Source organism: Mesorhizobium sp. AA23 (genome assembly GCF_001672435.1).
Lineage (GTDB): Bacteria > Pseudomonadota > Alphaproteobacteria > Rhizobiales > Rhizobiaceae > Mesorhizobium.
In genome coordinates this window covers 171,169-225,711 of sequence record NZ_LYTP01000032.1, presented here as the reverse complement: position 1 = coordinate 225,711, position 54,543 = coordinate 171,169, and the positions used below count along the sequence as shown (strand labels likewise).

Sequence of the window (54,543 nt, the reverse complement as noted above, 5' to 3'; positions counted from 1 at the left end):
TCCATTTCTTCCCGGAATAATTTTGCGCGCCTGGTTGTCCGTCTATTTCTGGCGCACGCCAAAACTCTGGAAACCCTTGCGCATCAATGGCTTCTTCGACGATAGCACGCCGGAGTTGACGCCGGTCCAGCCGATCTCGCCCGACAGCTTGCCATATTCGATCTTGGGACAGCGGTTCATGACCACCTTGATGCCGGCTGCCTCGGCGCGCGCGGCGGCCTCGTCATGGCGAACACCTAGCTGCATCCAAACGACCTTCGGCAGCGGATCGAGCTTCAGTACCTGCTCGACGATGCCAGGGACAGCGGCCGAGCCGCGAAAAATGTCGATCATATCGACCGGATGCGGCAGGTCGGCCAGGCTGGCATAGACCGTCTGTCCAAGGATCTGCTTGCCGGCATGACCGGGATTGATCGGCAACACCGAAAAACCCTTGGCCAGCAAATATTTCAGCACGAAATAGCTCGGCCGCACGTCGTTGGGCGAGGCGCCGACCATGGCAATGGTCTTCACCGAGTTCAGAATGCCGGCAATGTAGCTGTTGTCGTAGGCGTCGTGATTCATGGCTCGTCCTCATACAGCGCATCGGCGAGAAAGGCAGCCGGATCGCTGCAGAAGTCACGCATCATGCGAAAATGATCGGTGTCCTGAAAATCAATCAGATCGAGGCCGAAGCGGCTGATGCGGAAGAGCCGCGCGTTCGGGCAGGCCATCAGCAACGGCGAGTGCGTCGCCATGATCACCTGCGCGGTGCCGGACCGCTCCATGCGCTGAAGCAGCTTCAGCAACTCGATCTGGCGCGTCGGCGAGAGCGCGCTTTCGGGCTCGTCGAGGATGTAGATGCCCTGTCGTCGGCAGCGTTCCTCGAAGAAGCGGATGAACCCTTCGCCATGCGACCATGACAGGAAGTCCGGCGGCGCTCCGCCAGACTCCAGCGCCGCCTGGTCAAGATAACGAGCCACGGAGTAAAAGGACTCCGCCCGGAAGAACCAGCCCGCGGTGACCTTCGGCAGCCAATGGCAGCGCAGCGCAGCGGCAAGTGCCCCGCCACTCTTGTCGATGGCGCCTGAGTGGTCGACGGGCATATAGCCTTTGCCGCCGCCGGCCTCGTCATAGCCGGCCAGCGCGCCGATGGCTTCGAGCAGCGTCGATTTGCCGGTGCCGTTCTCGCCAACGATGATGGTGATGGCCGACGTGAATTCGAACTCGAATTCGCGATCCCGGAAGATCGGCAGGCTCCATGGATATCCATCCCAATCCGTGACGCGCGAAGGCTCAAGCAGAATGCGCTTGAGATAGGGCGCTTTCAGCCGCGTCAGTTGCTTGCGGGCAGCCACGTCGGACCTTCAATCATGAAAAAGCGCGCTGCATTCTCGGGTCAATTATTCGTCGGCCCATTCCGGCTTGCGCTTGCCAATGAAAGCGCCGATGCCCTCCTCGGCGTCGCGCGCCAGCATGTTTTCCACCATCACGCGGCCGGTATAGGCGTAGGCGTCAGCCAGCCCCATTTCGGCCTGGGCGTAGAACGCCTCCTTGCCGGTCTTGACCACCAAAGACGATTTTGAAGCAATCGTTTGCGCGTATTTGTTGACAACCTGATTCAGATATTCGCGCGGCACGATCCGGTTGATGAGACCGAACTCCTTGGCCGTCGCCGCATCGATCGTCTCGCCGGTGAGAAGCATTTCCATCGCCTGCTTGCGCGAGACGTTGCGCGACAGCGCAACCATCGGCGTCGAGCAGAACAGGCCGATATTGACGCCGGGCGTGCAGAAGGTCGCTTCGTGCGAGGCGATGGCGAGGTCGCAGCTCGCGACAAGCTGCAATCCGGCCGCCGTAGCCAGACTGTCGACCTCGGCGATCACCGGCCTCGGATGGCGCACGATGGTCTGCATCAGCTTTGCGCAGGCGACAAAGGTCATTTCGAAGAAGGCGCGGCCGCGATCCGGTTCGGCGCGGTGCGCCGTCATTTCCTTGAGGTCGTGGCCGGCGCAAAACACTTTGCCTGACGCTGCCAGGATGATGACGCGTACGGATTTGTCGTCCTTCACGCGGTCGAACTCGGCCTGCAGCGCCGCCATCGTCGCCAGCGACAGCGCGTTGGCCGGCGGGCTTGCAAGAGTGAGGCGCAGCACGCCCTTGTCTTGGCTGACAAGAACCGGGCCGTCGGCGACGGCGGGCTTGATAGCAACGACTTCGGCCATTTTTGAACCTCTCGATCAGCGGTCCCGGGTTATGGAGCAACAGAACTAACATGCTGCCGATTGAAGAACAGCCGCGAGACGTGTTTTCTCCGTGGCACCGTTTGGTCCAGGCGCGCCGCCTGGAACTTCCCGTATATAGGACTCGCGCATGCCCGCTCAAAGCAATCTCAAGCCGGTGCTGACCTCGGCCGAAGTCAACGCGCTGATGGCAAACGTCTATCCGCAGCTCAACGACCAGTTCTCCTTCTATGAGGCGCTGGAAGTGTTTCCGGGCGGCTGCACGGTGCGGCTCAATGCCGACCAGCGCCATCTGCGCCCCGGCGGCACCGTCTCGGGTCCCGCGCTGTTCACGCTTGCCGACATTGGCGGCTATGTGTGCGTGCTCAGCCATGCCGGGCCGGATGCGCTTTCGGTGACGACCAATCTCAACATCAACTTCATGCGCAAGGCAGAGGCCGGACCGATCGACGGCCATTGCCGTATCCTCAAGCTCGGAAAGAGCCTGATGGTCTTCGACATCGACATCGTCGCCGGGGCCGACCGGCACACGGTGGCCCACGCCACCGGGACCTATTCGATCCCGCCGAAGCGAATGGATGAGGTAAAATAATACCGTTTCGCCAATTGGTTGTTTTTGCTTTATTTTCAGCGCCAGTAGAGTTTCCGCTTGGCTTGACGCATCCGGCGCCCTCGCCTATAAGCCGTCACGAAACAGCGGCCGCAAGGGCCGCCGTTTTGTTATTGCCGGACGGCTTGGCCTCTCCGTCAATTCAAGCAACAAAAAACGCCTGTTCCTGCCGTTTGCGGATAGGACGGTCAACCTGAGAGCAAAACCATGGCTACCTTTTCGCAGAAGCCTGCGGATGTGGTGAAGAAGTGGGTGTTGATCGACGCCGAGGGTCTCGTCGTCGGCCGCCTTGCCACTGTCATCGCCAACCATCTGCGCGGCAAGCACAAGCCCACTTTCACCCCGCATGTCGATGATGGCGACAATGTCATCGTCATCAATGCCGACAAGGTGGTGTTCACCGGCAAGAAGTACACCGACAAGGTCTATTACTGGCACACCGGCCATCCCGGCGGCATCAAGGAGCGCACCGCGCGCCAGCTGCTCGAGGGCCGCTTCCCCGAGCGCGTCGTCGAGAAGGCTGTCGAACGCATGATCCCGCGCGGCCCGCTTGGCCGCCGCCAGATGAAGAATCTCCGCGTCTATGCAGGCACTGAGCATCCGCACGCTGCCCAGCAGCCCGTCACGCTCGACGTGGCCAAGCTGAACTCCAAGAACAAGAGGGCCTCGTAATGGCTGAGCTTTCCTCGCTCGCAGAACTCGGGACTGTCACGACCGCCGCGCAGCCGGCCGCGCCTGTCCATGTCCAGAAGCTCGACAAATCGGGCCGCGCCTATGCCACCGGCAAGCGCAAGAACGCCATCGCGCGCGTCTGGGTGAAGCCGGGCTCCGGCAAGATCATCGTCAACGACAAGGAATTCGCGACCTATTTCGCGCGGCCCGTGCTGCAGATGATCCTCAACCAGCCGATCGTCGCCGCCAACCGCGCCGGCCAGTACGACATCGTCGCCACCGTCATCGGCGGCGGTCTCTCCGGCCAGGCGGGCGCCGTGCGTCACGGCATCTCCAAGGCGCTGACCTATTACGAGCCGGGCCTGCGTTCGGTGCTCAAGAAGGGCGGCTTCCTCACCCGCGACAGCCGCGTGGTCGAGCGCAAGAAGTACGGCAAGGCCAAGGCCCGCCGCAGCTTCCAGTTCTCGAAGCGCTAAGCGCTGCGAAGTCCAAGCATTTCGAAAAGGCCGCCTCCGGGCGGCTTTTTTGTTTCCGTCACCAGTGCCCGGCCGGCGTCTTTATGTAGTCGATGAACGCGCGCAGCGGTGCCGGCACCAAGCGCCGGCCAGGGTAATAAAGAAACGGCCCCGAGAAGCTTTGCCACCAGGGCTGGAGCACAGGTTCCAGAACGCCGCTGTCGAAATACGGGCGCACCCAGTCCTCGAAGAGCCAAAGGATGCCGACGCCGGCGATCGCCGCATCGACAGCGAGATCGACGCCACCACCGATGCTGACGACCAATGGCCCCGTGGGATCGACCCGCACCACCTCGCCGTCCCGCTCGAACTCCCAGGGCGTCATGACCCCGCTCGGAAAGCGGCCGCGCACGCAGGCATGGCCAAGCAGGTCGCGCGGGTGCTGCGGTCGACCGTGCCGGTCAAGGTAGGACGGCGCGGCGGAGGTCGTGAAGCGCTGCGCGCGCGGTCCGATCGGCACCGCGATCATGTCCTGCTCCAGCCGCTCGTCATAGCGGATTCCGGCGTCGCAGCCGGCCACCAGCACATCGACAAAGTTCTCCTCGGCGATCACCTCCAGGCGAATGGCGGGATAGGCCGCGAGAAATCCCGGAACGATTTTGGGCAGCACCAGCCGCGAGGCGCTTATCGGCACGTTGAGACGCAAGGTTCCGGCGGGCCGGTCGCGAAAGCCGTTCACCACATCGAGCGCAGCTTCTACCTCGCCCAATGCGGGCCCTAGCCGCGCCAGCAGGCTGGCACCAGCCTCGGTCAAAGCAACGCTGCGCGTGGTGCGGTTGAAGAGCCTAACACCGAGTTGGGTTTCCAGACGGCGGATGGCTTCGCTGAGCGCTGACGCGCTGCCGGCCGTGGCGCGAGCTGCTTCGCGAAAGCCGCCGGCGCGCGCCACGTCCATGAATGCCTGGAGATCGTTGAGTTCGGCCGCCATTGTCCCAAATTTCGTACAAGCTGTGCCGAATATAGCTGGTTATCGGGACAGCGGCTATGCCTTATCTCCCTCGCCGGCAACGAAGGAGAAGCACGATGTCCAGCGTAAACAAACCCGGCACCTATAAACTCGGCGACCGCTCGGTCCGCCGCCTCGGCTACGGCGCCATGCAGCTCGCAGGCAAAGGAGTGTTCGGTCCGCCAAAGAACCATGACGCGGCCATCGCCGTGCTGCGCGAAGCGATAGCGCAAGGCGTGAACCATATCGACACCAGCGATTATTATGGTCCTCACGTCACCAACAAGCTGATCCGCGAGGCGCTATCGCCCTACCCCGACGACCTCACCATCGTCACAAAGATCGGCGCCCGTCGTGGCGAAGACGCCTCCTGGCTGCCGGCCTTCACAGCCGATGAACTCGAACAGGCCGTACACGACAATCTTCGCAATCTTGGCCTCGAGGTGATGGACGTCGTCAATCTGCGCATCATGTTCGGGATGCATGGTCCAGCGGAGGGCTCCATCGAGGCGCAGGTCACCAAGCTCGCCGAGCTTCAGCGCAAGGGCCTGGTGCGCAATATCGGCTTGAGCAACGTCACCCGAGCGCAAATCCAGGAAGGCCGCAAGATTTGCGACATCGTCTGTGTGCAGAACCAGTACAATCTGGCGCATCGCGACGACGACGCGCTGATCGATGAACTGGCGCGCCACCGCATCGCCTATGTGCCGTTCTTTCCGCTTGGCGGCTTCAGCCCGTTGCAATCGTCGACGCTGTCCGGCGTGGCCGAGCGGCTCGGCGCGACGCCGATGCAGGTTGCGCTGGCGTGGTTGTTGCAGCGTTCCCCCAACGTCCTTTTGATCCCGGGCACGTCGTCGGTCGGGCATCTGCGCGAGAACCTTGCGGCAGCGGAGCTGGAGCTGTCGGCGGATGTGCTGCGCGAGTTGAATGGGGTGGCGAAAGCGGCGTAGGTTGGCGCAGCACCCCGCCCGCGCCTGCGGCGCGACCTCCCCATCAAGGGGAGGTAAGGCGCCCCGCTTTACGCTCAAACACTGGTTTAGCATTTCATGGATGTCGCAGGCATGCGGCGACGGCAGGTTGGCACGACGCTCTACCTCCCTCGATGGGGAGGTCGGCGCGAAGCGCCGGGCGGGGTGAAGCGCCGACGTCAGCTTAATTAATACTGGCCGTATGCGCCGACTCGGCTTGCTTGATGTCCGTCGTGTACGGTACGCGATAGCCATTGGCAGCCAGCCATTCGATCGCCGCTTTTGGCTCGTCGGTCTGGATGATGGTGGCGCCGCGATCGACCCAGAAACCCCAAGCCTCGCGCGGCAGGCTGGCAGCGACCGCCAGCTCGTCGCCACGGCCGCCGGCAAGGAAGCCGCCCGGCTTGTTGACTATGGCATAAGTATCGGCCCAGAGGTGCCAGTCGCCGCGGACGGCTGTAGCCCGCATGCGCGTGCTGAACAGCGGGCCGCCGTTTGCGGTCAACGTCTCGGCGCCGTTGCGCCAGTTGATCAGCTCGATAGCGCGTGGCGCGAACGCCTTGTCGACCTCGACGGCAAAGGCGGCATCGTGCACGGCGCCATCGGCAAGGATCGGCATAAACTGGAAGCCACTGCCCGCCTGGGCGAGCGCGGCCTTCGCGGCTTCAATGCGCGCCTGGTTCCACAGGTTCTCCTTGACGATCACCTGATCGGCCATGCCGAGATCGCGGGCGACCGCGATCATGCCTGGCAGGTCCGTCACCTCCAGCTTGTTGTCGAGATTGATCAGGATCCTGTCCCTGGTCGTCAGCAGCATCTCGCGCAGCGTCAACACCGGCTCGCTGGTGACGGCGCCGGTGCCCTCGATCACCAGCCGGCACTTCTTCAGCTCCGCCAGCGTATATTCCACCACCTCGCCCTTGCAGTTCGTGGTGCGGTCGAGCCAGCTGTCATGCATGATGACGAACGCGCCGTCCTTCGAGCGCCTCACATCGACCTCGACGATCTCGGCGCCGATCGCGATCGAGTCCTCGACCGCGGCAAGCGAATTCTCGGCATAAAGCGTCTTGCCGGCCTGCATGCTGCCGGCCCGATGCGCCGCGATCATCACATGATCGCGCCACTGGTTGGCGTGTTCGAAGCGGTCGAGGATTTGGGCGGCGCGCGTCTCACCGGCTAAGGTTTGACTCGAGGCAGTCGCAAGCGCGGCGGACAGAAGAAGGCTCAGCCAGAGTGTTCGCATCGGGGAATCGCTCCGTTCCGGGTCGGGACCCGGTTAGGCGATGCCCATGACAGGGAGGTGAACGAAGCCGGCTAGCTGTTTGCTCAAATTTGTTTGGCGAGGCGTCATGCGAGACAAATCCTGTGTTGCCGTGGCACTCCTCGAGCGCCGCTCGATATCGGCAAGCTGTGACTGGCAAGTTGCGTGCCGGTTCTGTAGTTGTGGCTCCCCGATGACAACCGAGGACCCGTAATGGCGAACCAAGAGATCGACCACGCCTTCACCGCCCGTTCCAAAACGGGGGCGTCGCTCGAGCCGACCTATGCCGGCGCGCTGTCGTTCATGCGGCGCAAATATACGAAGGATGCGAAGGGCGCGGACGCCGTCGTGTGGGGCATTCCCTTCGACGCCGCGGTCACCAATCGTCCCGGCGCGCGCTTCGGGCCGCAGGCGATTCGCCGCGCCTCGGCGATCCTCGACAACGATCCGCAATATCCGTTCTCGCGCGACCTGTTCGAACAGCTCGCCGTGGTCGACTACGGCGATTGCCTGCTCGACAGCGGCAACCACCAGAAGACGCCCGGTACGATCGAGCGCGAGGCGGCCAAGATCCTGAGCTCAGGCGCATTTCTTTTGACGCTCGGCGGCGATCATTTCGTCACTTGGCCGCTGCTGAAGGCGCATGCAGCGATCCATGGGCCGCTGGCCCTGGTGCAGTTCGACGCGCATCAGGACACCTGGCCGGACGACGGCAGGCGCATCGATCACGGCTCCTTCGTCGCCCGCGCGGTCAAAGAAGGCGTCATCGATCCAGACCGCTCGATCCAGATCGGCATCCGCACCCATGCGCCGGACACGTTCGGCATCAAGATCATTTACGGCCATGAAGTCGAGGAGATGCGCGCCTCCGACATCGCCTACGCGATCGTGGAGCGCACAGGCGGCAGGAAGACCTATCTTACCTTCGACATCGATTGCCTCGACCCGGCGTTCGCGCCGGGCACCGGCACGCCTGTGGCCGGCGGCCCGTCTTCGGCCAAGATGCTTTCGACGCTGCGCCAACTCGGCCAGATCGATATCGTCGGCGCCGACGTCGTCGAGGTTGCGCCGGCCTATGATCATGCCGATATTACGGCGATCGCCGGATCGATCATCGCCATGCACTATCTCGGCCTGGTGGCCGAAAGGAAGGCGCGGCTCGACGACCTGAACAACGGCACTCATGCCGTGCTACATAACGCGCAAGGCATATAGCTCTGAAATTGCAGGGATTTTGGCAACCGATGAAACCGAAAATCTTCATTGACGGCGAACATGGCACGACAGGCCTGCAGATCAGGGCGCTGCTGGCCGACCGCGGCGACCTGGAGATCATCTCCATTCCCGCCGATCGCCGCAAGGAAGCCGCGGCCAGGGCCGAATTCCTCAACGCCGCCGATGTCGCGATCCTCTGTCTGCCGGATGCCGCGGCCAAGGAAAGCGTATCGCTGATCGAGAACGATACGACCAAGGTCATCGACGCTTCGACCGCGCATCGTGTGGCCGAAGGCTGGGAATATGGCTTTGCCGAGATGGACAAGGATCAGGCCAACAAGATCGCCAGCGCAAAACGCATCGCCAATCCCGGCTGCTGGCCGCAGGGCCCTATCGCGACGCTGCGTCCGCTGGTCTCGGCCGGCCTGCTGCCTGCCGATTTCCCCGTCACCGTCAACGGCATCTCCGGCTATTCCGGCGGCGGCCGGCCGATGATCGAGGACTATGTCGGCAAGGGCGAGGACGCGCCTGAATTCCTGCCCTATGGGCTCACGTTGCAGCACAAGCATGTGCCGGAGCTCAGGACCTACGCGAAGCTGTCGCACGATCCGATCATGCAGCCCGCCGTCGGCAATTTCGCGCAAGGCATGATCACGGTGGTGCCGTTGCAGCTCGGCGGCCTCAACCGTGTGCCGAGCGGCGCGGAGCTTCATGCGGCGATCGCCGATCACTATGCGTCGGTCGGCGGCGGCGTGGTCGAGGTTGCGCCCTATACGCATATGGAGCGCATGCCGGAGATCGATCCGGAGGCCTATAACGGCACCAACCGGATGAAGATCTATGTGTTCGCCAATGACGAGCGGGCGCAGGCGCTGCTTTTGGCCGTCTACGACAATCTCGGCAAGGGTGCTTCCGGCGCTGCCGTGCAGAATCTGGACCTGATGCTCGGCATCAAGCACTGAGCGACGATGCGCAAGGCGCGCCTCAGCCTCTGACGGCGATCTCGGTCGACAGCGGATAGGCACCCTTGGTGCCGCGCCAGTGCGCGGCGGCGAAGCCGAGCACGATCAGCGCGACGCCTTGATGGGTCAGCGCCATATGCAGCGGCACCTGCATCAAAAGCGTGCCGATGCCGATCGAGGCCTGCGCCAGCACCAGCAGGAACAGCAGCGTGGCGCGGCGGGCATGCGTGGTGCCGGGCTGACGCCGCCAGGTGGCGATCATGTGCCAGAGCGCCACCGCAAAGAGCGTGTAAGCGCCGAGCCGGTGCACGAACTGCACCGTCTTCGGGTTCTCGAAGAAATTCAGCCAGGCAGGTTTCAAGAGCAGGAGATCGGCCGGGATCACCTTGCCGTCCATCAGCGGCCAGGTGTTGTAGGAGAGACCGGCGTGGAGGCCGGCAACCAGGCCGCCGAGATAGATCTGGATCAGTGCCAAGAGCACGATCGCGCCGGCAAGCCGCTGGGTCGAGCGGTCGGCGGCGCGCTCGGAGTGCGGCGCCAATCCTCGCGCGACAACCATGGTGGCGGTGAAGATTAGCGCCGCGAGCGTCAGATGCGTCGCCAGCCGGTACTGGCTGACCGAGACACGGTCGACTAGACCCGAGGCCACCATCCACCAGCCGATGGCCCCCTGCAGGCCGCCGAGCAGAAGTATACCTAGAAGCTTCGGCCCGAGGCCGCGTTCGATGCGGCGCGTCGCCCAGAAGAACAGCAGCGGCAATGCGAAGACCGCGCCGGCGCTGCGGGCGAGGATGCGGTGCACCCATTCCCACCAGAAGAGCGACTTGAAAGCTTCTAAGCTCATGCCCTTGTTGAGCTCTGTATATTGGGGGATCTGCTGGTAGCGCTGGAACTCTTCCTGCCATTCGGCATCGTTGAGCGGCGGGATCACGCCGTGGATCGGCTGCCATTCGGTGATCGACAGGCCGGAACCGGTGAGCCTTGTGGCGCCGCCGACCAGCACCAGCGCGGCCAGCACGACCAGCACGAAATAGAGCCAGCCGCGCACCAGCGCGCGGTTGTGCAGATCGCGGTCGCGGGCGGCGTATGGGGCCGTGGTGGTTATGGCGGCCATGGGAGTTTCCCGGCAGTTGAAATCGCGGGATTGGTGGACCATGGCCGCCCGGCTGGCAAGACCGGACAGCGCGGCACGCCGTCGCGCCGGCCCGCGGCGGTTGCGCCCGCTCCCCAATCGGCCTAAGCGAGGCGGGTCAACGGGACCGCGACATGCCCATTCGCCTGAAAAAGCTGATCGGAACCATCCTGCTGGTGGCGCTGGTCGTCATCTACGCGCTGATCGCCTCGGCCATCGCGGTCACAAGGCTCGCCGAATACGGCTCCTTGGCGCATTTCCTGTTCTTCCTGCTCAGCGGCTTGCTCTGGGTGCTGCCGGCGATGGGCATCATCAAATGGCTGATCCTGGAGCCGCCTCAGAAGGGCTGAGCGCGGCCGCGCCAACGCTAACGTGATTCATACGTGATTGCGCATGGGACTAGCTTGCCTGGCTTGACCGCATGGCAGGGAGGGCTTGCGTCATGCCAAAAGCCGCGTTCGCAGGATTGATCCTGATCATCGCCTGCATGGCGGCCTCGATGGCAGCCGCCGAAACCATCAACGTGTCGGACGATCATGGCGGCAGCGTCGCCGCGTACAGCCAGCGCTGGAAGGGGCTCGCCGCGCGCGGCGTCAATGTCCGCATCGTCGGCAAATGCCAGTCGGCCTGCACGGTGCTGCTCGGCTACATTCCCCGCAGCCGCATCTGCGTGATGCCTGCGGCAAGCTTCGGCTTCCATCTGGCGCACCGCACCGACATGACCGCCGTCTTGTGGAATGCCTATGCTGCCGACATCCGAGGCTGGATCAACGCGCATGGCGGGCTTGCGTCACAGCTCAAATGGATGAGCGCGCCGGACACCTACCGCTATTTCCACAGATGCTGACGCCCCTTCGGGCTAAATGGTCACGACCATCTTGCCGGCATTGGCAAGCGGCGTCGTCACACCCGACAGCATCGTGCGGATATGGGCGACGCTCTGGTAGCGGCCGTTGACGGAGATGCGCGGCAGCGCATGCAGGAAGCCGGCATGCTCGGCTCTCAGGACGCCATGCCGGGTCGTCACCGCCGAGACATAGCCGGCATCACGAGCGAAGCCGACCTCGCGGCAGCCAACCGCACTGGCATAACCGTAGGGGTAAGCGAAGTGGCGCGGCTCTGCGCCCAGCCGTTCCATGAGGATACGGCGGACGTCGCCGATCTCGTGACGCGCTTCCGCCTCGGACAACCGCTTGAGGTTGCGGTGGTTGACGGTGTGCGCGCCGATCGTCACCAGCGGATGGGCGGCCACCCTGCGAATCTCATCCCAGTTCATCAGGGTGCCGGAGCGGCCGGTGCCGAGCTCGATGCCGTTGGAGCGCGCCAGTTCACGCAGCGCGGCGCACTGCTGTTCCTCCGGGACCTCCAGGGTCAACCACGCGTTCAGCCTTGCAATCGCCTGGATCTTTCGGCCGGGTGTCGAGCAATCGACGACCTTCGATCCTCTCGCAGTCTTCAGCGTCAGGTGTGAGCCGGTGTCGACGATATCCTCGATGACTTCCCACCACAGGTCGACGGCACCGTCGATCAGGCCGGGCGCGACATAGATGGTGATCGGCGCACCGTGCTTCTCCAATACCGGCAGCGCCTCCGTCATGTTGTCGCGATAGGCATCGTCGGCGGTGATGGTGGCGAACTGGCCGTGTTTGCCGCCCGCTTCGATGCGTTCGATCGCTTCATCAAGGGCAACAAAGGCATAGCCCCTTTCCTTCATGTCGGCGATCAGCTTGTCGAGGAAGGCAGGGGCGATGTTCAGATGGCGATTGACGCTGTTCGGCTTCTCGGGCGTCGCGGTCACGCGATGCAACATCAAGATGGCACCGATGCCGCCGACAAACGGCCTCGCCAGCGGAGCGAGACCGGTGTAGCGGGCAACGTTCAACGCCAGCTTCCGGATTGCCTCGGCCCCGTCGATCATTCCTTCACCTTTTGCGCCTAGGCTCATCCAAGGACCTACGCGAACCCCAGGTTGCAACCAATACGTCTTAAGGATTGAGGGATGGTTGACGCCGCCGCGTCATTTGACGGCAATCGCGTCGCTGCCAACGAAGCGCCGGCGCGTGCGCCTGCCTCGAGCCGAGGCAGACTGACGGCGGCGGTGACCGATGGCACCGGTCTTGCGGGCTATGCGGAATTCTGCGCTTCAGCGCTGTTTGCTCCGGCGCAGAGCGCGTCCTGGGTGAGCAACTGGGCGGCCAAGACCAAAGCCGATATGGCGGTCGCCACGCTAAGCATCGAGGGTCGACCGGCTCTTTCGCTGGCGCTGGAAGTGGTCCGAAACGGCCCGTTCCGCGTCGCTCGTCTCGCCGGCGGACGTCATGCCAACGGCAATTTCCCCGCAACCGACCCACGGCTTTTGCCTGCTGTAAACGGTCCTGCGATCCGCTCCCTGCTCTCGTCAATCGCCACGGCACGGCCCGACATCGACCTCGTTTCGCTGGAGCGGCTGCTGCCCGATCTCGACGGCACCGCCAACCCGCTCGCCGCGTTGCCCAATTTTGCGAGCCCTAACCTTGCGCTGGCCGTCGACCTCGATGGCGGCTTCGAGGCGCTGCTCAGCCGCGCGAGCGGCAAGCGGAAGCGCAAGAAGCACCGCTCGCAGACGCGCAAGTTCGAGGCCGTCGGCAGCTTCCGCCGTATCGAGGGGCGAAGCCGCAAGGAGGTCGACAGGTTGCTCGACGCTTTCTTCGACATGAAGCAGGCGCGCTTCGCCAAGATGGGCATCGCCAACGTGTTCGGCGATGAAGGCGTGCGCGCCTTCTTCCGGGCGCTGTTTGCCGATGCGCTTGCCGAGCAGGAGCCATCCTTCCTGCTGCACGGGCTGGAGGTAGCGGGAAAACTTCGCGCCGTTACCGGCTCCAGCCGCTCAGGCAAGCGCCTGATCTGCGAGTTCGGCGCGATCGCCGAGGATGATCTCGCCTTCACCAGCCCCGGCGACTTCCTGTTCTTCGACAACATCCAGGAAGCCTGCGAGCAAGGCTTCGACCTCTATGATTTCTCGGTCGGCGACGAGCCCTACAAGCGGCTCTGGTGCGACATTGAGGTCCGGCATTTCGAGGTGCTGATGCCGCTGACGCTGAAAGGTCGCGTGCTAGCCACAGGGCTGCGGCAAGGCGCGCGGGCGAAGGCCTTCATCAAGAACAATCCGACGGTGTGGACACTGACCAAAAGCTTGCGCCGGAAGGCTGCCGGACAGGCCGCCCCTATTGTTGCCGAGGACGACGCCTGACCGTCGACCGTCAGCCCGAGACTCAAATCCGAGCACTTCGCGGGCGATATCTGCTCAGGCCGCCGACCGGCGTCCGGGCAACGGATCTCCCGGTTCATAGCCAACCGGCGTGACCAGCGTGACGTCCGGATAACCATTCTCGATCAGCTTGACCGCCGCCTGCGTGACCTCGTCATCGGCTTCGAGCATCGACAGGAAGACTTCCGTGCCATCGCCAACCAGACGGCCGATGCCTTGTGCGTCGGCAGGGCCGCATTCGACGACGACGAGGTCGTAAGCCGTGGTCAGCGACTGCATGATGATCGGCAGCCGGTCGGCGGCGCGCATGGCGCGGATAGGATCGGCGGTACCGACCGGAATCACATGCGCGTCCGAATAGAGATCGGGATGGATGACGTCGCTGAACTGCGCCTCGGAGGCCAGCAGATTGGTGATGCCGGGAAGCAGTCCGCTGTCCAGCATCGGGCGCGAGGCGGCGCCCGAGGCGGTGAGATCGAGCAGGAGCACCCGCAGGCCCGCATCCGACACTTCGCGCGCCACCAGCACGGCGGTGGCGGCGGCCTCGTCACCTTCCGGGGAGACAAAGATGGCGCGCGCGGCACCCGAGGCAATCAGCTTTTCCGCCGCCTTCTCGACATCGATCTCGCCAAGTCTCGGCTGCCATGACCGGCGCGCTTCGGGCTGTGCCGGGTCTGGTGGATCTACCGGCTCGGCAGGCGCTGCCTCCATGACGGTGCCCTGCCCGATCCGCTCGTCAGCGACCGAATCGTCGCTAGCTTCATCTTCGGCATCGGCGAGCGCCGGTTCGGTGCGCGCCACCGGCATCGCCACCTGTTCGATCGGCTCGAATCGGGCTCCGGCGGCCGGACGCATGGCACGGCCGGAGAACAATTCCCTCAGAAGCGTGCTGATCGCCATCAGCAGCAGCGACGCGGCGGCGGCAGCACCAGTGATCGGGCCGATCTTCGGGAAATACGGTTCGGTCGGCACCTGTGCTTTCGAAAGCAGACGGGCGTCGACCGGCAGATAGTTGCGGTCCGCGCGCGAAGCCGCCTCGCGGTAGCTTGCCATATAGGATTCGAGCTGCTGGCGCTGGGCATTGGCGTCGCGCTGCAGCGCATCGAGCTCCACCTGCTGCTCGCCGGCACGGGCCGAAGCGGCTTTCAGCGTGTTGACCTCCTGGACCAGCTGGTCCTCACGAGCTTTGGCGGTCTGTGCCTGAGTCGCCAATCCCTTGAGGATCTTCTGCGCCTCGTTGCGGATCTGGCCGTTGAGATCGGCAAGCTGCGACTTCAGCGCCCGGATGCGAGGATGGTTGTCGAGCAGCGTCGTCGACAGATCGGCAATATTGGTCCTGAGCTCTACCTGCCGCTCGAGCAGGCGCTGGATCAGCTCGGAAGACAGAACTTCCGGCACGCTGTCGAGCGTGCCGCCATTCTGCAGCGCCTTGCGCACGCTGTCGGCGGTCGCCTCGGCGGCGGCGCGGTTGGCGCGCACCCGTGAAAGCTCGCTCGACAGTTCCGAGAGCTGCTGGGTCGCGAGCACCGAATTGTTGCCGCCCATCAACAGGTCGGATTGCGCGCGATAGGCGGCAACCTTGGCTTCGGCATCCTTCACCCGGTTCTGCAGATCGGTGATTTCCGGGCCGAGGAAGCCTGTGGCGGCGGTGTTCGATTCCATCTTCGCACTGCCTTTTGAGGCAAGGTAGGCCTGCGCAATGGCGTCCGCGACCTGGGCGGCGAGCTTTGGATCGTTCGAGGAGAACTCAACGGCAATTACGCGGGATTTTTCAACGCCGTAGACGTTGAGCTTATCGTGCATTGCCTTGAGCACGCGCTCTTCCGGCGGGATGTCGAAGGGATCGCTCTTCAGGCCGACAAGCACAAGCGCGCGACTGAGCGCCGACATCCTCAGCGCTTCGTCGAATTCCGGCAGTTTTTCCAGGTTGAGGTCCGAGGCAACCTTCTTGAGGATATCGGGCGAGGATATGATCTGGACCTCGGTGGCCACCGCCTCCTCGTCGGTTGCCGGCTTGTCGTCGTTGGTTGTGCCGGCCGGCCGCGTGAAGATCGATTCGCGCGGCCCGATCTCCAGCTTGGCCACTGCCTTATATTGCGGCGTGGCCAGCCAGGCGAAGGCAAACGCCAGCCCGGTCACGACAAGCGTGATGAGAACAATGCGCAGCCAATTCCTCGCCAGGCTGGCGAAGAGCTGTCTCAGGTCGACATCGACATCTGCGGCCGCGGACTGAACGGACATGCATCCTGCTCCGAACTTTGAGTCGAGGATGGACCGTAAACAACTATGGTAACTCAGCCGTTAAGATCAGGATGCGTACTTATAGAACGCACTCAAAGAACGTCCTGCGAAAGCAATAGAACAATTGGCTTTTTTGCCAGCAGCCGATGAGTCTAAGGCCCATCCTTTACCGACCATTAACCCTAACAGGATGATAACGGGCGCACTTCCTGGGGTTGGCCGCCTCACCGGTGGCGAGAGCGACGAAGGTTCGTGTCCGATCATGAAAAGCACTGCTCATCTCTTTCGCGCCATGCTCGCCTTGTCGCTGCTTACCGGCTGTTCCAGCTACCGGCCGGCGCCCGCCGCCTTTCATGAAGTGCTCGACCAGCCATACAGACTCGGCGCCGGCGACCGCATCCGCGTCACGGTGTTCGAGCAGGACGGGCTGACCAACACCTACAGCGTCGACCAATCCGGCTACATCTCCTTCCCGCTCGTCGGCGCCGTGCCGGCGCGCGGCCACACCGCCCAGCAGCTCGAAAAGGAAATCGCCGATAAATTGCGCCAGGGATATCTGCGCGATCCCGACGTCTCGGTCGAGATCGACCGCTACCGGCCGATCTTCGTGATGGGGGAAGTCGGCGCCGCAGGGCAATATTCCTATGTGCCGGGATTGACGGTGCAGAAGGCGATCGCGATCGCCGGCGGCTTCACGCCGCGCGCCAACCAGGAAAGCGTCGACATCACCCGCGATATCAACGGCAAGGTGATGACCGGCAGGGTGCAGACATCCGATCCGCTCCTGCCCGGCGACACCGTCTACGTCCGCGAACGCCTGTTCTGAAAATCAACGTGGCGGCTCACCTTCGGATCGTCCACTGCTTCCGCTCACCTGTCGGGGGAATCTTCCGGCATGTGCGCGACCTGACCGAGGCGCAGGTCGCCGCCGGCCATTCCGTGGGCATCGTCTGCGATTCGACCACGGGCGGGGACTATGAGGAGCGGCTGTTCGGAGCGATGAAGGAGCGCCTGGCGCTCGGCATCCATCGCACGCCGATGCAGCGCCATATCGGACCGGGCGACATCGCCGCGGCCTGGCGCACCTATCAAATCATCAAGGAATTGCGGCCGGACGTGCTGCACGGGCATGGCGCCAAGGGTGGCGCCTATGCCCGTCTGTTCGGCTCACTGTTGCGGGTTTCAAGGTCTCGCGTGGCCCGCCTTTATTCGCCGCATGGCGGCTCGCTGCACTATGACGAAACGACGGCGACCGGAAAGCTGTTCTTCGCGCTGGAGCGTTTCATGGCCCGCTTCAGCGACTGCCTTCTGTTCGTTTCCGACTACGAGCGGACAACTTATCGACGGAAGGTCGGCGAGCCGCCCATCCCCAACAGGCTGGTCTATAACGGCCTGCGGGCCGTCGAGTTCGAACCGGTGGCGCCGGCGGCTGATGCGGCCGATCTCATATACATCGGCATGATGCGCGATCTCAAAGGCCCGGACATCTTCATCGATGCGCTGGCGCGCGCCGGCAGGGAGCTCGGACGCCGGCTAAGCGCGGTGATGGTCGGTGCCGGCGACGACCTGCCACGCTACCACGCTCAGGTGGAGCGACTCGGACTGAAGGGCCACGTCCGCTTCCTGCCGCCGATGCCGGCCAGAGAAGCCTTCGCCCTGGCCGAGCTGATCGTCGTCCCGTCCCGCGCGGAAGCAATGCCCTATATCGTGCTCGAGGCGCTGGCAGCCGGCATGCCGATGATTGCCACCGCCGTGGGCGGCATTCCCGAGATCTTCGGCGAAGACTCCCCTGCCCTGATCCGACCCGATGCCCGCCAACTTGCCGACAGGCTCAGAACGGCTTTCGACGATCGCGGCGCCTACCGCAAGCTGATGCCGCAAAAGCCCGAGTTGAAAGCGCGATTCGGGGCCGACGTGATGGCGGCCGAGATCGAGAAGGCTTACTTCGCGGCGCTAAAGCTTTAGAATTTACTAATCTAGCTATAGGCGTGAAAAAAACCGCCAGTCGTCGCAAGCAACAACACGCATTCAAAGCCACCTGTTGTTTCAAGGCTTTCTTAGCTCTCTTTTGCTATTCACTCGCGCGAAGCTCGCGGACAATCCCCATGAACGAGATCGACCCCGCGCACCGCTTTTCGATGGAAGCGGTGCGCAAATTCGACGGCCCGACCGAAGCTCAAGTGCCCGGCATCAATGACGTGGCGCGACAGGTCGCCTCGCAGTACCGGCGCGATACGATGTCGCCGATCATGGTCAGCGGCGTGCTGCGCATGGTCGAATTCGCCGTGCTCTTCCTGTCAGGCATCTGCCTCTATTTCTACTATGTCGGCTTCTTCAACTATCTCGCCTGGCAATATCCGCTGACGATCGCGGCAGCTTCGTTCCTGGCGGTGGTGCTGCTTGACGTCAGCGACAGCTACCAGATCGCGGCGCTGATGCGCCCCCTCGCCAATTTCGGCCGCGTGCTCGTCGTCTGGGCCGGCACCTTCGCGCTGATGGCTCTCACGGCCTTCGCCGTGAAGGCCTCGGAGGACTATTCGCGCCTCCTGTTCGGCAGTTGGTTCGTGGTCGGCTTCGTGCTGATCTTCGGGCTCAGACTGGTGATGTCCAGGCTGATCAGGCGCTGGGCGCGCGACGGGCGCATGGAGCGCCGCGCGCTCATTGTCGGCGGCGGCAAGTCGGCCGAAATGCTGATCCGCTCGGTCGAGAAGCAGCCGTACAACGACATTCGCATCTGCGGCATCTTCGACGACCGCGGCGACAAGCGTTCGCCGCCGATCGTCGCCGGCTATCCGAAGCTCGGCACCATTTCCGAGCTAATCGAGTTTGCCCGCATCGCCCGCATAGACATGCTGATCGTGTCGCTGCCGCTGACGGCGGAATCGCGCGTGCTGCAGCTTTTGAAGAAGCTCTGGGTTCTGCCGGTCGACATCCGGCTCTCGGCGCATTCAAATGCGCTGCAGTTCCGCCCGCGCGCCTATTCCTACATCGGCTCCGTGCCGATGCTCGACATCTTCGACAAGCCGATCAACGACTGGGACTCGGTCGCCAAGCGCAGCTTCGACATCATCTTCTCGCTTGTCGGCATCATCGTCTTCTCGCCAGTGATGCTCGCCACCGCGATCGCCATCAAGCTCGACAGCAAGGGGCCGGTGCTGTTCAAGCAGAAGCGCCACGGCTTCAACAACGAGGTCATCGAGGTCTACAAGTTCCGGTCGATGTATATCGACAGGTCGGACCCGACCGCCAAGCAGACGGTGACCAAGAACGACCCGCGCGTCACCCGCGTCGGCCGCTTCATCCGCAAGACCTCGATCGACGAGCTGCCGCAGTTCTTCAACTCGCTGTTCGGCTCGCTGTCGCTGGTCGGGCCGCGCCCGCATGCGATCGCCGCCCAGTCGCACAACCTGCTCTATAACGAGGTGGTCGACGGCTATTTCGCCCGCCACAAGGTCAAGCCCGGCGTCACCGGATGGGCGCAGATCAACGGCTGGCGCGGCGAGATGGACACCAATGAAAAGATCCGCATGCGCACCGAATACGATCTCTACTACATCGAGAACTGGTCGATGCTGTTCGACCTGCGCATCCTGTTCCTGACGCCCGTCCGCCTGCTCAACACGGAAAACGCCTATTGAGCGCGCTCGCGCAGGAGTTGCCGGCGGACGCGGTCAGCAAGTTGCCGCCCCAGGCGGTCAACCAGTTGCCGCCACAGGCGGTCAACGCAAAGCTGATCGCGCTGATCTCGTCGGCCGCTATCGTCGTCGGCATCCTGCTTTCCGGCTTCGTCATCAGCGAGCCGGCACCCTACGAGCTCTACATGGCCGGGCTGATCGCCGTCTGGGCGCTGTTCGGCCTCAAAATATCGCGAGCGATATTGCCGCTGCTGGTGCTGTTGGTGGCGATGAACATCGGCGGCATGATCGCGATGACGCAGATGGCGGACCTCGCCAACACGCCGCTCTATCTGGCGGTCTCGCTGTTTCTCGCCTTCAGCGCGGTCTTCTTCGCCTCGGTGACATCGGTCCAGCCTGACTTCTACCGGCTGATCTTCATCGCCTATGTGGTCTCGGCTGTGGCGACCTCGCTGCTGGGAATAGCCGGCTACTTCCATGCCTTTCCGGGCGCGGAGATGTTCACAAAATACGACCGCGCCGCCGGCGCCTTTCAGGACCCGAACGTGTTCGGTCCGTTCCTGGTGCTGCCCGGCACCTACCTGCTTTATCTGCTCTTGACCGGCCCTGTATCACGCATGCCGCTTCTGGCGGTGCCGCTATTGATCATCACCGCCGGCATCTTCTTCTCCTTCTCGCGCGGCGCCTGGGGCATGTTCGCGGTTTCGGCGGTGCTGCTCACCGCTTGCCTCTTCCTGCAGAGCGCCAGCGGCATGTTCCGCCTGCGGGTCGTGGTGATGACGATAGCCGCGCTCGCGCTGCTGATCATCGCCATCCTCGTCATCCTGCAGCTGCCCGGCGTGTCGGACATGTTCACCCAGCGCGCGCATCTCGAGCAAAGCTACGATACCGCGCGCCTCGGCCGCTTCGCACGCTATACGATCGGCTTCCAGCTGGCACTGGAACACCCGTTCGGCATCGGCCCGCTGGTCTTCGGCACGATCTACGGCGAGGACACGCACGACATCTGGCTGAAGGCGCTGATGGACTATGGCTGGCTGGGCTTCGTCTCGTTCCTGACGCTGACCCTGTGGACGATCTGCGCTGGCTTCCGCATCCTCCTGCGCGCCCGTCCCTGGCAGCCCTATCTGCTTTGCGCCTACGTCGCCTATCTCGGCAATATCGGGCTCGGCACCTTCATCGACATCGATCACTGGCGCCATCTCTATCTGCTGCTCGGGCTGATCTGGGGCGCGATCGCGCTGGAATACCGGCACCAGAAGGAATTGCGGTTGGCGCGCGCCGTCCCTGCTGCGGCACAGTCATCGGCGAAATAGCCGCCGAATTCGGTTGACCCGCACGGGGTTCTCACGATACATCGCCACCCGGTCCGGAGTGTAGCGCAGCCCGGTAGCGCACTTGACTGGGGGTCAAGGGGTCGTCGGTTCGAATCCGGCCACTCCGACCATTTTTCAAGCCTGAGACTTGTCCCCCAGAAGTCCTCTCCAATCCCTACTGGCACACGTCGACCCATTTGGCGTCGACAAGTTCGGCCATCCGCTGCGGCGAAATCCGCACGGCGGCATTCGTCGCGCCGGCGGCGGGAACGACCTCGTCGAAGGCCCGCAGCGTCACATCGCAAAAGACCGGCAGCGGCGTCGGCAGACCGAAGGGGCAGACGCCGCCCGGCGGGTGGCTGGTCGCGGCAAGCACCTGTTCGCCGTCGAGCATGCGCGGCTTGCCGCCGAGCGTGTCCTTGCATTTGCGGTTGTCGAGCCTGGCAGTGCCGCTGGTCACGACCAGCATGGTCTCCTCGCCGACGCGCAGGCAGATGGTCTTGGCGATCTGCGCCGGCAGCACGCCATGAGCGTCGGCCGCCAGTGCCACGGTCGCCGAGCTCGCTTCGGTGACCAGCACCTCGATGTCGGGAGCGTGTTCGGCAAAGAAGGCGCGGACCGATTCCAAGCTCATGAGCGAAACCTCAATCAGGCATGTTGGCCACTCGATGCCGCCGAATCGTGGCAGCGGCCGGGATTGCCGCATGGCGCGCTGGCAGTTGGCAAGGGCCAGGGGACCATCTGTGGAAGGCGCAAAAAGCCCGCCAGGGCGGGCCATGGCGGGCTTTTTTCGCGGACGCTTCGGCGTCTCTATTGCTGTGTGGGCCGATTCTCTTCGGTCGGCATCATGATCAATTCCTCTTCCGGCACTTGCAGCGCGGAAGCGATACGCCTGAGCTTGGCGGGGTCGGCATCCTTGCCGTCCTCGATGTCGACGATCTCGCCCACGGCCAGGCCGCAGGTCAAGGAAAGCTCCTCAATCGTATATCCCCTCGTTTCGCGGACGGCTTTCAGCGGATTGAGGCCGGACGCGGCAATGATGTTGTTGGAAACAGCGTTTCTTGCGGTGTTGGGCATGGCAACTCCTTGGGATGAAACAACACAGATGAAATGTGGCGTTGCCTGAGACGGGCGGGAGAATGGCCGTTAACGGATGATTTGCCAAGAGGCCGTTTTGGCCGTCACGCCATCGTGACCGTGGTCATCGGCTGGGAGCCGAGGCCGCAGGCCACCGACATGTAAGGTGGCGCGAAGCCCAATCAAGATCTTTTGAAGCGCCGAAGGCCGCACCCGCCGGCATTTTGCCCACTCCGATTCGTTAGCTCTCGTCGCTTGCCGGAAGGCGGGCGACGCCAGCCCCTTTGAAGAGGATCGGATTCCATGAAACTGAAGCTATTCGCTATCGTACTCGGCATGATCTCAGGCTTTGCGGGCGCCGCTCAGGCGGACACCGTGCGCTTGCGCGGCACGGTGGTCGACCTCGCCGGTACGACGCTGAAGGTGAAAGCCCGCGACGGCAAGACCGATACGATCACCCTTTCCCCCGACTGGATGATCTCCGGTGTCGCCAAGGCGTCGGCCGCCGATATCAAACAGGGCGATTTCCTCGGCATCGCATCGGTGTCCAAGGCCGACGGCGGCAGCGGCGCGCTGGAAGTCGTGATCTTCCCGGCGGCGTTAAAGGGAACCGGAGAAGGCGACCGCGATTGGGATTTGCAGCCCAACAGCCGAATGACCAACGGCACTGTCGCCGACGTGACCGAGGTCAACGGCAGGACCGTGACGCTGACCTACAGCAATGGCCAGAAGAAAGAGATCGCCATCCCGCAATCGACGCCGATCGTGAAATTCGCGCCCGCTGCGCCTGCGGATCTCAAGCCAGGCATGACCGTGTTCGTGAGCGCCGAGCGCGGCAGCGGCGGCAAGCTCGTTTCGCGCCGGGTGGTGGTCGGCAATCATGGCGTGGCGCCGCCGATGTGAGGCGCGCAGCTGACGCATCAGGCTCGAAAAGCATGATGTCGAGCCGTCCATGCGCGCCCGCAAGGGCGCGCGGCGCGATGGTGGTTCGCCAGAAACAATCCAGAAACAAAAATCTACAGTCCGGAAAAAGTGTCGAAAAAATCCAGGAGGATAGTGCCGATCGCGGGGCTTGGGTCACCGATTTGGTCCGGTGAACTCCGGAACGCCCGCGTAAAAGGAAACGAAATCATGAAGAAGTCCCTCCTCTCCGCGCTCGGGCTGGCTCTGGCCCTGGCATTCACCATGCCGATCCTCGGCACGACCAGCGCCGATGCGGCCCCGGTGGTAAAGCACCACCACCACAAGCATCATCGCCGGCACCACCATCACCACCACCACCATCATCACCACCATAAGAAGGTGGTTGAGAAGAAGGCCTGATCCTTCCCACATGCCGATGGGAAGACAGGCCTTCATTGTATGGTCGCGCAAGTCTTCCCATCGGAATTTTTCGCTTCGTGGGACAAGCCTCTCCTTTGAGCACCCGCTGTCCCCTGATGAGCGCAGCCGGGTTCGATCGCTTGTCAAGCGGTCCCGACCTCTTGCCGCATCAAGTCGCCACTGCCCAACGAGCGCTTAGCGCTGCTGGCAGATCCGGCACCTACGGTAATCCCTGAACCCTGACACCTTCACAGCAATGCTCGCCAGGCGACAAAAATCGCGCGGGCCATGAACCTTTCCATTGGAGGCCGCACCAAGCGGTCATGGACGCCACGAAGGCGTTCCTCAACCCGACCGGGACGCCAGAAAGCGCTCCCAGCAACCAATGGAAGGAAATGCTCAAATGACCAACTTCAAGCGTATCTCGCTCGCCGCCGCCTTCGTCGTCTCGGCTTTCGGCTCGGTTTCCGCGCCGGCCTTTGCCGGCACGCATCCGACCGGCGACGGCGGCGCGGTCTGCAAAGGCTCCGGCTCCTGTCTGGTGCTGCAGCTCGACTGTAAGGGCACCTACACCGACGCCACCGATAAGAACGGCACCGTCTACGGCAAATGCAGCCAGGTCATGAAGGTCGATCCTAAGAGCCGGATCAAGCTCGCGAACTGATCGAAGCCGGAGCCCACTCCATCCCGATTTCATCCGGTTGGGCTCTCGTGCTGACGGAATGGCGGCCGGCGCGAACGGTCGCCATTTCTGTTTCGCAGCCCGGAGTCAGCGCCGGCTGATCAGAAGGCCGGCAAGCAGGCCGACCACGACCAGTCCGACGGCGGCCACGGTGGCCGGATGCTCGCGCGCGGTGTGCTCGAGCGCCCTGCCCCGGCGCCTGATTGCCGGCAGCGCCTCGTGAAAGCGGTCGGCGAGCTGCGAATAATAATCGGACGCCGCCTCGCGGCCGTCCTCGTAATAGGCGTCGCCGCGTTTGGCCAAGGCTTTCCTGACATCGTCAAGTTGACGCGAGAGCGCCGCGACCTGCCTGTCCAGATCAAGATCGGAAAGGGTCGAAAACCACGCCATGCCTGATGTCCTTCTCTTGCAGAGAAGGGCTAACGCATGGATGCCACAGCAGTTCCGGCTGTCAGAGACGTCGGCCGTCCAAGCCGCCGGAGCGGCACCCGAAGCTCAACGGACCTGGTCGAGCAGGCGCTTGCACTCCAGGAGGTCGAAGAGCGCCTCCTGCAGCAAGGCCCGGTTGTCGCGCGACAATTTCGAGGAGTCCGGCTGCACGGGACCTTCGTCGTCTCCCTTGCCAAGGCCGAAGAAACGGCGGCTGGGCTTCACCTTGGGCTGACCGACCAGCGCATCCTCGTCGCCGCGCGGCTGGGCAGCCGCGGTCAGCGGCACCTGCTCGGCCTGGCGGCGCTGCGCGATCGCCTCGACGGCTGCCATGTCGCCATTGCCGATCGCGACCAGGAAATGGTTGCCGTTCTCGCGCAACAGCTTCTGCACGCCTTTGATCGTATAGCCCTGATCATAAAGCATGTGCCGGATGCCCTTGATCAGTTCGACATCCTGCGGCCGGTAGTAACGGCGGCCGCCACCACGCTTCATCGGCTTGATCTGGTTGAAACGGGTTTCCCAGAAACGCAGCACGTGCTGCGGCAGGTCGAGATCTTCCGCAACCTCGCTGATGGTACGGAAAGCATCGGGGCTCTTGTCCATGGGCGAATCCTCACGCTGGACCGCAATCCGGAGTTGATCCGAATCGCACCTTATTTCAGCGGTTTATGAAGCGATATTCAAGCCCGGCGTCAAAGGGGCCGCGGTTTTCAACCGGCATTCGAGGGTTACTTGACGCCCTTGGCCTTGCTGTTCTGGTGCGAACGCAAGATGCGGTTCTTCAGCACGTTCGAGGATTTGAAGGTCATCACGCGGCGCGGCAGGATCGGCACTTCTTCGCCGGTTTTGGGATTGCGGCCGATGCGCTCATTCTTGGAGCGGACATGGAAAGTCGCGAAGGAAGACAGCTTCACCGTCTCGCCGCGAACGATGGCTTCGCAAATCTCATCCAGGACGGCCTCGACCAGCTCGGCCGATTCAGTTCGCGACAAACCAACCTTGCGGTAAACGGCTTCGGCTAGGTCGGCACGCGTCAGTGTCTTTCCCCCCATGCGACCGTCCCATCAGCTCAAAAACATAAATCGATACAGGCAGCGGCAGAGCGTAAGTAATTGATCCGGCAAGGTCAAGGACCGAACCCACGCGCTCGGCACTTACCAGCGCAGCAACACCGCGCCCCAGGTAAAACCCCCGCCCATCGCCTCAAGCAGAACAAGGTCGCCCTTCTTGATGCGGCCGTCGGCGACGGCCACCGACAAAGCGAGCGGCACGGAGGCAGCCGAGGTATTACCGTGCAAATCGACGGTGACCACGACTTTCTCTTCGGCTATCCCGAGCTTCTTGGCGGAAGCGTCAATGATCCGTTTATTGGCCTGATGCGGCACGAACCAGTCGAGGTCTTCCGCCGTGATGCCGGCCTCGGCGAAAGTGGCCTCGATCACGTCGGTGATCATGCCGACCGCGTGCTTGAACACCTCGCGGCCTTCCATCCTGAGATGGCCGACCGTTCCCGTGGTGGACGGGCCGCCGTCGACGAAGAGTTTTTCCTTGTGGACGCCATCCGAGCGCAGGCTGGCGGCCAGCACGCCGCGATCGGCGATGTTGCCAGCCCCTTTCGCCGCTTCGAGCACCACGGCGCCGGCGCCATCGCCAAACAGCACGCAGGTCGAGCGGTCGCTCCAGTCTAGGATGCGCGAGAAGGTTTCGGAGCCGATCACCAGGACGCGTTTTGCCAGCCCGCCGCGGATATAGAGATCGGCGGTGGCGACCGCATAGACGAAGCCGGAACACACGGCCTGCATGTCGAAGGCAAAGCCGTGATGCATGCCGAGGCGGTTCTGGATTTCGACAGCCGTCGCCGGGAACGTGTTATTAGGCGTCGAGGTCGCCAGCACGATCAGGTCGATATCCGCTGGCGTCAGGCCGGCGCTGTCGAGCGCGGCGCGCGCCGCCGCCTCGCCCAGCGAGGCCGTCGTCTCGTCATCGGCCGCGACGTGGCGCTGGCGAATGCCGGTGCGCTGGACGATCCACTCGCCGGAGGTCTCGACCATGCCTTCGAAATCGGCATTCTTCATGATGCGGCGGGGCAGCGCGGCACCGTTGCCGCGCACAACTGATCTGATCAAGGTTCGTTCCTATTCCTCGGCCTCGACGGCGACGCCGGATTTCCTGTTTGCCTGGGCAGTCGGATTGCGCGCATGGAACAGATCGAGATCGGCCTCGATCCGGTCAAGCAGATTGTTGCGCACCATGTCGTAGCCGAGCTCGATCGCCGCGGCAAAGCCATCCGAATCGGCACCGCCATGGCTCTTCACCACAATGCCGTTCAGGCCCAGAAAGACGCCGCCATTGGAGCGGCCGACATCCATCTTTTCGCGCAGCCGGTCGAAGGCACCTTTGGCAAACACGTAGCCGATCCTGGCCATCAGCGTGCGGCTCATGGCGGCCCGCAAATAGCCCGCGATCTGCCTTGCCGTGCCCTCGGCGGTCTTAAGTGCGATGTTGCCGGCAAAGCCCTCGGTGACGACCACGTCGACCGTGCCCTTGCCGATGTCGTCGCCCTCGACGAAGCCGCGATAGTTCATCGAGGCCATGTTGGCCTCGCGCAGCATGCGCCCGGCCTCCTTGACTTCCTCCTGGCCCTTGATCTCCTCGACGCCGACATTGAGCAGGCCGACGCTCGGCCGCTCGATACCGAACACCGAGCGCGCCATTCCGGTGCCCAAGATGGCGAAATCGACGAGCTGATGCGCATCCGCACCGATGGTGGCGCCGACATCGAGCACCACGCTCTCGCCGCGCGTCGTCGGCCAAAGCGCCGCGATCGCCGGGCGGTCGATGGTGGCCATGGTGCGCAGGCAGAATTTCGACATCGCCATCAACGCGCCGGTGTTGCCGGCCGAGATGCAGGCCTGCGCGGCGCCGTTCTTCACCGCCTCAACCGCTTTCCACATCGACGATTTCCAGCGGCCGTGGCGCAGCGCCTGGCTCGGTTTGTCGTCCATCCTGACAGCGATCTCGCAATGGACGAACTCGCTCACCTCGGCGAGCTTGGGAAACTTGGCCAGTTCGGGACGCACAGCGTCCTCGCGGCCATAGATGACGAAACGGATGTCAGGGCGGCGGATGGCGACCGTCATCAGCGCGGGGATGACGACGCCTGGTCCGTGATCCCCGCCCATGGCATCGATGGAAATCCTGATCACGCGGTGTTTTTCTCACGGTTTGCCTGGCTAGCGGCGGGCGCCTGCCGAGGTAAGGGGGCTCGCGAAGGTTCGGCGAAAATAGCGGTTTTGGGCTGCCGCACAACCTACTTTTCCAAAATCCAGGCCGCCTTCAGGATTTTCCGAGCAGCGAGCGCAGCTTTTTCTGGAATTCGCTTTCCTCGGGCTGATCGTCACCCGCGCCCTCGAGCGTGGCGCCGGGCTTGCGCGGATAAGGGTCGATCGCCAGGCCGAAAAATTGCTCGGCGAGCGCCCCGACATCGATAGTGTCGCCGGAAAAAGTTTCCGGGCTGTCGGGTCCGTCGGCGTCGAGAACGATCTCGCCGCCGCCGTCGAAGCCTTCGCGTCCGAGTTTCGACTGCTCCGGCAAGAACAGCGCCTCGACGGGCTCGTCGATGTGAGCCGCAACCGGATCGAGTGTGACGATGCAGGCCTGGGTGATGTCGGCTTCGACGCGGCCGCTGACCTTGACGCCGTTGCGTTTCCAGGACGCCACCAAGAGCTCGGCGCGGTAGCTTTCGACGGAAAGCAGGTCATGTTCGGCGGCAAGCGCAGTGCGCTGCCTTTCGTCGGCCTCGATTGCAACCGGCAAACCCTTTTGCGGCAGGCGGGCGACATTGGCGACAAAGGATACGGGGCTCTGCGGTTCGGCGTGCTTCATTCTCGCCTCCTTCAGGTGGCTCCGGCGGCCGGGAACGCGACGGCGCCGGCCATGATCGATTCGGTCGGCTGAGCGGCAAGCTGCCCGGTCGCCGCGCTAACATAATTCGCCAGCAGCGACGCCTCAGGCCATTCGCCGGCATCGGGCCTGACATTGCGGGCGAGCGCCACGGCAAGCGCCGCGCCGTCGTCGTCCCGCAAGGCTTCGTCGTAGGCCGCAGTGCGGCCATAGAACATCTTTGCCAGCTTCTTCATGCGCTTCGGCACGCCGACATCGCTGATGCCGAGTTCCCTCAGCGAATGGTCGACATCGAGGAAGAACTCGTCAATCAGCACCTGAGCGATCTCGGCCGCAGCCCCGCCCTCGCCGCGCAGCCGGTGCTGGATCAGGTACATATGGAGCGACAGCATCTCGAAGCGGCCGAGCGGCGTATCCGGCACATTCCAGTCGGAATATAACACCGTTTGCCGCGCCGCCGCCACGATTTGTGCGTAGAGCGCCTCGGTGATGGCGCGGTTGGCGTGACGTTCGCGACCAAAAAGGCGCTGGAACATTGAGGGTGGTCTCCCGGGGACCTTTTGTTTGATGTGGCCTTGTTGCATCGGCATGCAAGCTGGTTTACCGGTTTTGCGGCCCAGCGCAAGCTGCGGGGATGTGATGGAGAATTGTTGTTGGGTGCGCTGAAATTCAAGTCGTTTTTCATGCCTGTGCGGGCGGGCGTGGCCACTCTGCTGGTGGCGGTATCCGCGCTTTCCGCCTGCAATTCGTCCAAGATGTTCGGTGATCTACGTCCGAGCGAGACGCTGACGAAAGGCTACGTCATCGACCAGGCGGCGATCGACTCGGTGCCGGTCGGATCGAGTCGCGAGCAGGTTCTTCTTGCGCTGGGCACGCCGTCGACGACGGCGACCTTCGACAACGAGGCGTTCTATTATATCTCGCAGACGCGCAAGCGCTACGTCGCCTTCGACAACCCGCGCATCGTCGACCAGCACGTGCTGGCGGTCTATTTCGGCGCCGACGGCCGCGTCACCCAGATCGCCAATTACGGCCTGAAGGACGGCAAGGTCTTCGACTTCATCTCGAGGACGACGCCGACGGGCGGCAAGGACCAGAACTTCCTCAGCCAGATCATCAACGGCGCCAGCAAGCTGGCGCCCGGGATCCCGGGCGGCGGCACGCCCTGAGTTCGCTGTCAGCGACGTCCACGGACCAAGACCCGCCGAATCCGCTTCGGCGGGTTTTTTGTTTCGCCGAAACGGCTTGGCCGTAAACAAAACCCGCGGGATCGCTCCCGCGGGTCACTTGGTGCAGAAAGAATGTGGCTCAGCCGTGCGCGAGCACGGCCAGGAGCAGCAGCGCCACGATATTGGTGATCTTGATCGCCGGATTGACCGCCGGGCCGGCGGTGTCCTTGTAGGGATCGCCGACGGTGTCGCCGGTGACCGAGGCCTTATGCGCCTCGGAGCCCTTCAGGTGCTTGACGCCATTCTTGTCGGTAAAGCCGTCCTCGAACGACTTCTTGGCGTTGTCCCAGGCGCCGCCGCCGGAGGTCATCGAGACGGCGACGAAGAGGCCGTTGACGATGACGCCGAGCAGCGAGGCGCCAAGGGCCGCGAAGGCCGAGGCCTTCGAGCCCGAGATCAGGAGCACGCCGAAATAGACGACGAGCGGCGCCAGCACCGGCAGCAGCGACGGTATGATCATTTCCCGGATCGCTGCCCGGGTCAGCAGGTCGACGGCGCGCGCGTAGTTCGGTTTCGAGGTCCCGGCCATGATGCCCTTGTCCTCGCGGAACTGCTTGCGCACTTCCTCGACGATCGAACCCGCCGCGCGGCCGACAGCGGTCATGGCGATGCCGCCGAACAGATACGGAATGAGGCCGCCGAAGATCAGGCCGGCAACGACATACGGGTTGGAGAGGTCGAAGGAGATCTCGCCCATGCCCTGGAAGTACGGGTACTTGTCGCCATTGGCGGCAAAGAACCTGAGGTCGTTCGAATAGGCCGCGAACAACACCAGCGCGCCGAGGCCGGCGGAGCCGATGGCATAACCCTTGGTCACGGCCTTGGTGGTGTTGCCGACCGCGTCGAGCGCGTCGGTGGAGTGGCGCACTTCCTTGGGCAGGCCCGACATTTCGGCGATGCCGCCGGCATTGTCGGTGACCGGGCCGAAGGCGTCGAGCGCCACGATCATGCCGGCGAGCCCGAGCATGGTGGTGACGGCGATCGCCGTTCCGAAGAGGCCGCCAAGCTGGTAGGTGGCGATGATGCCGCCGACGATGACGATGGCCGGCAGCGCCGTCGATTCCAAGGAGACCGCGAGGCCCTGGATGACGTTGGTGCCGTGGCCGGTCACCGAGGCCTGGGCGATCGAATTCACCGGGCGTTTGTTGGTGCCAGTGTAGTATTCGGTGATCACCACGATGAGGCCGGTCACCAGAAGACCGATCAGGCCGCAGATGAACAGGTTCTTGCCGGTGATGACGATGCCGGCGACGGTGCCGACCTCTCCCCAACCGAGAGTGGCCGAAGTAGCGACGGCCAGGCCGACGATCGACAGCAGGCCGGTGACGATCAGCCCCTTGTAGAGGGCGCCCATGATCGAGCCGTTGGAGCCGAGCTTGACGAAGAAGGTGCCGACGATCGAGGTCAGGATGCAGGCGCCGCAAATGGCGAGCGGATAGAGCATGGCGGCGCCCAGCACTGCAGTGCCGCCGAAGAAGATTGCGGCCAGAACCATGGTGGCGACGACCGTCACCGCATAGGTCTCGAACAGGTCGGCGGCCATGCCGGCGCAGTCGCCGACATTGTCGCCGACATTGTCGGCGATGGTGGCCGGGTTGCGCGGATCGTCCTCCGGAATGCCAGCTTCCACCTTGCCGACGAGGTCGCCGCCGACGTCGGCGCCCTTGGTGAAGATGCCGCCGCCGAGACGGGCGAAGATCGAGATCAGCGAGGCCCCGAAGCCGAGCGAGACCAGCGCGTCGATGACGATGCGGTCGTTTGGCTGCAGGCCCATCGGGCCGGTCAGGATGAGGTAGTAGATGGAGACGCCGAGCAGCGCCAGGCCCGCCACCAGCAGGCCGGTGATGGCGCCCGACTTGAAGGCGATGTCGAGGCCGGCGGCGAGGCTGTTGGAAGCAGCCTGCGCGGTGCGGACATTGGCGCGCACCGAGACATGCATGCCGATGAAGCCGGCAGCGCCCGAAAGCACCGCGCCGATCAGGAAGCCGATCGCGGACGTGATGGAGAGCAGCCACCAGGCGAGAAGAAGCACGACGATGCCGACGACGGCGATGGTGGTGTACTGGCGCGCCAGATAGGCTTGAGCACCTTCGCGAATGGCGGCGGAGATTTCCTGCATGCGCTGGTTGCCCTGATCGGACGCCAGGACCGATCGTGTCGCCCAGATGGCGTACAGGACTGACAGCAAGCCGCAGGCGATGACGGCGGTAATGATGGTCATTGCCGAATTTTCCTCGATTGATGGCCCAGAAGAACCCCTCCCTGGGCCGTTGGGACGGAGATGAACGCCGCACACGGAATCCACCCCTTGGCTAAGGTGTATGCGAAACAGGGCTGGGAACGTCAAGATATTGTTCGGTTTTTGCCCGGCTTTCGCCGGAAAGACGAACGCCGCGACTCACCGGCAGGGGCCGCCGTGCATTTAGATCGATTGCGCGCCGGCAAACGGCGCAATGTCAGTCGGCGCGGCGCAAGCCCGGCAGCTTCAGGTTGCCGAGCGCCAGGAAGCAGAGCACAACGACCGGGAACACGATCCAGTTCAGCATGGTCCAGCCCCAGGCATTGTAGACCGCGCCCGACATCAGCGAGGCGAAGGCGACGGAGCCGAACAGGACGAAGTCGTGGAAGCCCTGCACCTTGCCTTTTTCGGATGGATGGTAGCTCGCGGCGACCATGGCGGTCGCGCCGATGAAACCGAAATTCCAGCCGAGGCCGAGCAGGATCAGCGCGGTCCAGAACTGCCATAGCGCAAGGCCTGAGAGCGCCACCACTGCGCAGGCGATGAGCAGCACCAACCCAATGGCGACGATGCGCTCGGCGCCGAAGCGGTGGATCAGCGAACCGGTGAAGAAGCTCGGCCCGAACATCGCCATAACGTGCCAGGAGATGCCAAGCGTGGCATCGTCGGTCGAAAGACCGCAGCCGACGATGGCGAGCGGCGCGCCGGTCATGACGAAGCTCATCAGCGCATAGCTGCCTACGGCGCAGAACAGCGCCGCGACGAAACGGGGTTGGGTGGCGATCTCGACCAGCGGACGTGCGTCGCTTGCGGCGGCTTCGGCGGCGCTGCTCGTCCGCCTGGACGTATGCAGGAAGGAAAGGATAATCGCGCCTATGGCGGCCAGCACCAGGATGGAGGCGAAGGATCCGGCAAACATCACCGGCGCCAGAAGGTCGCCGGTGTAGATGACGATCTGAGGCCCGAGGATGGCGGTGACGATGCCGCCAGCCAGCACGAAGGAGATGGCGCGCGCCTTGAATTGCGGCGGCGCGTTGTCGGCGGCGGCGAAGCGGAACTGCTGCACGAAGGCGCCGCCGACACCGATCACGCCCAGGCCAAAGGCGAACAGCCAGAAGCTCGCCTGAAAGAGCGCGAGCGTCGCGATCAGCCCGCCGAGGGCAGTGACGATGGTGCCGATCATGAAGCCGCCGCGATGGCCGAGCCGGCGGATGATGGCGGCCGCCGGCAGGGCGCCGAGCGCAACGCCGAGGTTGAAGCCGGTGACCGGCGCCGTCGCCAGAGATTTGTCTTGGCCGAGCAGGTATTGGCCGGCAAGCGCGCCGATCGAAATGGCGATCGGCGCGGCGGAACCGACGATCGCCTGCGCGGCCGCGAGGAGCACTGCCGTGCGGCGCGCTTCCCTGCCGGCGTCAGCGACGACTGCCGTGGCGGTCACGATGCGTCCTTGCCGCGACCCTCGCCACGTACCCGGCGCGAGACACGGTCGAGCAGGGCATTGACCAGCTTCGGCTCGTCTTCCTCGTAGAAGGCCTTGGCGATGTCGACATATTCCGACACGATCACGGCCACCGGCACGTCCTCGCGCTTCATCAGCTCATAGACGCCGGCGCGCAGGATGGCGCGCAGCGTCGAGTCCAGCCGCGACAGCGGCCAGTCGTCGGTCAGCGCCTGGCGGATGATCGGATCGATGGTCTTCTGGTTCTCGACGACGCCGGTCAGGATGGCGCGGAACCATTGCGCGTCGGCCTCGCGATAGAGCGCGCCGTCGACTTCCTTGCCGAGGCGGAAGGCCTCGTATTCGGCGGTGATCTCGAAAACACCGCTGCCGGCCACGTCCATCTGATAGAGCGCCTGGACGGCGGCAAGACGGGCGGCACCGCGCTTGTTGGCGTGGCGCGCCGCACCGGTCTGGGCAGGATCGCTCACGATTGGGCTCCGAATTTCTCTTTGAGCGCGATCATGGTCAGCGCCGCGCGGGCGGCAAAGCCGCCCTTGTCGCCTTCGGTGCGCTTGGCCCGCGTCCAGGCCTGCGCATCATTTTCGGTGGTCAGGATGCCGTTGCCGATCGCGACCGCTTCCTGCACGGAAAGATCCATCAGCGCACGGCTCGATTCATTGGCGACGATGTCGAAATGATAGGTGTCGCCACGGATGATGGTGCCGAGCGCGACGAAGCCGTCATAGTGTACGCCGCCCTCGCCGGCACCGTCCAGCGCGAAGGTGATGACGGCCGGAATTTCGAGCGAGCCAGGAACAGTCACGACGTCATAAGTGGCGCCGGCCTCGTCCAGCGCGCTGGTCGCGCCTTCGAGCAGCGCGTCGGCGAGGTCGTCGTGGAAACGCGCCTCGACGATAAGCAGATGCGCCTTCGCCTGCGGACGAATGAACGCTTTGCCGTGTTGGGATATGCCTGCCATAAACGTCTCCGGGGGGTTGCCGGTGACTTAGGCCGAAGCCGGATCGATCGCAAGCACAAGATTGCCGCCCGACACAGCATCTCCCGACAAGGTCCGGATCCCAAGCCGCGCGATCTTCCGGGGCTTTCTTCAGCTAGCGGGCAAAGCCTCGATGTTCGAGATCGATGCTCGAGGGCCGATCACCCGCTCAAGCTTCAGTCCGACGCCTTCGAACAGGCGGGCATATTGTGCCCGCGTCCGCTCGAGGCCGCCTGTAACCGCCAGCCTGACCACATCGATGAATTTGATCTGATCGGGCTCGTTGTTCTTTGATCACTTAGACGTTGCCAGCCGGGGCGCCGCAGATCGCGTGAGCAGAAGGGAAGCTGAGGCGCCGGCGCGACGCCTCAGCGATCCGCGCCGCCTCCCCGGAACCGGTCGGTTTCGCTCAAAGCCCCTGTTTCGCCGCCTCGGCGAGGCGCGCGGCATACCGGGCCATGGTATCGATCTCGATGTTGACGCGATCGCCAGCCTGGCGCTCGCCCCAGGTAGTGACGCTCAGCGAGTGCTGGATCAGAAGCACATCGAAGCGCGTAGCTTCGACCTTGTTGACGGTAAGCGAGGTGCCGTCGAGCGCGACGGAGCCTTTCGGCGCGATGAACTTCGCCAGGTGACGCGGCGCCTCCAGCGTGAAGCGCACGGCATCGCCCTCTTCCTTGCGCTCCACGATTTCCGCCGTGCCGTCGACATGGCCGGAGACGATATGGCCACCGAGCTCGTCGCCGATCTTCAACGCCCGTTCGAGATTGATCCTGGTGCCCGATTTCCAACCGGATGCAGTCGTCAGCCTGAGCGCCTCTTCCCAGGCCTCGACCTCAAACCAGCGCGCGTTCGAGCCGTTCTCGGGCAGCGCCGTCACGGTCAGGCAGACGCCGCCGCAGGAAATCGAAGCGCCGATCGCGATCGTTTCCGGGTCATAGGCCGTGTCGATGCGCAGGCCGACGCCTTCGCTGAGCGGCTTCACCGAAGCGATACTGCCGACATCCGTAACGATTCCCGTAAACATCAGATCGTGTCTTCCAGTTTAACCATGCTCTTATCCGAAAACCATTTCCCACTTTTTGGGATCATGGTCTTACCCACTCGGCATAGCTGTCCTCGCCGAAGCGCATCTCACGCAATTTGCGGAAACCCGGCGGGATATGCGCAGCGTCGATCGGCGAGGCGATACCATCCTCGCCGATCGCCTCCGGTCCCTGGAACAGGACGATGCGGTCAACGAGGTCTTCCGCCAGGAAGGCCTCGGCTACCTTGGCGCCGCCTTCGACCACCACGCTCGCCATGCCGAGGGCTGCAATATCCTCGAGCAGTTCCGGCAGGGCTACTTCGCTCTCGTAAGTTTCAGTGCCGATGAAGTGCACGCCCGCGCGTTCGAGCGCAGCCCGCCGCTGCGGGTCGGCCTCGGCGCATGCCGCGACATAGAGCGGGACACGATCCACCCCGGAAACGAGCTTCGACGACTCCGGCAGCCGGATCTGGCGATCGAGGATGATGCGAGCCGGGGAGCGGTTCTCCAACCCCGGCAGGCGCACGGTCAGCGCCGGGTCGTCCTCCAGCGCAGTGCCGATGCCGACGAGGATAGCGTCGGCCTCCGCGCGCATAAGATAGACTTCGCGCCTGGCGATCTCACCCGTGATGGCGACCTGGCCGGCGCCTTTCCGGCCGATCTTGCCGTCGCTCGAAAGCGCAAGCTTCAGCGTCACTTCGGGACGTTTCTTCAAAGATCGAATCAGATAGCCGGCCATCTGCTCGGCGGCCTCTGTGGCGAGCACCTTCTCCACGACCTCGATGCCGGCGGCGCGCAGCATGGCGTAACCCTTGCCGGAAACGCGCGGATCGGGATCGCTCGCGGCGCCGACGACGCGCGCAATGCCGGCATTGACCAGCGCGGTGGCGCAAGGCGGCGTGCGGCCGTGATGGGCGCAGGGCTCAAGCGTCACATAGGCGGTGGCGCCGCGGGCCAGTTCGCCGGCCTCGGCCAGCGCCTCGGTCTCGGCGTGCGGCCGGCCGCCGACAGCAGTGACGCCGGTGCCGACGATCATCGGGCCGGCGCCGTCGTCGCGCACGATGATGGTGCCGACGGAAGGATTGGTCGCGGTGCGGCCGGCATTGCGGCGCGACAGCCGGATGGCCGCCGCCATGAAACGGCGATCAAGGGCTGCTTGCTCGGCCCCGCCCAATTGAGCTTTCGCCATGATCAGCCGGCGTCCTCTTCGGTCTTTTCTTCGTCGCCCTTCAGTTCGCCTAGCAACTCGTGGAAATCCTTGGCTTCACGGAAATTGCGATAGACCGAAGCGAAGCGGACATAGGCGACGTCGTCGAGCGATTTCAGCGCCTCCATGACGAGCCGACCGACCTCGCCGGAGGCCACTTCCGTCTCGCCGGAGCTTTCGAGCTGGCGCACGATGCCGGTCACGGCGCGATCGATCCGCTCGGGGTCGACATTGCGCTTGCGCACCGCGATCTCGACCGAGCGCAGCAGCTTGTCGCGGTCGAACGGCACCTTGCGGCCGGATTTCTTGATGACGACGAGATCGCGCAGTTGCACGCGCTCGAAGGTGGTGAAGCGGCCGCCGCAGTCCGGACAGACGCGGCGCCTGCGGATCGCCGCGCCATCCTCGGCGGGACGCGAATCCTTCACCTGCGTATCTTCGGACTGGCAATAGGGGCAGCGCATGGAGAGCCTTGGGTTTGCGATTCAGAGCATGATCCCGAAAAGTTGCAGACTCTTCGGAGAAGATCATGCTTCAAAACAAAATCTTAGAGCGAGATGGCGATTCAAGGAAGCGTCATCTCGCTCTGGTGAACGGAAGGCTTGGAGCCTTTCATTTCTCAGAGATAGCGAGGCGCGAGAAAGATTGCCAGCGCCCTGCCCCTGTCGTGCCCGGTCGGTTCAGGGCGCGACGTCCTTGGTCGGGAATCCGCAGGACGTGCCGAGGTTGCGGTAGGCCTTGGTGAAGCCGTCCATCGGAATGCTGGCGACGGTCTGCTTGCCAAAAACAACATCGAGCGAGGTGACTTTGCGCATGGCGCGCAGCAGAGCGAGACTTGTCTTCGCCTGGTTGTCGACCGTCCAGCTGGGACGACCGCCGACGGCATTCGAATAGACTTTCGCGGAAACCTTGATGCCGGGGTCGCCGAAGGTCGCCGCGATGTCCTTGCCGGTCGGCAGGTCCTTGTTGTCGACGGCGATCATGATGGCGGGATAGGCATCCGGCGGCAGCGCGTCGCCGGTCGAGATCGACAGCGTTAGCGTGCCAGCATTGCCGATGCCGTCGACGAAAGCTGCGGAGGCCGCGCAGGTCTTGTGCGCATCCTGCCCGGTGTCGAGCGTGTCGATGATCGTGGTCCATCTGCCGAAGGTGTTTGTGGCCGGTTCTGGCTGCGCCTGCTCCTGCCCGGCCGCGCCGGACACGGCGAAACCGGCCAGCGAGCCGACCAGGGCCAAGGCGGCAAGATGGAAAATGCGCATCATCAAGTCTCCAGTTCGCGACGCCGCCCAATCAGGACGGCGCACTGCCGGCGGATAAAAGATGACGCGCGGCTTCCGGTCAACCGAGATAAGGATAGAGCGGGAAACGATCCGTCAACGCCGTGACTTTGGCCTTGACCGCAGCCTCGACTGCCGCATTGCCCTCGTCGGAATTCGCCGCCTTCAGCCCGTCCAGCACCTCGGCGATCAGCTTGCCGATCTCGCGGAACTCGGCCTGGCCGAAGCCGCGCGTGGTGCCGGCCGGTGTGCCGAGGCGAACGCCGGAGGTGACGAACGGCTTTTCGGGGTCGAAGGGGATGCCGTTCTTGTTGCAGGTGATGTTGGCGCGGCCGAGAGCCGCCTCGGCGCGCTTGCCGGTGGCGTTTTTCGGGCGCAGGTCGACCAGCATCAGATGGTTGTCGGTGCCGCCCGACACGATGTCGAGGCCGGTTTCCTGCAGGCTCGAAGCCAGCGCCTTGGCGTTGGCGACGATGCTCTCGGCATAGGCTTTGAAGCTCGGCTTCAGCGCCTCGCCGAGCGCCACCGCCTTGGCCGCGACGACATGCATCAGCGGGCCGCCCTGGAGGCCTGGGAAAACCGCCGAGTTCATCTTCTTGGCGATCTCCTCGTCGTTGCACAGGATCATGCCGCCGCGGGGCCCGCGCAGCGACTTGTGCGTCGTCGTGGTCACGACATGCGCATAAGGCAGCGGCGACGGGTGCATACCGCCGGCGACTAGCCCGGCGATATGCGCCATGTCGACCATCAGATAGGCGCCGATCGAATCGGCAATCTCGCGGAAACGCTTCCAGTCCCAGATGCGCGAATAGGCCGTGCCGCCGGCCAGGATCAGCTTCGGCTTCGTCTCATGCGCGGTCTTCTCGATCGCGTCCATGTCGAGCAGGTGGTCGTCCTTGCGCACCCCGTAGGAAACGACCTTGAACCATTTGCCGCTCATGTTGACCGGCGAGCCATGCGTGAGATGGCCGCCGGAGTTCAAATCGAGGCCCATGAACGTGTCGCCGGGCTGCAGAAGCGCCAGGAAGACGGCCTGGTTCATCTGGCTGCCCGAGTTCGGCTGGACATTGGCGAAGTTGCAGCCGAAAAGCTTCTTGGCGCGTTCGATGGCCAGTTCCTCGGCCACGTCGACGAACTGGCAGCCGCCGTAATAGCGCTTGCCCGGATAACCCTCGGCATATTTGTTGGTCATGATCGACCCCTGCGCCTCGAGCACGGCGCGGGACACGATGTTTTCCGAGGCGATCAGTTCGATCTCATGGCGCTGGCGGCCAAGCTCGTTGCGGATGGCGCCGAAAATTTCCGGATCGGCGTCGGCAAGCGTGGTCTCGAAGAAGGATTCGAATTTGTTGGCGGCTGCCGCGGCATTTGACATGGCTTGCTTTCCCTTGGGGCCGGAGGTCTGCGAGGTCGCCGCGCCATTAACACAGTTGTTTGGAGCCCGCCACGTTTGCGGCGCGAAATTTGCTGGCCGGATTGCGCCAAGCAAATCGGCTGAACACTATTTCCGGTCGCGCCGGCTTTTGAGCAGCGCTTCTGTCAAAGTGATCTCGGAAAGCAGCGCCCGCATCGTGTGGTCGTTGATCTGGCGGGTGCGGAACATGGCGCGCACGGCGGCGCGCTCCGCCTCTATGCCGGCGTGCCTGAGCTCAAGCTCCAGCCGCCCGGATTCGCGCGCCTCGGCGCGCGCCTCTTCGGCCTCGTCGGAAGCCGCGATGCGGCGCCGGTAGCCGGCAACGATGCTGTCGGCGACCGCGAGCCGGGCCTCGGCCGCCTCGCCTTCGCCGCCCTCGCTGGCGAGGCTCTCGATCTTGGCGATGGCGGCCTTGGCGGCGCCCGCACGCGCCCGCCGCTCCTCGGCCGCACCCGGATCCTCGCCTGGCTCGACCAGCCCGCGGGCGATCCCCGGCAAAGCAAGGCTGGCGATGACCAGCGAGCAGATGATGACGCCGGCGGCGAGGAAGATCACCACGTCTCGCGCTGGAAAGGGCGAGCCATCCTGCAGAGCGAGCGGCAGCGACAGGATGCCGGCAAGCGTGATCGCGCCGCGCACACCGGCCACCGATCCGGCAAGCCTGACGCGGAAACCAAAGGGCTCTGCCTTGCGCTTGCCGAGCCGCGCGGCGATCATCGATGCCATGTCGCCGATCCAGATCCAGAGGAAGCGCAGGCCGATCACGCAGAGCGTCAAAATGAGCACGGTCAGCACCGGCTCGAACAGCCAGTGCCGGCTGGTGAGCTCCGGCGGGACCCTGCGGATGATGTCAGGAAGCTGCAGGCCGAGCAGGATGAAGAGAGCGCCGTTGAAGACGAAGGTCAGCATCGACCATAGCGACATCGCCTGAATCCGCGCCGAGACCGAGAGATGGCGGAAAATGCCGGAGGTGCCCGTAACCAGGCCGGCGGTGACCGCGGCCAGAATGCCGGAAGCGCCGACATGCTCGGCAATGAGATAGGCGACGAAGGGCAGCAGAACCATCACCAGCACCTGCGCCCCCGCCGGCGTGCCGCCGATGCGGCCAAGCACCTGCAGCGCCTTGGCGGCGACGAACAACGCCGCAATGCCCGCGAGGATGCCGGCCGCCACGGCGTAAAGAAAGCTCAACGAGGCGGCGGCGAACGAAAAACTGCCGGTCAGCGCCGCCGCAACGGCAAAGCGGAACATGACCAGGCCGGAGGCATCATTGAGCAGGGATTCGCCTTCCAATATGTGCATCAGCCGAGCCGGAACGACATTGCGGTCGACAATCGAGGACACGGCAACGGCATCGGTCGGTGACAGCACGGCGGCTAAAGCGAACGCAACCGCCAGCGGGATGGTTGGCACCAGCCAGTGCAGAGCATACCCGAAGCCGACGATGGTGAAGAAGACAAGTCCGACGGCGAGATCGAGGATCGGCCGGCGCAGCTCGATCAGCTCCCGTTTCGGCGCCGCGAAGGCATCACCGAACAGAAGCGGCGGAATGAACACCAGCAGAAAGAGTTCCGAATCGATCTCGACATGCAGTCCCTTGGCCGGCCAGGCAAGCGCGGCGCCGATCGCAATCTGCAGCACGGGGAGCGGCACCCGCACCAGCCGCACGAGAGCGCCGGAAAGCGCCACGAAAGCAAGCACGACGAGAATGAAGACGGCGACGTCCATGATGCTATTCCAGCTGCTCGCGTTTTAAGTCTCACTTTTCGACGCATGTCGCTCTGCCAAAACCGCTGCGCACTGTTTGGGGACATGCAAACAAAAAAGCCGCTCCAAGAGCGGCCTTTTCTTGATTTATATCAATCGGTTACAGAGCAGAAGTAATCTGCAGCTCGCTGTTGCCGTCGAGGCCGTAAATGTCGTCGCGGAACTGCACGACGCCGGGTCCGGTCGACCATGCCGACAGGTACAGGAAGTGGACCGGCACCGGGTTGACCACCTGAACCGGCGTATTCTCGCCAGTCTTGATCGCCGCCTCGAAATGCTGGCGATCCCAGCCGGGCGTATCACGCAGGATCCAGGTGACGAGGTCGCGCACATTCTGGACGCGCACGCAGCCGGAAGAGTCGAAGCGCATCAGCTTGCCGAACAGGCTCTGCTGCGGCGTGTCGTGCATGTAGACGCCGTCCGGGCTCGGGAAATTGATCTTGACCGAGGCCATGGCGTTGCCGGCGCCGGGATCCTGGCGGAAGCGGTACTTGGCGGCATCGTCCGTCGACCAGTCGACGGTCATCGGATCGACCTCGCTGCCGTCAGGCGCGAACAGCCGGATGTGGCTGTCCTTGAGGTAGTTCGGGTCCTTCCGCATCAGCGGAATGATGTCCTTGCGCACGATCGAAACCGGCGCGTTCCAGTAAGGATTGACGATGATCTCGTTGATCTTGGAATTCACGATCGGCGTCTGGCGGTCGATCTTGCCGACGATCGCGGTGTGGCGCAGCACGACGCGGTCGTTCTCGACGGCTTCCACCTGCGCGGCCGGAATATCGACCAGCACATAGCGGTCGCCAAGCGTGCCCGCCTTTTCGCGCAGCCGCTGCAGATTGGTCTGCAGCTGGCCAAGCCGGATCGGCGCCGGCACGTTCATCGCCGAATAAGTGTATTTGCCCATGGAGCCGTCGGCCGGCAGGCCGTGACGGAGCTGGAAGCGCTTGACCGCCGAGTCGACATAGGAATCGAACGCCGTCGAAATGCCGGCGCTCTGCGACAGGTCGCCCGAGACCATCAGCCGCTTGCGCAGCGGCACGACATCCGGATCGTCGACGCCGAGCTGCAATTTCTTGGTTGCCGGAACCTGTTCCCAGCCGCCCTGGCCGACAATGCCCTGGTACTGCGCCACCGCCTGCTCGGTGAAGGCTACGGTCTGCAGGCTGAAGATCGGCAGCGTCGAGGCAACCTTGCCGGTCTCGCTTGCACGGGCGTCGAACTGGTCGTCCCAATTGCCGCGGGTCGAGGATTTCAGAATGTCGCCGATCACATCCTGCGCGCTGGCATGGCCGGCGACGACGGCGGCGGCGAGCGCAGAGGCTCCGGTCAGGAAGAAACGGCGGCTGGTTCTCATGGATGTTCCAGACATTTTAGCTATATCTAATCTCGCTCAGTTCGCTCTACTGGCGGGTTGCCCGCACTCTAGGGTCGGCAATCTTAACAATTAGCCAACCATGACTTGCGTCAGCAGGGCGTGAAAACGTAGGACCACGACACCTGCTCCAGGAAGCGCAGGGCCTCGGCCCGCAGCATCACCCGCATTCTCGCTTTCACTGCGATTATGGCGGCAACGTGACCTTGGCCCGCGATTTGCATCCGGCAAGATGATCAAAAAATGGGACCGAGGCATTTTGGCATCGCCGATAGCGGCGGGTTCACAGGATGCCCGCCGTCATCCTCGGTTTGCCCTATTTCACCCGGTTCGGGCAGAGGGCTTTGAACTGCTCCAGCGTGTAGTCGTAGCCCGAGGCCCCCGAGCCATCGAGCACCACGTTCTCGTCGGTGTCGGTGATCTGATAATCCGTCTCGCTTCCGGCGGGGCTGCGCCCCTGGAACAGCATGTTGGCGCCGTAAAAGGTGGTGAATTTTCCGCTCTTGCAGTCCGCTGTGATCTCCAGATGCAAGGGCGTTTTCATTTCCTTAGCGATGCAATCCTCGGTCACCTTACCGACATAGTCGCGGCAGTATCCGATGGCGTTCTGCCTCGTATGTTTGGTCAGGATGCTGGCATGCGAGGTGTTGATGCCGGATTTCTTGACGACCGTAACCTCCATTCCGGCCTTGGAGCCATAACCGAGAGTCCGGGCAGCGGCCGGTGAAACAAGGATCACAGCGCAAATCGCAAGCAGGATATGACGCATGAGGCCCTCCTCTTTTGCCTGCAGAGCTTCCACGCGCGCTGCTCGGCGGTCAAGCGCCCTGCTGCAGCGCGCTTTCGCAAAAGAAAAGAACCGGCACCTGTCGGCACCGGCCCTGATTGCTTCCTCCGGCCGCGCTTCTTCGGCGCGACTTCGATCGTCTCAGATTTCGAATCCGCTTACATCCGGTAAGCGATCGTGTCGTTCCAGAAGCGATCCAGACGCTGGAGCGCGCGGTTCATCTGCTTGAACTCGTCGGTGTTGATGCCGCCCACGGCCTCGATCGAGCCGACATGGCGCTCGTAGAGGCCGGCGACGACCTCGGCCACCTCGTTGCCCTTCGGCGTCAGCGAGACGCGGACCGAGCGGCGGTCGATGCGCGAGCGCTGGTGGTTGATGAAGCCGAGGTCGACCAGCTTCTTCAGATTGTAGGAGACGTTCGAGCCGAGATAATAACCGCGCGAGCGCAGCTCGCCGGCGGTCAGCTCCGAATTGCCGATGTTGAAGAGCAAAAGCGCCTGGATGGCGTTGATGTCGGAGCGGCCGTTGCGGTCGAACTCGTCCTTGATCACGTCAAGCAGACGGCGATGCAGACGCTCCACCAGCTGCAGCGATTCCATGTACAGCGAACGGATCGCCTCGCGGCGATCGTCGGAAACGTTGGCGGTCTTCGCCGCCGGACGCGAATTGATCATTGTCTTTGCCTCTCGTTTGTCGCCCGGTGATTTTTTGTTCTTCACCTTGATCGCGACACTATCGAATACTCATAAAATTCGACTTAAACGCCAGGGCTAACAAGAGCTTACCGGTAAGAGGTTTCGAAAGAGGCTTAACGAACGGTCATACGAGCAAGAACAATTAACCTAAAGATTTAGCCAAGGGTTTTGGGGCAGTCGCCGACCCCGTATCTAGGTTCCTTACGCCGCCCGGCAAGCTATTGCCTGAGCTGGCGCTTCTGCAGCCAGATGACCACGCGGAAGACGATGTAGAGCAGCGCCACGCAGGCATGTGAGACGACGATCAGGATCCGATGTCCGAAGAGATTGGGAAAGCCGGCATACATGACGGTCTCGGTCGCCGCGCAGATGAACCAGATCACCGGCCCCCAAGAGGCAAGCATCCAAAGGCCCGCGGCGGCGAAAGGAAAGAAGACGGCAAGCGTGGCCGCGGCCACCTGCCAGTGCACCGGCATCAGGTCGAAGCGCCAGAGCTCGCCCGGATAGATGCCGATCAGCCGGACCCAGTAGAGGACACCGAACAGCAGGCAGTAGCCGGCAATGACCCGCTGGAACCAGGCGAAGATGATCTCGGTGGTCGAGGGCTGCAGCACCACGCGCCTGGAGGTGACCTCGCTCACAGCTCCAGCTCCCCGGCCCCGAGCGGCGCGAAATACGCGTCGACATCGGCCGCGCTCACCGCATCGAGGCTGGCGGGCCGCCATTCCGGCTTCGAACCCTTGTCGATGATGGCGGCGCGGATGCCTTCATAAAAGTCGTGGCCGGCCAGCATGCGGTTGAGGATGCGGAACTCCATCTTCATGCACTCGTCCATCGACAGCGTCGACCCGGCGCTGATCTCGCGCCAGGCGACGTTGAGGCTGGTCGGCGAACGCGTCCTGATCGTCGCCAGCGTCTTGGCGGCGAAAGCGTCGGTGGCGGATGCTCGTTCCAGGCTGGCGACGATAGCGGCGAGCGAGGGTTGCGAAAAATGGCGGGCGATCGATTCCAGATCCTGCCGCTCGGTCTCGCGTCTTGCGGGTGTGAAGAAATCGCGCAACTCCGCGTTCGCGTCGCCGCTTGTCGCCAGCTCGTCAAGAAGCCCCGCCTGGTCCTCGGCCTTGATCGTGTGGGTGGCGAGGCCCGACCACAGGGCATCACCATAGCGGATGCGGTTTCCCGTCAGCCCCAGATACATGCCGAAGCTGCCGCCGAGATCGGGCAGCAAATGGCTGGCGCCAACATCGGGGAAGAAGCCGATGCCGACTTCCGGCATGGCGAATTGCGCGTTCTCGGTCAGCACGCGGTGCGAGCCGTGGAAGGAAATGCCGACCCCGCCGCCCATGACGATGCCGTCGATCAGCGCGACATAGGGTTTCCTGAAGCGGGCGATGCGGGCATTGAGACGATACTCGTCGGCGAAGAAGTCGACCGGCGGCTTGCCGGCGCGGCCCGCCTCGTAAATGTGCAGAATATCGCCACCGGCGGAAAACGCCCTGCCCTCAGCCTTGACGACGACGACGGCGACGCCGGCATCGCCCTCCCAGGCGTCAAGCGCCTTGCCAAGCGCCTTGACCATGCGATGGGTGACGGCATTGAGCGCCTGCGGCCGCGTCAGTGTGACGACGCCCGCCTTGCCTAGACGCTCGAAGCGAATCTCGTCGCCTCCGCCAAAATCCATCGCCAGAGAATCCTCCTCTCCGCCCTTCCAGGGGGATTGAAGTGCTAAAGGCGGCATAAGGATGCGTCAATGGCGGCAACGCCGCGCTGGCGGCCAGCCGCTTCCGGTGTTAGGTAACCGGCAAAGTGTCGCGCGTAGGCGGCGCGACAGATTTCGAGCTAATCGACATGGCTGGGGTTTCTCGTCTCGTTGCTGGATTGGCAGGTCTCCTCTTTCTGGGAGTTGCGCCGGCCGCCGCCGAGGCAGCCTCTGAACTCTACCTGGCGCAGACGATCGTCACCGGCACCGGCGAGGCTAATCGCGAGATCGGCTTCAAGGATTGTCTGGACAAGGTGCTGGTCAAGGTTTCAGGCGATCAGCGGCTGACGCAGAAGCCGGAGATGCTGGCGCTGCGCAATAAGGCGGCCGACTTTGTCCAATCCTTCCGCTACCGCGACCGGCTGGAAGGCGTTCCGATCCATGACGAGCAAGGCACGCATGACCGGCCGCACGATCTCACCTGCCTCTACAAGCCCACCGTCGTCGACAAGCTCCTGGCGCAGCTCGGCAGCAAGCCATGGCACGGCGAGCGGCCGCTGATTGCCGTCTTCATAACGGCCGAGCAAGGGGCGCAACATTTCGTGCTGACGGCCGACGAGGATCGCGGCCAGTCAATGCGCGAATCCTTTGCCAACGCGACGGCGCCGCTCTCGGTGTATGTCAGCTTTCCAAAGGCTGACCAGCTCGCCGGCCTCGACGACAAGGCGCTGCGCACTGCCGATATGGCAAAGCTCGACCAGCTCGCCCGGCAGGCGGGTGCCGACCGGGCGCTCGCCGGCAGCATCGTGTGGAACGACAAGGAATTGGGCTGGATCGCCGACTGGCGGCTGGCCGAACACGGCAAGACCTATCAATGGCAGGTGCGCGGCGTCAGCTTCGACGAGGCTTTTCGCGTGGCTGTGAAGGGCGCGGCACAGATTCTGTCGGGGAATGGACAGCCGTAAACGTCGGCTGCCCTTCATCCGCCTGCCGGCACCTTCTCCCCGTCAAGGGAGAAGGGAAGTGCTCCAGCGCCGGCGATCCCCTCTCCTCGTTCTTCGCGGAAGCAACTGGCACAATCGTGTCGCATTGGTCAGCGGCAGGGGCGCATGGTAAAAGCCGGGACGACAACAGAGTTCTGGCGATGAACAAGTTTACCCCCGCAAAGCCTGCCGGCGCCCGCAGCGTCGACGAGATCACAGGCAGCCGCAGGCTGCGGCGCATGCGCAAGGCCGACTGGTCGCGCCGGCTGGTGCAGGAAAACCAGCTCTCGGTGAACGATCTGATCTGGCCGATCTTCGTCGTCGACGGCAAAAATGTGCGCGAGCCGATCGCCGCCATGCCGGACGTCTACCGCCTGTCGGTCGACCTCGCGGTGAAGGAAGCGGAGCGCGCCGCCAAGCTCGGCATCCCGGCGATCGCGACTTTCCCCAACATCGAGCTTTCGCTGCGCGACCAGACGGGCTCGCATATCCTCGATCCCGACAATGTCATCAACCGGGCCACCCGCGCCATCAAGGACGCGGTGCCGGAGATCGGCATCATTACCGACGCGGCGCTCGATCCATTCACCAGCCATGGCCATGACGGCATCCTGCGCGACGGCATCATCGTCAATGACGAAACCGTCGAGCAGGTCACGGCCGCGGCCGTCATCCAGGCAGCCGCCGGCGCGGACATCATCGCGCCGTCCGACATGATGGACGGCCGCATCGGCGCGATCCGCGACGCGCTGGACGCCAACGGCTTCCAGGACGTGGCGATCATGTCCTATGCGACGAAATTCGCCTCGGCCTTCTACGGCCCCTATCGCGAGGCAGTCGGCACCGCCGGCCTGCTCAAGGGCGACAAGAAGACCTATTATATCGACCACGCGAATTCCGATGAAGCCGTGCGCGAGGCCGAGCAGGATCTGGCCGAAGGCGCCGACATGCTGATGGTGAAGCCTGGGCTGCCCTATCTCGACATCATCCGCCGGCTGAAGGACGAGTTTCAGATGCCGACCTTCGCCTACCAGGTGTCGGGCGAATATTCGATGATCAAGGCGGCCAGCGCCAATGGCTGGATCGACGGCGAAAAGGCGATGCTGGAATCGCTTCTCGCGCTCAAGCGAGCCGGCTGCGACGGTGTCCTCACCTATTTCGCGCCGACCGTTGCGGAGATGCTGAGGGGCTAGGCCCAGGCGCAATTTTAAATTCTCGCCGCGTCACCTGGGCGCCGCCCGACGAGTTGATCGCTCGCCGGAAAATTCCGCTTGCATAATGCAATCAGTTAAGCTACTCCATGACTGCTTGCAAAATGCAACTAGTTCACGAGGCGATCATGTCAAAGCTGCGCGTCAACGCTTTCACCCTGTCGCTGGACGGTTACGGCGCCGGCCCCGATCAGACTCTCGAAAGCCCGCTCGGCGTCGGCGGCGAAGGACTGCATAAATGGATGATCGGCACGCGCACCTTTCGTGAGATGGTGATCGGCAAAGACGGCGGCACCACCGGCAGCGACGACAGCTTCGCCGCGCGCAGTTTTGAGAATGTCGGCGCCTGGATCCTTGGCCGCAACATGTTCGGGCCGGTCCGCGGCGAATGGCCGGACGAGAGCTGGAAAGGCTGGTGGGGCGACAACCCGCCCTATCACGTGCCGGTCTTCGTGCTCACCCATCACAAGCGGGCGCCGATCTTAATGGAAGGCGGCACGACGTTTTACTTCGTCACCGACGGCATCCATTCGGCGCTCGAACAGGCGAAGACGGCCGCCAAGGACAAGGATGTGCGGGTCGGCGGCGGCGTCGCCACGATCCGGCAATATCTGAAGGAAAGCCTGATCGACGAGATGCATCTCGCGATCTCGCCGATCCTGCTCGGCTCCGGCGAGCATCTTTTCGCCGGGCTGGACATGCCGAAGCTCGGCTACCGCTGCACCAGCCAGGTCGCGACCGCCGACGCGACGCATGTGATGATCGGGCGCGCGTAAGCTAGGCTCCCCCTTCTCCCTCTGTGGGAGATGGGGAAGTGCTCAATACTTCGACGGCACATAAAGCTCGCGCGGCAGCACCTGGCGCTCGTAGGCCGGGTTGAAGACGCGCTCCGGCAGCGTGATCTCCTCATGCGGCACGTCTTCGTAAGGCATTTGCTGCAGCAGGTGATCGATGCAGTTCAGTCGGGCCCGCTTCTTGTCGTTGCCTTCGACAATGAACCACGGCGCTTCCTTGATGTTGGTACGGGCGAAGGTCTCTTCCTTGGCTTTGGTGTATTGTTCCCAGCGCACGCGCGACTGCAGGTCCATCGGCGACAGCTTCCACTGCTTCATCGGATCGTGGATGCGCATCAAAAAGCGCATCTGCTGCTCCTCGTCGGTAATCGAGAACCAGTATTTCACCAGCGTGATGCCGGAGCGCACCAGCATGCGTTCGAATTCCGGCACGTCGCGGAAAAACTCTTCGACCTGATCCGCATTGGCAAAGCCCATCACCTGCTCGACGCCCGATCGGTTGTACCAGGAGCGGTCGAACAGCACGATCTCGCCGCCCGCCGGCAGATGCGGCACGTAGCGCTGGAAATACCATTGCGATCTTTCACGCTCGGTCGGCGCCGGCAGCGCGACGACGCGGCAGATGCGCGGATTGAGGCGCTGGGTGATGCGCTTGATGACGCCGCCCTTGCCGGCCGAGTCGCGTCCCTCGAAGATCACCACCAGCTTCTTCTTGTGGTAGGCAACCCAGGACTGCAGCTTGATGAGCTCCGACTGCAGACGCAGCAGCTCGCGGAAATAGGTCGTCCGCTCGATGGAGGGCGGATGCGACTTCTTGTAGATCCTGGCGATCTCGAGCGAGAGCGCGGGCTCGGAAATCTCCAGCTCATAGTCCTCGTCGAGCGTGTCCTCGAGTTCGGCTTCCAGCCAGTCCTTGGCTCCGGAATTCGTCTTGACCTCGTTCATTGCGCAGCTCCTGCCTGTCAGCCACTTTCGCCTCGGATGCGCTCCGGCCGCGGCCGGAAACACAACTCCGTAAGCCGACTGAGATACAGACGCGCAATGACGGTTTTATTGCGAGCAGGAGCCGGCAACGCTGGACCAGCCGATATGTGATCGGCCCGTATCGATGGCGGGGCGACAAGCCGCCCGAATTGTCCTACAAATACTTTCGCCTCTTCCCGGCGCCCGCGACGGCGCGCCTCTTCAAAACAAATCGCAAGGACCTGACATGGAATACCGCACGCTTGGCCGTTCCGGCCTGAAGGTTTCGACATTGACCCTTGGCACGATGACCTTCGGCGGGACGGGCCCGTTCGCCGCCGTCGGCAAATCCGATCTCTCGGAGGCGAGCCGCATCATCGATACCTGCATCGATGCCGGCATCAATCTCATCGACACCGCCAACGTGTATTCGAACGGCCTGTCGGAGGAGATCGTCGGCGAGGCGCTCGGCGGCAAGCGCAAGAACGATGTGCTCATCGCCTCCAAGGCGCGCATGCGGATCGGAAACGGCCCCAACGACGAAGGCCTGTCGCGCCATCACCTGATCCGGGAATGCGAGCGGAGCCTGAAGCGGCTCAAGACCGACGTCATCGACATCTATTTCCTGCATGAGTGGGATGGGGTCACGCCGCTGGAGGAAACGATCGCTGCGCTCGACACTTTGGTCAGCCAGGGCAAGATCCGTTATGTCGGCTGTTCCAATTATTCGGGCTGGCAGGTGATGAAGGCGCTCTCGATCAGCGACAGCCATCATCAGCCGCGCTTCGTCACGCAGCAGATCCACTACACGCTGGAAGCGCGCGAGGCGGAGTACGAGTTGCTGCCGATCTCGGTCGACCAGGGTCTTGGCGTGCTGGTGTGGAGCCCGCTGGCCGGCGGCCTGCTGTCGGGCAAATACCGTCGCGACAGCCCGACGGCCCGCCAGCTTGGCGGCTGGTCCGAACCGCCGATCCGGGACGAGGGAAGGTTGTGGCGGATCGTCGACGTTCTGGTCGAAATCGGCAAGGCGCGCGGCGTTTCGGCGGCACAGGTGGCGCTTGCCTGGCTGCTCGGCCGCCCGGCCGTTTCTTCGCTGGTGATCGGCGCCCGCAACGAAGCCCAACTCAAGGACAACCTCGCCGCGGCCAGCCTGACGCTGTCCCTGGACGAGCGCCTGCGCCTCGACGACGTCAGCCGCCCGCCGGTGCTTTATCCCTACTGGCACCAGCAGCTCACCGCCAAGAACCGGTTCGGCCCCGCCGACCTGGTGCTCGACCGCAGCGATATCTAAGAATCCGCGCCGTGCTCCGCGCCCGAAAACGCGCGGAGGTCAGCCGGCGATAAAACGCCAGACCTCCGGGTCGGGTTCGATCTGGCCGCTGAGCACGAAATATTTGTAGAGGACGAGCAGCGATACCGCCCGCTCGTCCTTTTCGTTGCTGAACCGGCGGCAATAGGCGTTGGCCGCCGTTATGATGCGTTGGGCTTCCGCCGGGTGTTTTTCGAAATAGGCGATCTTGTCGGCGACGTCCGAAAAATCCGACGCCAGAGGCACGTAGTGAACATCGGCCTCGAGCTCAGCCTCGGCGAACCAGGTTTCGTAGGTCGGCGGCGGCATCAGGCAGAGCGAATTCGAGCTCATGATCCACTTGAGGTTCGTCGCCACGTCATTGCCTTCGAGCGAGACGATGTAGCGGAACTGCCGCTGCTGCGCGATCGTGAGATACGGCTTGCGATAGTTCTCCGGGGCGCTTGGCTTGGGCGAGCCGGCATCGCAAGACGGCAGGTCGCGCACGGCATCGACGAACCGTTTGCGGATCGGATTGTTGAAATGACCGCGCCAGACCGCCATCGGGCGCTTGTCGGCGAAGGACAGATTGTCCTTTGGCATGTTGAAATGGCGGAACTTGTCGAGCTTCATGATCACGGCGTTGCCGTTGTCGTTGCGGATCGGGCGATCCTTGACGATTGATGGCACCGCCGGAACGTCGACGACGTCGCCGAACTCGAGATCGATGAGCAGGTGGCGATCGAAGTAGCGGGCGAACTCCTTCAGGTCGTAATAGTACATGCTCCCGAACTTGGGTATTTGACTGGCGGGCACCGCCGCCGCGCTCGGCACGAAGCTATGGTCGAGCCGGTTGTAGTAGTTGACCCGATCACGGACCGTTTTGCTGGAGAGCCGTGCCTGCTCCAGCCGGCGCGCAAGCCGCTGGCGAAAGAGAGCCTGCGGCGCCACATCGCGGGTGATGTTGCGTATGAAATAAAATACCCGCGCTGCGGTGCGTAAGGGCGAGGCCATGCGTCCGTCGTTTAAAGATGTCCGTCGCCTCCTACAGCATTGTGCCGAACATCTTGCAAGCCCGCCCAAGCTGACGAACTTGTTGAAGTTCTAATATTCGACGATGGCCGAAGATCAGCCACCGACGACAGCAAAGCCCCTGGCGCGCAGGCCGCGCCGCTCGTCATGCAGCGAAGTCACCAGGCGGTCGCGGCTGCCGGCGATGTGGGCCGAGAGCAGCCGTGCCGCCTTTTCGGCGTCACCCTTTCGCACGGCAGCCAGGATGGCGTGGTGCTCGGCCCAGGCGCGGCCAAGCGCCGCCTCGTCGCGCACTTCCAGCCAACGCGCGCGGGAGAGCCTGGTCATTGCATCGCGGACTCCCCTAAGCAGGAATTCGTTGCCGGAAAGCCTGGCCAGCTCGATGTGAAAATCCAGACCAACGCGGTGCCATTCCTCGCGCGGCGTACCGGCGTCGCAGGAATCGAGCATCGCCGCGATCACCTCGATCCCGCTGCGATCTTCCAGCGACGCCGTCAACCGCACCGCCGCCACCTCGACCGCCTCGCGGTAGACGGCGATCTGGCCGAGCTCGGCGAGATTGATCGGCGCCACCGTCCAGCCGCGGCCGTCACGAGCGATCAGCCCTTCGGTCTCGAGGCGCAGCAGCGCCGCCCTGACCGGGGTGCGGGAGGCGCCGAAGCGGCTTTCGATCCAACGCTCGGTCAGCCGCTCGCCCGGGCCGATCTCGAGCCCGAGGATCATTTCGCGAAGCTGCCTTTCGACATTCTGCATTTGCGACATTGTCGTTCCGCTCTTCGGCACCGCATTGACAGCGGCGGGGTTGAGGTTCATGACGGATACCGATTTGGTATCCCAAAATGGTATCCGGAACAATCCCGGATAACCAAGCAGGCATGACATGGCAGAAAATAGCACCCAGAGCGGCTACAATATCCATTGGCGAGGCAATCTCGCCGTCTGCTTCGCCGGCTCGTTCAGCACGCTGATTGCCATGACGCTGCTGTTGCCGTTCCTGCCGCTTTATGTCGAACAGCTGGGTGCCGAAGGGCACGCGGCAATCGTGCAATGGTCAGGAGTTGCTTACGGTGCCACCTTCTTTGCCGCGGCGCTGGTCGCCCCTCTGTGGGGGCGGCTCGGCGACCGTTACGGCCGCAAGCTGATGCTGGTGCGCGCCTCGTTCGGCATGGCGATCTGCATGTCGCTGACCGGTATGGTCGAAAGCATCTGGCAATTGGTGTTGCTGAGGCTCCTGATCGGCTTTGCCGGCGGCTACTCCTCGGGCTCGACGATATTGGTGGCGATGCAGACGCCAAAGGAGCGCTCCGGCTGGGCGCTCGGCGTGCTGTCGGCCGGCATCACGGCCGGCTCGCTGGTCGGACCGCTGCTCGGTGGCATGCTGCCGCCGCTGATCGGCATCCGCGCCACCTTCCTGTTGTCGGGCGCTGTCATTTTTCTCGCTTTTCTGGCCACGACTTTCCTGATCAAGGAAAACCCGCCGGCTCCCAAACCTGTCTCGTCGGCAAAGCCGAAGAGCGGCTGGGCACAGATCCCCGACAAGCGTCCGGTCGTCGCGATGCTGACGACCGGCTTGCTGCTCGCCTTTGCAACCATGTCGATCGAGCCGATCATCACGGTCTATGTGCAGCAGCTCGTCGTGGACCAGAGCAAGGTGACGATGGTCGCGGGCGTGGTGATGTCGGCGGCCGCGCTTGGAACCATCATGTCCTCGTCGTGGCTGGGCAAGCTTGCCGATCGGGTCGGCCACTGGAACGTGGTCGTCGGCGCGCTCGCGATTTCTGCGCTGCTGCTTGTCCCGCAAGCTTTCGTCACCGACGGCTGGCAGCTGATCGGGTTGCGCTTCCTGATGGGGCTGGCGCTGGGCGGCCTCCTGCCCTGCATCACCAGCGTCATCCGTCACAACATCCCCGACGGCGTCGGCGGCAATGTGCTCGGACTATCGATCTCGGCGCAGTATGTCGGCCAGGTCGCGGGACCGCTCGCCGGAGGCTTCGTCGGCGGCCATTTCGGCATGCGGGCGGTGTTCTTGGGCACATCGGTGCTGATGGCGCTGGGGGCGGTCTATAACTGGATTGTCCAGACGCGGCGCGCACGGCATATGCTGCTCGAGGCCGGCGAATCCTGAGCCGCGCGCGATCGAAAACGGAGCATCGAAATGAGTCTTGCCGGGCAACCATCAGACGGCGGCAGCCGCATCCTCGTGCTGGCAGGCGGTCTCGTCGGCGCGGCAGGGGTGGCGCTGTCGGCGGCGGCCGCGCATGGCGGCGGCGCCTTCACCGGCACGTCCTCATCCTTCCTGCTGATGCATGCGCCGGTCTTCCTCGCCATCGGCCTTATCGGCGGCAGCCGGTATCTCAGGATCGCAAGCCTGGCGCTGCTTGTCGGCCTGCTGCTGTTCTCGGGCGATCTTCTCGCCCGGGATTTCCTCGGTTCGCGGCTGTTTCCGATGTCGGCGCCGATCGGCGGCACGCTGCTTATCGTCGGCTGGCTGGCGATTGCGATCTCGGCGCAGTGGCGCCCAGGGTCCTAGATCCGCCTTGCCATTGCTGAGGCTCGTCGGAAAATGGGCCGCGACTACCGCCTTCCCCGACGCAGCCGCCGCTTGCGCGACGCCGGCTCCGCCGCGCGCCGCCGTTCCGGCCGGTCGGTTGGCCGCGAAATGCCCCAGTAGTTGCGATAGATGTCCTCGAAGAGATGGCTGATGGGATGCATGACTTACTTCCTTGAATTGAATCGATCCAATAGACCGACGCGAAAAAGAC

General features: G+C 63.6%; 59 protein-coding genes and 1 tRNA gene. 24 read left to right on the top strand and 36 right to left on the bottom strand.

The window, feature by feature from the left end; genetic code table 11:
- Nucleotides 1-42 precede the first annotated feature (42 nt).
- The 3 genes from A9K66_RS27815 to A9K66_RS27805 are packed head-to-tail and all read right to left on the bottom strand — an operon-like array spanning nt 43 to nt 2,204.
- Nucleotides 43-564, bottom strand: coding sequence for a CoA-binding protein (locus A9K66_RS27815; protein ID WP_066989458.1), 522 nt, complete (start codon nt 562-564; stop codon nt 43-45).
- Nucleotides 561-1,337, bottom strand: coding sequence for an AAA family ATPase (locus tag A9K66_RS27810; RefSeq protein WP_067330124.1), 777 nt, complete (start codon nt 1,335-1,337; stop codon nt 561-563). The genes A9K66_RS27815 and A9K66_RS27810 overlap by 4 nt, the downstream gene beginning before the upstream one ends.
- A 45-nt stretch (nt 1,338-1,382) precedes the next feature.
- On the bottom strand, nt 1,383-2,204 hold the full coding sequence (locus A9K66_RS27805; RefSeq protein ID WP_067330120.1) for an enoyl-CoA hydratase: 822 nt from the start codon (nt 2,202-2,204) through the stop codon (nt 1,383-1,385).
- A gap of 148 nt (nt 2,205-2,352) precedes the next feature.
- Here A9K66_RS27805 and A9K66_RS27800 point away from each other — a divergent pair, with 148 nt between their 5' ends.
- The 3 genes from A9K66_RS27800 to rpsI all read left to right on the top strand — a co-directional run bounded on the left by A9K66_RS27800 (nt 2,353) and on the right by rpsI (nt 3,980).
- Nucleotides 2,353-2,814 carry a PaaI family thioesterase gene (locus A9K66_RS27800; protein ID WP_067330118.1) on the top strand — a complete coding sequence of 154 codons (462 nt, stop codon included), beginning with the start codon at nt 2,353-2,355 and terminating at the stop codon, nt 2,812-2,814.
- A 225-nt stretch (nt 2,815-3,039) separates the two neighbouring features.
- The gene (rplM, locus tag A9K66_RS27795; protein WP_066989450.1) at nt 3,040-3,504 is read left to right on the top strand and encodes a 50S ribosomal protein L13; all 465 of its coding nucleotides are present in this window, start codon (nt 3,040-3,042) and stop codon (nt 3,502-3,504) included.
- Nucleotides 3,504-3,980 (top strand): 30S ribosomal protein S9, encoded by a 477-nt coding sequence (gene rpsI / locus A9K66_RS27790; protein WP_066989448.1) that lies wholly within the window; start codon nt 3,504-3,506, stop codon nt 3,978-3,980. Before rplM ends, rpsI begins: the two co-directional genes overlap by 1 nt.
- A 58-nt stretch (nt 3,981-4,038) precedes the next feature.
- Here rpsI and A9K66_RS27785 read toward each other — a convergent pair whose 3' ends face one another.
- Nucleotides 4,039-4,947, bottom strand: coding sequence for a LysR family transcriptional regulator (locus tag A9K66_RS27785; protein ID WP_067330115.1), 909 nt, complete (start codon nt 4,945-4,947; stop codon nt 4,039-4,041).
- A gap of 95 nt (nt 4,948-5,042) precedes the next feature.
- Between A9K66_RS27785 and A9K66_RS27780 the strand changes: the two genes are divergently transcribed.
- Complete coding sequence (locus A9K66_RS27780; protein WP_067330112.1) at nt 5,043-5,915, top strand: aldo/keto reductase family oxidoreductase; 873 nt, start codon at nt 5,043-5,045, stop codon at nt 5,913-5,915.
- A 202-nt stretch (nt 5,916-6,117) separates the two neighbouring features.
- Here the strand turns inward: A9K66_RS27780 and A9K66_RS27775 are convergent, their stop codons facing one another.
- Nucleotides 6,118-7,176, bottom strand: a complete 1,059-nt coding sequence (locus A9K66_RS27775) for a glycerophosphodiester phosphodiesterase family protein (protein ID WP_067330108.1) — start codon at nt 7,174-7,176, stop codon at nt 6,118-6,120.
- Between the two features lie 231 nt (nt 7,177-7,407).
- On the opposite strand from A9K66_RS27775, the gene speB reads away from it, so the two are divergent.
- Both speB and argC read left to right on the top strand, forming a co-directional pair.
- On the top strand, nt 7,408-8,409 hold the full coding sequence (gene speB, locus A9K66_RS27770) for an agmatinase (protein WP_067000830.1): 1,002 nt from the start codon (nt 7,408-7,410) through the stop codon (nt 8,407-8,409).
- Between the two features lie 29 nt (nt 8,410-8,438).
- Complete coding sequence (gene argC, locus A9K66_RS27765; RefSeq protein WP_067330105.1) at nt 8,439-9,371, top strand: N-acetyl-gamma-glutamyl-phosphate reductase; 933 nt, start codon at nt 8,439-8,441, stop codon at nt 9,369-9,371.
- Between the two features lie 22 nt (nt 9,372-9,393).
- Here the strand turns inward: argC and A9K66_RS27760 are convergent, their stop codons facing one another.
- On the bottom strand, nt 9,394-10,485 hold the full coding sequence (locus A9K66_RS27760) for a COX15/CtaA family protein (RefSeq protein ID WP_082954115.1): 1,092 nt from the start codon (nt 10,483-10,485) through the stop codon (nt 9,394-9,396).
- Between the two features lie 152 nt (nt 10,486-10,637).
- On the opposite strand from A9K66_RS27760, the gene A9K66_RS27755 reads away from it, so the two are divergent.
- Together A9K66_RS27755 and A9K66_RS27750 are read left to right on the top strand one after the other, a co-directional pair.
- Nucleotides 10,638-10,853: a DUF2842 domain-containing protein gene (locus A9K66_RS27755; protein WP_067330098.1), complete on the top strand. Its 216-nt coding sequence runs from the start codon at nt 10,638-10,640 to the stop codon at nt 10,851-10,853.
- A gap of 92 nt (nt 10,854-10,945) precedes the next feature.
- Entirely contained in the window at nt 10,946-11,350 is a 405-nt protein-coding gene (locus tag A9K66_RS27750; protein ID WP_067330095.1) for a hypothetical protein, read from the top strand.
- Between the two features lie 12 nt (nt 11,351-11,362).
- Here A9K66_RS27750 and A9K66_RS27745 read toward each other — a convergent pair whose 3' ends face one another.
- Nucleotides 11,363-12,421 carry a polysaccharide deacetylase family protein gene (locus A9K66_RS27745; RefSeq protein WP_067330091.1) on the bottom strand — a complete coding sequence of 353 codons (1,059 nt, stop codon included), beginning with the start codon at nt 12,419-12,421 and terminating at the stop codon, nt 11,363-11,365.
- 81 nt (nt 12,422-12,502) lie between these two features.
- On the opposite strand from A9K66_RS27745, the gene A9K66_RS27740 reads away from it, so the two are divergent.
- Nucleotides 12,503-13,732, top strand: a complete 1,230-nt coding sequence (locus A9K66_RS27740) for a GNAT family N-acetyltransferase (RefSeq protein WP_067330088.1) — start codon at nt 12,503-12,505, stop codon at nt 13,730-13,732.
- Between the two features lie 54 nt (nt 13,733-13,786).
- Here the strand turns inward: A9K66_RS27740 and A9K66_RS27735 are convergent, their stop codons facing one another.
- Nucleotides 13,787-15,991, bottom strand: a complete 2,205-nt coding sequence (locus tag A9K66_RS27735; protein WP_067330084.1) for an exopolysaccharide transport family protein — start codon at nt 15,989-15,991, stop codon at nt 13,787-13,789.
- Between the two features lie 262 nt (nt 15,992-16,253).
- Here A9K66_RS27735 and A9K66_RS27730 point away from each other — a divergent pair, with 262 nt between their 5' ends.
- The 5 genes from A9K66_RS27730 to A9K66_RS27710 all read left to right on the top strand — a co-directional run bounded on the left by A9K66_RS27730 (nt 16,254) and on the right by A9K66_RS27710 (nt 21,073).
- Nucleotides 16,254-16,817: a polysaccharide biosynthesis/export family protein gene (locus tag A9K66_RS27730; RefSeq protein WP_067000804.1), complete on the top strand. Its 564-nt coding sequence runs from the start codon at nt 16,254-16,256 to the stop codon at nt 16,815-16,817.
- Nucleotides 16,818-16,825: 8 nt separating this feature from the next.
- On the top strand, nt 16,826-17,956 hold the full coding sequence (locus A9K66_RS27725) for a glycosyltransferase (protein ID WP_067330081.1): 1,131 nt from the start codon (nt 16,826-16,828) through the stop codon (nt 17,954-17,956).
- A 140-nt stretch (nt 17,957-18,096) separates the two neighbouring features.
- A complete protein-coding gene (locus A9K66_RS27720) occupies nt 18,097-19,629 on the top strand; it encodes an undecaprenyl-phosphate glucose phosphotransferase (RefSeq protein ID WP_067330077.1) in 1,533 nt (510 codons plus the stop codon).
- Nucleotides 19,630-19,694: 65 nt separating this feature from the next.
- Nucleotides 19,695-20,942, top strand: a complete 1,248-nt coding sequence (locus A9K66_RS27715) for an O-antigen ligase family protein (RefSeq protein WP_067330218.1) — start codon at nt 19,695-19,697, stop codon at nt 20,940-20,942.
- A gap of 54 nt (nt 20,943-20,996) precedes the next feature.
- Nucleotides 20,997-21,073 (top strand) — tRNA-Pro (locus A9K66_RS27710).
- Between the two features lie 44 nt (nt 21,074-21,117).
- On the opposite strand, the gene A9K66_RS27705 is transcribed toward A9K66_RS27710, so the two are convergent.
- Together A9K66_RS27705 and A9K66_RS27700 are read right to left on the bottom strand one after the other, a co-directional pair.
- Nucleotides 21,118-21,576 (bottom strand): YbaK/EbsC family protein, encoded by a 459-nt coding sequence (locus tag A9K66_RS27705; RefSeq protein WP_067330215.1) that lies wholly within the window; start codon nt 21,574-21,576, stop codon nt 21,118-21,120.
- Between the two features lie 176 nt (nt 21,577-21,752).
- A complete protein-coding gene (locus A9K66_RS27700; RefSeq protein WP_067330074.1) occupies nt 21,753-22,019 on the bottom strand; it encodes a helix-turn-helix transcriptional regulator in 267 nt (88 codons plus the stop codon).
- A gap of 303 nt (nt 22,020-22,322) precedes the next feature.
- Here A9K66_RS27700 and A9K66_RS27695 point away from each other — a divergent pair, with 303 nt between their 5' ends.
- From A9K66_RS27695 to A9K66_RS27685, 3 genes are all read left to right on the top strand, one after another.
- Entirely contained in the window at nt 22,323-22,922 is a 600-nt protein-coding gene (locus tag A9K66_RS27695; RefSeq protein WP_067330070.1) for a hypothetical protein, read from the top strand.
- A gap of 228 nt (nt 22,923-23,150) precedes the next feature.
- Nucleotides 23,151-23,342, top strand: a complete 192-nt coding sequence (locus A9K66_RS29935) for a hypothetical protein (RefSeq protein ID WP_082954114.1) — start codon at nt 23,151-23,153, stop codon at nt 23,340-23,342.
- 403 nt (nt 23,343-23,745) lie between these two features.
- Nucleotides 23,746-24,006 carry a hypothetical protein gene (locus A9K66_RS27685; RefSeq protein ID WP_067000787.1) on the top strand — a complete coding sequence of 87 codons (261 nt, stop codon included), beginning with the start codon at nt 23,746-23,748 and terminating at the stop codon, nt 24,004-24,006.
- A 105-nt stretch (nt 24,007-24,111) separates the two neighbouring features.
- Here A9K66_RS27685 and A9K66_RS27680 read toward each other — a convergent pair whose 3' ends face one another.
- The 7 genes from A9K66_RS27680 to A9K66_RS27650 form a co-directional block, all read right to left on the bottom strand.
- Nucleotides 24,112-24,414, bottom strand: coding sequence for a DUF883 family protein (locus tag A9K66_RS27680; RefSeq protein ID WP_067330064.1), 303 nt, complete (start codon nt 24,412-24,414; stop codon nt 24,112-24,114).
- Nucleotides 24,415-24,519: 105 nt separating this feature from the next.
- Nucleotides 24,520-25,059 (bottom strand): MerR family transcriptional regulator, encoded by a 540-nt coding sequence (locus A9K66_RS27675; RefSeq protein WP_067000781.1) that lies wholly within the window; start codon nt 25,057-25,059, stop codon nt 24,520-24,522.
- Between the two features lie 125 nt (nt 25,060-25,184).
- A complete protein-coding gene (locus A9K66_RS27670) occupies nt 25,185-25,508 on the bottom strand; it encodes an integration host factor subunit alpha (RefSeq protein ID WP_067000778.1) in 324 nt (107 codons plus the stop codon).
- 102 nt (nt 25,509-25,610) lie between these two features.
- A complete protein-coding gene (locus tag A9K66_RS27665; RefSeq protein WP_067330061.1) occupies nt 25,611-26,582 on the bottom strand; it encodes a beta-ketoacyl-ACP synthase III in 972 nt (323 codons plus the stop codon).
- 9 nt (nt 26,583-26,591) lie between these two features.
- Nucleotides 26,592-27,662, bottom strand: coding sequence for a phosphate acyltransferase PlsX (plsX, locus tag A9K66_RS27660; protein ID WP_067000757.1), 1,071 nt, complete (start codon nt 27,660-27,662; stop codon nt 26,592-26,594).
- Between the two features lie 130 nt (nt 27,663-27,792).
- A complete protein-coding gene (locus A9K66_RS27655; RefSeq protein WP_067330058.1) occupies nt 27,793-28,341 on the bottom strand; it encodes a DUF177 domain-containing protein in 549 nt (182 codons plus the stop codon).
- 11 nt (nt 28,342-28,352) lie between these two features.
- Nucleotides 28,353-28,895, bottom strand: coding sequence for a ubiquinol-cytochrome C chaperone family protein (locus A9K66_RS27650; RefSeq protein WP_067330055.1), 543 nt, complete (start codon nt 28,893-28,895; stop codon nt 28,353-28,355).
- 117 nt (nt 28,896-29,012) lie between these two features.
- On the opposite strand from A9K66_RS27650, the gene A9K66_RS27645 reads away from it, so the two are divergent.
- The gene (locus A9K66_RS27645) at nt 29,013-29,528 is read left to right on the top strand and encodes an outer membrane protein assembly factor BamE (RefSeq protein WP_067000750.1); all 516 of its coding nucleotides are present in this window, start codon (nt 29,013-29,015) and stop codon (nt 29,526-29,528) included.
- Between the two features lie 139 nt (nt 29,529-29,667).
- Here the strand turns inward: A9K66_RS27645 and A9K66_RS27640 are convergent, their stop codons facing one another.
- The 15 genes from A9K66_RS27640 to A9K66_RS27570 all read right to left on the bottom strand — a co-directional run bounded on the left by A9K66_RS27640 (nt 29,668) and on the right by A9K66_RS27570 (nt 45,492).
- On the bottom strand, nt 29,668-31,809 hold the full coding sequence (locus A9K66_RS27640) for a sodium-translocating pyrophosphatase (RefSeq protein ID WP_067330052.1): 2,142 nt from the start codon (nt 31,807-31,809) through the stop codon (nt 29,668-29,670).
- Between the two features lie 235 nt (nt 31,810-32,044).
- Nucleotides 32,045-33,265, bottom strand: coding sequence for an MFS transporter (locus tag A9K66_RS27635; RefSeq protein WP_067330049.1), 1,221 nt, complete (start codon nt 33,263-33,265; stop codon nt 32,045-32,047).
- Complete coding sequence (gene nusB / locus A9K66_RS27630; RefSeq protein WP_067000741.1) at nt 33,262-33,756, bottom strand: transcription antitermination factor NusB; 495 nt, start codon at nt 33,754-33,756, stop codon at nt 33,262-33,264. The genes A9K66_RS27635 and nusB overlap by 4 nt, the downstream gene beginning before the upstream one ends.
- Nucleotides 33,753-34,247: a 6,7-dimethyl-8-ribityllumazine synthase gene (gene ribH, locus A9K66_RS27625; protein WP_067000738.1), complete on the bottom strand. Its 495-nt coding sequence runs from the start codon at nt 34,245-34,247 to the stop codon at nt 33,753-33,755. The genes nusB and ribH overlap by 4 nt, the downstream gene beginning before the upstream one ends.
- A 427-nt stretch (nt 34,248-34,674) precedes the next feature.
- Entirely contained in the window at nt 34,675-35,292 is a 618-nt protein-coding gene (locus tag A9K66_RS27620; RefSeq protein ID WP_067330046.1) for a riboflavin synthase, read from the bottom strand.
- Between the two features lie 61 nt (nt 35,293-35,353).
- Entirely contained in the window at nt 35,354-36,481 is a 1,128-nt protein-coding gene (gene ribD, locus A9K66_RS27615; RefSeq protein ID WP_067330044.1) for a bifunctional diaminohydroxyphosphoribosylaminopyrimidine deaminase/5-amino-6-(5-phosphoribosylamino)uracil reductase RibD, read from the bottom strand.
- A gap of 2 nt (nt 36,482-36,483) precedes the next feature.
- On the bottom strand, nt 36,484-36,963 hold the full coding sequence (gene nrdR / locus A9K66_RS27610) for a transcriptional regulator NrdR (RefSeq protein WP_059184872.1): 480 nt from the start codon (nt 36,961-36,963) through the stop codon (nt 36,484-36,486).
- 216 nt (nt 36,964-37,179) lie between these two features.
- Nucleotides 37,180-37,758 (bottom strand): hypothetical protein, encoded by a 579-nt coding sequence (locus A9K66_RS27605; RefSeq protein WP_067330212.1) that lies wholly within the window; start codon nt 37,756-37,758, stop codon nt 37,180-37,182.
- Nucleotides 37,759-37,837: 79 nt separating this feature from the next.
- Complete coding sequence (gene glyA, locus A9K66_RS27600) at nt 37,838-39,151, bottom strand: serine hydroxymethyltransferase (RefSeq protein ID WP_067330041.1); 1,314 nt, start codon at nt 39,149-39,151, stop codon at nt 37,838-37,840.
- A gap of 126 nt (nt 39,152-39,277) precedes the next feature.
- Entirely contained in the window at nt 39,278-40,918 is a 1,641-nt protein-coding gene (locus A9K66_RS27595) for a Na+/H+ antiporter (RefSeq protein ID WP_067330038.1), read from the bottom strand.
- Nucleotides 40,919-41,057: 139 nt separating this feature from the next.
- Nucleotides 41,058-42,311 carry a L,D-transpeptidase family protein gene (locus tag A9K66_RS27590; protein ID WP_067000724.1) on the bottom strand — a complete coding sequence of 418 codons (1,254 nt, stop codon included), beginning with the start codon at nt 42,309-42,311 and terminating at the stop codon, nt 41,058-41,060.
- Nucleotides 42,312-42,645: 334 nt separating this feature from the next.
- Nucleotides 42,646-43,098, bottom strand: coding sequence for a hypothetical protein (locus A9K66_RS27585; protein WP_067330209.1), 453 nt, complete (start codon nt 43,096-43,098; stop codon nt 42,646-42,648).
- A 176-nt stretch (nt 43,099-43,274) separates the two neighbouring features.
- Entirely contained in the window at nt 43,275-43,790 is a 516-nt protein-coding gene (locus A9K66_RS27580) for a winged helix DNA-binding protein (RefSeq protein WP_067001002.1), read from the bottom strand.
- Between the two features lie 239 nt (nt 43,791-44,029).
- Nucleotides 44,030-44,452 carry a DUF6163 family protein gene (locus A9K66_RS27575; RefSeq protein WP_067000719.1) on the bottom strand — a complete coding sequence of 141 codons (423 nt, stop codon included), beginning with the start codon at nt 44,450-44,452 and terminating at the stop codon, nt 44,030-44,032.
- Nucleotides 44,449-45,492: an enoyl-CoA hydratase/isomerase family protein gene (locus tag A9K66_RS27570; RefSeq protein ID WP_067330035.1), complete on the bottom strand. Its 1,044-nt coding sequence runs from the start codon at nt 45,490-45,492 to the stop codon at nt 44,449-44,451. The genes A9K66_RS27575 and A9K66_RS27570 overlap by 4 nt, the downstream gene beginning before the upstream one ends.
- Nucleotides 45,493-45,659: 167 nt before the next feature.
- Between A9K66_RS27570 and A9K66_RS27565 the strand changes: the two genes are divergently transcribed.
- From A9K66_RS27565 to A9K66_RS27555, 3 genes are all read left to right on the top strand, one after another.
- Complete coding sequence (locus A9K66_RS27565; RefSeq protein WP_067330032.1) at nt 45,660-46,475, top strand: DUF2066 domain-containing protein; 816 nt, start codon at nt 45,660-45,662, stop codon at nt 46,473-46,475.
- A 179-nt stretch (nt 46,476-46,654) separates the two neighbouring features.
- A complete protein-coding gene (hemB, locus tag A9K66_RS27560; RefSeq protein WP_067330030.1) occupies nt 46,655-47,686 on the top strand; it encodes a porphobilinogen synthase in 1,032 nt (343 codons plus the stop codon).
- A gap of 146 nt (nt 47,687-47,832) precedes the next feature.
- On the top strand, nt 47,833-48,480 hold the full coding sequence (locus A9K66_RS27555; RefSeq protein WP_067330027.1) for a dihydrofolate reductase family protein: 648 nt from the start codon (nt 47,833-47,835) through the stop codon (nt 48,478-48,480).
- Nucleotides 48,481-48,522: 42 nt separating this feature from the next.
- Here A9K66_RS27555 and ppk2 read toward each other — a convergent pair whose 3' ends face one another.
- Nucleotides 48,523-49,443 carry a polyphosphate kinase 2 gene (gene ppk2, locus A9K66_RS27550; protein ID WP_067330023.1) on the bottom strand — a complete coding sequence of 307 codons (921 nt, stop codon included), beginning with the start codon at nt 49,441-49,443 and terminating at the stop codon, nt 48,523-48,525.
- 265 nt (nt 49,444-49,708) lie between these two features.
- On the opposite strand from ppk2, the gene A9K66_RS27545 reads away from it, so the two are divergent.
- The gene (locus A9K66_RS27545; protein ID WP_067330020.1) at nt 49,709-50,752 is read left to right on the top strand and encodes an aldo/keto reductase; all 1,044 of its coding nucleotides are present in this window, start codon (nt 49,709-49,711) and stop codon (nt 50,750-50,752) included.
- A gap of 39 nt (nt 50,753-50,791) precedes the next feature.
- Here A9K66_RS27545 and A9K66_RS27540 read toward each other — a convergent pair whose 3' ends face one another.
- Together A9K66_RS27540 and A9K66_RS27535 are read right to left on the bottom strand one after the other, a co-directional pair.
- Nucleotides 50,792-51,763, bottom strand: a complete 972-nt coding sequence (locus tag A9K66_RS27540; protein WP_067330017.1) for a glycosyl transferase family 90 — start codon at nt 51,761-51,763, stop codon at nt 50,792-50,794.
- Nucleotides 51,764-51,877: 114 nt separating this feature from the next.
- On the bottom strand, nt 51,878-52,543 hold the full coding sequence (locus A9K66_RS27535) for a GntR family transcriptional regulator (protein WP_067330206.1): 666 nt from the start codon (nt 52,541-52,543) through the stop codon (nt 51,878-51,880).
- Nucleotides 52,544-52,661: 118 nt separating this feature from the next.
- Here A9K66_RS27535 and A9K66_RS27530 point away from each other — a divergent pair, with 118 nt between their 5' ends.
- Nucleotides 52,662-53,906, top strand: coding sequence for a multidrug efflux MFS transporter (locus tag A9K66_RS27530; protein WP_067330014.1), 1,245 nt, complete (start codon nt 52,662-52,664; stop codon nt 53,904-53,906).
- Nucleotides 53,907-53,936: 30 nt separating this feature from the next.
- On the top strand, nt 53,937-54,311 hold the full coding sequence (locus tag A9K66_RS27525; RefSeq protein ID WP_067330010.1) for a DUF423 domain-containing protein: 375 nt from the start codon (nt 53,937-53,939) through the stop codon (nt 54,309-54,311).
- Nucleotides 54,312-54,355: 44 nt separating this feature from the next.
- Here A9K66_RS27525 and A9K66_RS30890 read toward each other — a convergent pair whose 3' ends face one another.
- A complete protein-coding gene (locus tag A9K66_RS30890) occupies nt 54,356-54,493 on the bottom strand; it encodes a hypothetical protein (protein WP_082954113.1) in 138 nt (45 codons plus the stop codon).
- Nucleotides 54,494-54,543: the final 50 nt, after the last annotated feature.

Excerpts from the sequence above, each read along its gene's own strand:
- A9K66_RS27815 (WP_066989458.1), bottom strand. The coding sequence starts at position 564 with ATGAATCACGACGCCTACGACAACAGCTACATTGCCGGCATTCTGAAC.
- A9K66_RS27805 (WP_067330120.1), bottom strand. The coding sequence starts at position 2,204 with ATGGCCGAAGTCGTTGCTATCAAGCCCGCCGTCGCCGACGGCCCGGTT.
- A9K66_RS27800 (WP_067330118.1), top strand. The coding sequence starts at position 2,353 with ATGCCCGCTCAAAGCAATCTCAAGCCGGTGCTGACCTCGGCCGAAGTC.
- rplM (WP_066989450.1), top strand. The coding sequence starts at position 3,040 with ATGGCTACCTTTTCGCAGAAGCCTGCGGATGTGGTGAAGAAGTGGGTG.
- rpsI (WP_066989448.1), top strand. The coding sequence starts at position 3,504 with ATGGCTGAGCTTTCCTCGCTCGCAGAACTCGGGACTGTCACGACCGCC.
- A9K66_RS27785 (WP_067330115.1), bottom strand. The coding sequence starts at position 4,947 with ATGGCGGCCGAACTCAACGATCTCCAGGCATTCATGGACGTGGCGCGC.
- A9K66_RS27780 (WP_067330112.1), top strand. The coding sequence starts at position 5,043 with ATGTCCAGCGTAAACAAACCCGGCACCTATAAACTCGGCGACCGCTCG.
- A9K66_RS27775 (WP_067330108.1), bottom strand. The coding sequence starts at position 7,176 with ATGCGAACACTCTGGCTGAGCCTTCTTCTGTCCGCCGCGCTTGCGACT.
- speB (WP_067000830.1), top strand. The coding sequence starts at position 7,408 with ATGGCGAACCAAGAGATCGACCACGCCTTCACCGCCCGTTCCAAAACG.
- argC (WP_067330105.1), top strand. The coding sequence starts at position 8,439 with ATGAAACCGAAAATCTTCATTGACGGCGAACATGGCACGACAGGCCTG.
- A9K66_RS27760 (WP_082954115.1), bottom strand. The coding sequence starts at position 10,485 with ATGGCCGCCATAACCACCACGGCCCCATACGCCGCCCGCGACCGCGAT.
- A9K66_RS27755 (WP_067330098.1), top strand. The coding sequence starts at position 10,638 with ATGCCCATTCGCCTGAAAAAGCTGATCGGAACCATCCTGCTGGTGGCG.
- A9K66_RS27750 (WP_067330095.1), top strand. The coding sequence starts at position 10,946 with ATGCCAAAAGCCGCGTTCGCAGGATTGATCCTGATCATCGCCTGCATG.
- A9K66_RS27745 (WP_067330091.1), bottom strand. The coding sequence starts at position 12,421 with ATGATCGACGGGGCCGAGGCAATCCGGAAGCTGGCGTTGAACGTTGCC.
- A9K66_RS27740 (WP_067330088.1), top strand. The coding sequence starts at position 12,503 with ATGGTTGACGCCGCCGCGTCATTTGACGGCAATCGCGTCGCTGCCAAC.
- A9K66_RS27735 (WP_067330084.1), bottom strand. The coding sequence starts at position 15,991 with ATGTCCGTTCAGTCCGCGGCCGCAGATGTCGATGTCGACCTGAGACAG.
- A9K66_RS27730 (WP_067000804.1), top strand. The coding sequence starts at position 16,254 with ATGAAAAGCACTGCTCATCTCTTTCGCGCCATGCTCGCCTTGTCGCTG.
- A9K66_RS27720 (WP_067330077.1), top strand. The coding sequence starts at position 18,097 with ATGAACGAGATCGACCCCGCGCACCGCTTTTCGATGGAAGCGGTGCGC.
- A9K66_RS27705 (WP_067330215.1), bottom strand. The coding sequence starts at position 21,576 with ATGAGCTTGGAATCGGTCCGCGCCTTCTTTGCCGAACACGCTCCCGAC.
- A9K66_RS27700 (WP_067330074.1), bottom strand. The coding sequence starts at position 22,019 with ATGCCCAACACCGCAAGAAACGCTGTTTCCAACAACATCATTGCCGCG.
- A9K66_RS27695 (WP_067330070.1), top strand. The coding sequence starts at position 22,323 with ATGAAACTGAAGCTATTCGCTATCGTACTCGGCATGATCTCAGGCTTT.
- A9K66_RS29935 (WP_082954114.1), top strand. The coding sequence starts at position 23,151 with ATGAAGAAGTCCCTCCTCTCCGCGCTCGGGCTGGCTCTGGCCCTGGCA.
- A9K66_RS27685 (WP_067000787.1), top strand. The coding sequence starts at position 23,746 with ATGACCAACTTCAAGCGTATCTCGCTCGCCGCCGCCTTCGTCGTCTCG.
- A9K66_RS27680 (WP_067330064.1), bottom strand. The coding sequence starts at position 24,414 with ATGGCGTGGTTTTCGACCCTTTCCGATCTTGATCTGGACAGGCAGGTC.
- A9K66_RS27675 (WP_067000781.1), bottom strand. The coding sequence starts at position 25,059 with ATGGACAAGAGCCCCGATGCTTTCCGTACCATCAGCGAGGTTGCGGAA.
- A9K66_RS27670 (WP_067000778.1), bottom strand. The coding sequence starts at position 25,508 with ATGGGGGGAAAGACACTGACGCGTGCCGACCTAGCCGAAGCCGTTTAC.
- A9K66_RS27655 (WP_067330058.1), bottom strand. The coding sequence starts at position 28,341 with ATGAAGCACGCCGAACCGCAGAGCCCCGTATCCTTTGTCGCCAATGTC.
- A9K66_RS27650 (WP_067330055.1), bottom strand. The coding sequence starts at position 28,895 with ATGTTCCAGCGCCTTTTTGGTCGCGAACGTCACGCCAACCGCGCCATC.
- A9K66_RS27640 (WP_067330052.1), bottom strand. The coding sequence starts at position 31,809 with ATGACCATCATTACCGCCGTCATCGCCTGCGGCTTGCTGTCAGTCCTG.
- ribH (WP_067000738.1), bottom strand. The coding sequence starts at position 34,247 with ATGGCAGGCATATCCCAACACGGCAAAGCGTTCATTCGTCCGCAGGCG.
- A9K66_RS27620 (WP_067330046.1), bottom strand. The coding sequence starts at position 35,292 with ATGTTTACGGGAATCGTTACGGATGTCGGCAGTATCGCTTCGGTGAAG.
- ribD (WP_067330044.1), bottom strand. The coding sequence starts at position 36,481 with ATGGCGAAAGCTCAATTGGGCGGGGCCGAGCAAGCAGCCCTTGATCGC.
- nrdR (WP_059184872.1), bottom strand. The coding sequence starts at position 36,963 with ATGCGCTGCCCCTATTGCCAGTCCGAAGATACGCAGGTGAAGGATTCG.
- A9K66_RS27605 (WP_067330212.1), bottom strand. The coding sequence starts at position 37,758 with ATGCGCATTTTCCATCTTGCCGCCTTGGCCCTGGTCGGCTCGCTGGCC.
- glyA (WP_067330041.1), bottom strand. The coding sequence starts at position 39,151 with ATGTCAAATGCCGCGGCAGCCGCCAACAAATTCGAATCCTTCTTCGAG.
- A9K66_RS27595 (WP_067330038.1), bottom strand. The coding sequence starts at position 40,918 with ATGGACGTCGCCGTCTTCATTCTCGTCGTGCTTGCTTTCGTGGCGCTT.
- A9K66_RS27590 (WP_067000724.1), bottom strand. The coding sequence starts at position 42,311 with ATGAGAACCAGCCGCCGTTTCTTCCTGACCGGAGCCTCTGCGCTCGCC.
- A9K66_RS27585 (WP_067330209.1), bottom strand. The coding sequence starts at position 43,098 with ATGCGTCATATCCTGCTTGCGATTTGCGCTGTGATCCTTGTTTCACCG.
- A9K66_RS27580 (WP_067001002.1), bottom strand. The coding sequence starts at position 43,790 with ATGATCAATTCGCGTCCGGCGGCGAAGACCGCCAACGTTTCCGACGAT.
- A9K66_RS27570 (WP_067330035.1), bottom strand. The coding sequence starts at position 45,492 with ATGGATTTTGGCGGAGGCGACGAGATTCGCTTCGAGCGTCTAGGCAAG.
- A9K66_RS27565 (WP_067330032.1), top strand. The coding sequence starts at position 45,660 with ATGGCTGGGGTTTCTCGTCTCGTTGCTGGATTGGCAGGTCTCCTCTTT.
- hemB (WP_067330030.1), top strand. The coding sequence starts at position 46,655 with ATGAACAAGTTTACCCCCGCAAAGCCTGCCGGCGCCCGCAGCGTCGAC.
- A9K66_RS27555 (WP_067330027.1), top strand. The coding sequence starts at position 47,833 with ATGTCAAAGCTGCGCGTCAACGCTTTCACCCTGTCGCTGGACGGTTAC.
- ppk2 (WP_067330023.1), bottom strand. The coding sequence starts at position 49,443 with ATGAACGAGGTCAAGACGAATTCCGGAGCCAAGGACTGGCTGGAAGCC.
- A9K66_RS27545 (WP_067330020.1), top strand. The coding sequence starts at position 49,709 with ATGGAATACCGCACGCTTGGCCGTTCCGGCCTGAAGGTTTCGACATTG.
- A9K66_RS27540 (WP_067330017.1), bottom strand. The coding sequence starts at position 51,763 with ATGGCCTCGCCCTTACGCACCGCAGCGCGGGTATTTTATTTCATACGC.
- A9K66_RS27535 (WP_067330206.1), bottom strand. The coding sequence starts at position 52,543 with ATGTCGCAAATGCAGAATGTCGAAAGGCAGCTTCGCGAAATGATCCTC.
- A9K66_RS27530 (WP_067330014.1), top strand. The coding sequence starts at position 52,662 with ATGGCAGAAAATAGCACCCAGAGCGGCTACAATATCCATTGGCGAGGC.
- A9K66_RS27525 (WP_067330010.1), top strand. The coding sequence starts at position 53,937 with ATGAGTCTTGCCGGGCAACCATCAGACGGCGGCAGCCGCATCCTCGTG.
- A9K66_RS30890 (WP_082954113.1), bottom strand. The coding sequence starts at position 54,493 with ATGCATCCCATCAGCCATCTCTTCGAGGACATCTATCGCAACTACTGG.